Source organism: Pseudovibrio denitrificans JCM 12308, assembly GCF_001310815.1.
Taxonomy (GTDB): Bacteria; Pseudomonadota; Alphaproteobacteria; order Rhizobiales; family Stappiaceae; genus Pseudovibrio; species Pseudovibrio denitrificans.
Genome location: NZ_BAZK01000010.1, coordinates 57,672 through 114,350 on the forward strand (window position 1 = coordinate 57,672; position 56,679 = coordinate 114,350).

Below are 56,679 nucleotides of genomic sequence, written 5' to 3' on the forward strand. Positions count from 1 at the left end.
CAGAAGAAAAATGAGGCGTTAAGCCATTGCGCAAAAATACTCTCGCTATATTGCAAATGATGACCTTTAAGCGCAGATAGTCCTCCCATCACCTCGCTGGGAATAGTACCAAAATGCTCTTTGAAAAAGCGGGTAAAGCTGGTGGCATGCGCATAACCACATTCTTCAGCTAGCTCCTGAACTGAGAGTGTTTCCTGGCTGGATGTCCTTATAAGCCGGATTGCATGTCTCATACGCTGTTCACGCACACAATCATTGAAACCGCCCATAGGCTCCAGCAAGCGATAAAGAGAAGTGCGAGACATTTTCAGCTGCTGCGCTAACTCTGTGCTGGAAAAGTCTACTTCATGAAAACGCTGCCGGATCACATCCAGAGCTTTGAGTTGCCGCGCCGTGTAAAGATCTTTCTGACTAACTTCTCTTGCAGGATTCTGAAAACGGTTCAGCACATTAGCCGTCAAACCAACAAGACAGTTGATCATCAGATCAGCATCCTGCTTAGACATCTGCTCTGCCTGATCCCTAAACAACCGCAGCATGTTCACAACGGCTGCAGCAGTTGGATCAGACGTATCGACGCTGAGAAACGGATACGTGCGGTTCTCTATCAGATACGGAACCAGCAACTGTCGTGGCAAAGCAAGAGTGATTTGCCGGTACTCACCATGCTCGACCGAAAATGAATCTGCCATGTCCTGAATGATCAGTGTATCAGGCTTCAGCTTAAAGCTTTGCTGTGCAGATGTCGTCGTACACCCTGATGTATGCTCGTAAACCTGCACGAACAATACATCCAAACCATCTAATGCAACACGCTGTCGGGACCGGCTAAATGTATGTGCAGTGGCACTAATCGTAGCGATAAAGACTGGGCCAAAGCGCGTTCCTTTAACGTGGGCACGGAATCTTTCCGCCAAAGCCCCTAAAGAAGGAAGAGCCACATCTCCAGAGCCTCCCTGAACACTCTCCTGCCAGTTCTCCCAGTTCATGGACGGAATAACTTTGTGCTCAACCTGTTTTTGCAGAGTCATAAGATACCCATTCACACTTCAAGAGATCTCCCAGCGCGTGGTGGAGAGCTCAAGATCAATTCTTAGAAAAGCAAGCAACAAGCACACAATTTGAGCGTGTATAGATATGCAAAATCTCTACGACTTGTCGATCATGTATGTATCAGGACTGAATTTTCATGGGCGAGACTGTACTGAGCAGTACTCAGCCTTAGGAAACGAGAGGTTGATTTATCTATCAGATTGGTTGCTTTCTGCTCCACCTTGCAAAAGCTTGATTGGACCAACCGTGAGCTTCAAGGGTCAATCAGCAACCACCTCAGATTAGAGTACTTATCTGCGATAGCATAGCGTTGGTAACACTACCCCTCCCCCCCTCGCGACATTTGCGCGCGTTTGGGTGGGGTTGGTGGGGTGTATGTAAAATACCTCAAATATATCAAAATTTTAGAAAACTCGTGCGTTTGGGGGCTGGGTTTGGTAGGTGGATTGAAATCTTAGGGCTTCGCGGTACACTTCGGGGCGCATCCAACAAACAATAATAAAGCCCGCAAATGGCACTTATTCTTCATCTGCTGCAGCAAATGTGTGTGTATTTGGTGATCGTTTACATGGTCAGCAAAACGCCGCTGTTTAAGATCTTCACTGAAGACGCTCCTCGCCTACCCCACAAGGTTCTCATCTATCTTGTGTTCTCCGGCTTTTGCGTGATTGCAACAACGTTTGGTGAGCAGGTTGATGGTGCCATTGCCAATACGCGTGCCATGGGTGCTGTTTTGGGAGGCCTGTTGGGAGGGCCTGTTACGGGCTTTCTGATTGGGCTCACTGGTGGTTTGCATCGTTACGGGTTTGGCGGATTTACAGATCTTGCCTGCGCCATCTCCACGACCTCCGAAGGTTTGCTGGCTGGCATGACGGCCTTTTACCTGCGCACGCATAACAAGCGTGCTTTGTTGTTCCGTCCGATGTTTGTATTCGGGCTCACCTTTGTGGCTGAGGTCGTGCAGATGCTGATCATCCTGATTGTAGCACGCCCATTTGATCAGGCTTTGGCGCTTGTGGAACAGATTGCTCCGCCTATGTTGCTCGTGAACTCTCTTGGCGCGGCCTTCTTCATGAGCATTGTGCGTGATCAGAAGACCATGTTCGACAAGCTGTCCTCAGCGTTTTCAAGCCAGGCACTGAAGATTGCGGAGCGATGTGTTGGCGTGCTGGCAAAGGGACTTAATGAAGTCTCTGGCAGCAAAGTTGCGCAGATCGTCAAGGACGAGACCAATGTGGGTGCAGTGGCCATTACAGACCGGACCAAACTGCTCGCCTTTATCGGGATCGGATCTGACCATCACAAACCGGGAACGGAGATATCCTCCCGTCTTACACTGGATGCTATTGAACAGAACAAGGTGATGTATGCGGATGGGGTTGAAGAGCCTTATGGTTGTTCCCTCTCGCCAACCTGTAAGTTGGGCTCGTGCCTTGTTATTCCGCTGCACAGCGATACGGAAGTGATTGGAACGATCAAGCTCTATGAGCAGAAGAACAAACTATTCCTGAACATCAACCGCACACTAGGCGAAGGGATCGCCAAGTTGCTGTCCAATCAGATCCTTTATGGAGAACTGGAAGAGAAGCAGAGCCTTTTGACCCGTGCTGAGCTGAAGCTTTTGCAGGCACAGGTGAACCCGCATTTCCTGTTCAACACGCTCAACACGATTGCGATCATCACCAAACGAGATGCAGAGAAAGCACGTGAGCTGCTGTTGCAACTCTCCAAGTTTCTGCGCATCAACCTGAAGCGTACCTCGGGCCTTGTCACTTTGGGCGAAGAGCTGGATCATGTGGATGCTTATCTGGCGATTGAGAAAGCGCGCTTTCCTGACAAGCTAGCAGTTGAGGTGGACGTTCCCACCGAACTGCTATCCCTCAAAATCCCTGCATTCACTCTTCAGCCACTTATTGAGAACGCCATCAAGCATGGCATTTCACAGAGCGTTGAAGGTGGCCGTGTTCGCATCAGCGGTGCTTTGCTTGATGGACAGGTGGAGCTGCAGGTAGAAGATGACGCCGGGCTTTACATTCCACCCAAAAATCGCGAAGGGCTGGGCGTGACCTTGGTTGATAAACGCCTGAAAAAGCAATGGGGTAAGGAGTTTGGTCTGCACATTGAATGGGAAGAAGAGGCATTTACCAGGGTTTCCATCCATCTTCCCGCACCTGTTCTGGAGGCAGCCCAATGATTAGTTGTCTGATTGTTGATGATGAACCATATGCACGCGAAGAACTGAAAGACTTGCTTTCCAAAGCCGATGACATTGAGGTTACGGGCGAATGCAGCAATGCTATTGATGCGCTCGGTTTCATCAACAAACACAAGCCCCAACTGGTGTTTCTGGACATTCAGATGCCGCGGATCTCCGGCATGGAAATGATTGGCATGCTAGACCCGGAAACGATGCCGCGCATTGTCTTCTCCACGGCCTATGACGAGTATGCAATCAAAGCTTTTGAGCATCATGCTTTTGATTATCTGCTGAAACCCATCGAAGAAGAACGGCTGGCCAAAACACTAGGCCGTGTACGTTCTGATCTGCGCCCGCAGTTGATGGAAGAGATTATCCCGCAGGAGCTGCAGCACCTGCCTTGCTATCTGGGTAACAAGCTCAAAGTTGTTCCGGTTCATGCTGTTGAGTATGTCTTTAGCGACTTGTCCGGCATCCATGTGGCGACCGCTGAGTGTTATGTGCATACCCATCTGACTTTGAAAGTGTTGGAGCAGCGAACCTCTCTGGCTCGTTGTCACCGCCAGTACCTTGTCTCGCCGGATGCAATCTCCGAAATCGCACTGCAAGAGACCGGAGCAGAAGTGGTAACGCACAGCGGAACCAAGATCCCCGTTTCACGCCGTTACCTTAAGAGCCTGAAACAACATTTCGGATATTCATGAGTGCGTATATACACTTAGCCTAAGCTTCAGTTCAATTTTGTGTGAAGCTTTTGCATTCCAGTTAACCGCTTATTTGTCTTAAATGCCGCTCACCCGGCCTCTGCAGCCGCTTAGCTGAAACCTCAGCATCTGCCCCTTGAAACCAGTCTAATCGCCCCCAGAGATTTGTGGAGGAAGAAAGATGTCCTGGTTTCTCTTAAGTATTGGCCTGCTGTTTGGCGGCTATTTTATTTATGGTATGTTTGTCGAGAAGGTTTTCGGGATTAAGCCGTCTCGCCAGACACCTGCCCACGCACATACCGACGGTGTCGATTATGTGCCTATGTCCACCAAGAAAGTCTATCTGGTTCAACTGCTGAACATTGCAGGTGTTGGCCCAATCTTCGGCCCGATCCTTGGTGCACTTTATGGTCCGGCTGCGATGCTCTGGATCGTTTGCGGCTGCATCTTTGCAGGTGCCGTACACGATTACTTCTCCGGCATGCTGTCTGTGCGCAACAAAGGGCAGTCTGTTCCTAACCTTGCCGGTAAGTACCTCGGCAACGGTGCAAAACACTTCATGAACATTTTTGCGATTGTTCTGTTGCTGCTTGTTGGTGTTGTGTTCGTGTCTGCTCCAGCTGGTCTGCTGGGTCGCCTGACCGGCCTTGACGTCACCATCTTCTTGGTTTGCATCTTCGCTTACTATCTGGTGGCAACCATCGTTCCAGTCGACAAGATCATCGGTCGCTTCTATCCGTTCTTCGGCGCGTTGTTGCTGTTCATGTCCATCGGCCTGACTGTTGCTCTAATGGTTTCCAGCGAGCATTCCATGCTACCGGGCGTTGAAGCTGGAGACTTCTTCCAGAACCTGAACCCGAATGACATGCCGCTGTGGCCAGCTCTGTTCATCACCATTGCCTGTGGTGCAATCTCCGGATTCCACGCCACACAGTCTCCTCTGATGGCGCGCTGCATGGAAAACGAGCAAAACGGTCGCTTCGTATTCTACGGTGCCATGATTGGTGAAGGTGTTATTGCAATCATCTGGTGTGCGATTGCGCTTTCCTTCTTCGGTGGTGTTGAAGGCCTTGCTGAAGGCATGGGCGGCAACCCTGCAAACCTCGTGTATGAGGCTTCTAACGGGCTTCTGGGTGCGTTTGGTGGTTTCCTCGCCGTGCTGGGTGTGATTGTCCTGCCGATTACTTCCGGTGATACCGCATTCCGCTCAGCTCGTCTGATCCTTGCAGAGCTGTTCAACATGCCTCAGACAAAACTGCCTAAGCGCCTGATGCTGGCTCTGCCATTGTTCGTTGGCGGCGCTATTCTCACTCAGGTCGACTTCGGTGTGATCTGGCGTTACTTCGGCGTTGCCAACCAGGCGACCGCAGCTCTGATGCTGTGGACCGCAGCTGCTTACCTGCTGCGCCACAACAAGCTGCACTGGATCTGCACCATTCCGGCAACCTTCATGACCACCGTAGTCGTGACGTTCATTCTGAACTCCAGCAAGCTTGGCTTCGGTCTGCCAATGACGGTTTCCACCATCGGCGGCATCATCACCGCCCTGCTGGTTGCCTCCGCTGTCTGGATGAAGGTGAAAGGCAAGGTCGTCGATCACGAAGACGTGCTTGAGCCTGGCGAGTAACTCCCCTCCTCTCGCCCAAGCCACAATACAGCGCAAAGATCCCAGTCTTTGCGCTGTTTTTGTTGTGTTCTGTTTAAATCACTAGGAACTACAGGTTAGCAAATCAACCTTTAGTACGCTGCGAACTTATTAGCTCTTAGCAACAGAATCTTGTATTTCTTCCAAGCTATAACTTGCTGACACTTCAATCTGATTTTCAGAGGTAAGCACGATGCAAGGTTTGCCTTATTGCATTGTGCTTTTTGCTTTGAGACACCCGTGGTTTTGCGTAACTGCGGGTGTTTTCTTTTACCCACCAAAACCAAAATAACTTCAAAATCGAAGATAACAGAGAAATCTTGCGGGCCTTAACCTATTGAATCTAATAGGCATCGCTCTGCCTGCGACAAGATTGTCAGACAATATTGATTTTTCTCAAGACTTAAAGTGCATTTTATGTAATAGTCGATTGTAGGACAATCGACGGAGTACATTATGATAAAGGCACTACGCCTTAATGCTGCAGACAATGTTGCAACCCTGCTGGAAGATGCCGGCAAGGGCGAGACAGTTCTGGTGATCTCCGAACAGAACGAAAGCCTGGGAGAGCTGGAACTTCTGCAAGCTATTCCCTTTGGCAACAAAGTCGCGCTGCGCCCCATGAAACCAGAGGATCATCTGATTAAAGGTGGCGTCGCAGTCGGCAAGGCGATCAAGCCTGTCCCACAAGGACAACTTGCTCACGTTCAAAATATTCGAAGCTTAAATCTGGATATTCCAGAGGTGATGATCAACGAAATCATCGCCCAAATGGGAATTGAGGTGGACTGATGCAGACATTCAGAGGCTATCAGCGAGCAGATGGGTCTGTCGGCATCCGCAACCTCATCATGATTATCGCAGCAGATGAATGCGCTGAGGGCATCGCCCGCGCAATCTCCGAGAAGACGCCCGGTAGTGTTGTCGTTACCAACTACAATACCTGCATGTATGGTGGCAACGAAGAGATGATTGGCACCATGATCAACGCAGCAACCAACCCAAACATCGCCGGGGCGCTGGTGATTAACATGGGTTGCGGCAGCATCGCTCCTGATCTGGTGGCTGGGCCAATCCGCGCTACCGGGCGTCCAGTGGAGACCCTGACTTGCATTAAAGAGAGCGGCACCGTTTCAACCATTCGCGAAGGGCTGAAGCGCATTGCTGCGATTGTCGATCACGCAAATGCAACCGAGATGGTGGATGCCCCGATCAGCAAGCTGTTCGTCGGCATCAAGTGCGGTGGCTCAGACACGAGCTCTGGCATTGCTTCTAACCCAAGTGTCGGTCTTGCAGCAGACAAGCTGATCGACATGGGCGCTTCTGCTGTTGCCGGTGAACTTCTGGAACTGCTGGGCTGTGAGCACATTCTCAAAGAGCGTGCAGTGACACCAGAAGTTTTTGAGAAGATTGAGCAACTGATCAGTGATGAAGAGAAGCGCTGGCATGTGGAAGGCACTCAGGTTGAAACCATGAGTGTTGGCAATAGCATCGGCGGTTTGACAACCATCGAAGAGAAATCCCTAGGCGCTCTTGCAAAAACTGGTTCCAAGCCAATTCAGGACATCTTGCGCATCAATGCCAAGAAGCTGGAAAAGCCTGAGGTGCCAGGCATGTACCTGTCTGAAACTACAATGCTTTGTGGTGGTTCAGCGATGCACTTTGCAGCACTTGGCTGTCAGGTGATCCTTTGGACCACAGGTGGGGCTGGCTTTAACAATCCAATCGTTCCTGTCATCCGCGTGAGTGGTAATAGTCAGCTGATCAATGAAGACATCGACATTGATGCAACCGGCATCATGCGCGGTGAAGACAGCCTCGAGAATGTCTCAGAAGAAATCCTGAAAACACTTGCTGGCGTGATCAACGGCGAAAAGACAGCCATTGAAGACTTTGGCTACGCCTACTGCTCGCTCATTCAGAAAGATCAGCGCGTCGAGCGGCTGCTTTCAATCCCCGCAGAATAATCAAAACAACGCGCAGGCCTTTGCCAAAAGAGCTAGCGCATCAGGGAGAACAAAATGAAGATCACTGATGTTGAGGTCATCCATCTTCGTATTCCGTTGCTCGCACAAAACTGCGAGTGGGGCGAAGATGCACTGATCGTACGCATCCACACAGACACAGGTCTTGTGGGGCTTGGGGAGTCAGACAGCTCGCCATCCGTGATTGCAGCACTCATTGAAGCCCCGCAGTCCAACTTGTACTGCACTGGTCTCAAGTCCCTGCTGATTGGCGAAAATCCATTGGAAATCAGCCGCTTGTGGAACAAGATGTACTGGTCCAGCAACTATGTTGGCCGTCGCGGGGCTGGCATTCATGCCATGAGCGCTATCGATATTGCACTGTGGGACATCGCCGCCAAGCATTATGGTGTGCCACTGCATATTCTGCTGGGAGCGAAGTACCGTGACCGTATTCCGGCTTACGGGACTTTCATCCCAGCAGATAACCCTGAAGATAACCGCAAGATCGCTCAGGATCTGGTGGCGAAGGGCTTCACCAGTCTGAAGTTCGGTGGTGGTGTTCTGGGTGATGATCCAGATGTCGATTATGAAATCGTTCGCGTGGTACGCGAAGCCATCGGGCCGGATATTGAGCTGCAGATTGATCTAGCCACCAAGTGGCGCACAGCTTCTCACGCTTTGCAGATGTGCAAGCGTCTGGAACCATTCAACCTGCATTGGATTGAAGAACCTGTCATGGCGGATGACGAGCGTGGTTACGTAAAGCTCGGACGTCAGGCTTCTCAAAAAATCGCAGGTGGTGAAGCTTTGACCACTTGCCGCGAGTTCCACGACATGCTGGAGCGCTGTGAGCCAGACATCATCCAACCAGACATCACGCGCTGCGGTGGCATCACCGAGATGCGCAAGATTTATGACATGGCGCAGATGCGCGGTGTCCAACTCATTCCTCATGGGTTCAGCACAGACATTTTGCTCGCCGCTTCTGTGCATTTCCTTGCCTCATGTGAGCATGGAAACCTGATGGAATACTCCCAGAGCAATAGCCCGCTGGTGGCGGGTAACGGGCTGGCCAAAGAGCCAGTGGTCTTCGCTGAGGGGCAGCTTGTTGTTCCTGATCGCCCAGGCCTTGGGATCGAGCTGAACGAAGACCTAATCAAAAAATATCAAGTGAACGCCCAACCGGCTTACGCTTGAAGATGGAGGAAAAACAAATGTCTAACACTGGGAAAAGATTAGACACCTTTCTACTTTCGATAAGTCTGAGCTTTGTCGTTGCTATTGTTGCAGGCCTAACCGTCTTCCCTGATAAGGGCAACGAAATCGCCAACTATCTATTCAGCACATTCAACACGATCTTTGGCACGCCAGTGCTGGTGCTTGTGTTTGGATCTGTCATCTTTCTTGCTGCACTTGGCCTGAGCAAGTACGGCAACATCCGTCTGGGCGAAGGCAAACCAGAATACAGCACGTTCGCCTGGGTCTCCATGATGATCTGTGCGGGTTTGGGTTCCGCGACCGTCTACTGGGCATTCACAGAATGGGCATACTACTTCAACGCCCCTCCTCTGGGTGTTCAGACAGGTACAACAGCAGCTTATGAGCTGGGTACCGCATACAACCTGTTCCACTGGGGCTTCAGTGCCTGGGCAGCTTACTGCATCGTATCTCTGCCAGTGGCTTACCACTTCCACGTTCGTAAGAACCTGGCCTCAGCCTTTCCGCTGTTTGTACTGCTATCCGTGGCAACAAGCCGATCACTCCGCTTTGGCGTGCAATCAGCCGCGTGATTGACGTGATCTTCATCTTCACCATCTTCGGTGCACTTTCCATCACCCTTGGTGTATCCGTGCCGATGGTTTCCGAGATCCTGTCTTCTCTGATCGGCATTGAGCCAACCTTCAACGTGAACCTGGTTCTGATCCTGATTATCTCTGCGTTCTTCTCTCTGAGCTCTTACGTGGGTATTCAGAAGGGTATGGCGCGTATCAGCTCCATGAACACTTACCTGGCAATCGGCTTCTGTATTGCTGTGTTCCTGATCGGCCCAACCATGTTCATCGCAAAGTCTACCGTGAATGGTCTTGGCATAATGCTGCAGGACTTCGTGCGTATGAGCCTTTACACCGATCCGGTTGAAAACGGTGGTTTCCCAGAAGGTTGGACTATTTTCTACTGGCTCTACTGGATCACCTACACTCCATTCGTATCCATCTTCGTGACCAAGATCTCCAAGGGACGTAGCATCCGTGGTGTCATCACGAACATGCTGCTGAGCGGTAGTGCAGGTTGCTTCTTCTTCTTCGGCATCCTTGGCGGTCTGTCTCAGTCTGCAAATGTGAACGGTCTTGTTGATGTTGCAGGTCTCGTAGCTTCCGGTGAAGGCAACCAGGCGATCGTTCAGGTTATGAACTCACTGCCATTCAGCGCGATCTTCATCGTTCTGTTCGCATTGGTTTCCGTTCTCTTCCTGGCAACCACTCTGGACTCTGCTGCATTCACCATGGCTGCAACTTCTACAAAGGGTCTGAAAGAAAACGAAGAGCCATCTCCAATGCTGCGCCTGTTCTGGTGTGTGATGCTGGCTGCTGTTCCACTTGCGATGATGTTCATTGATGCCCCACTGAACACCATTAAAACATGTGCCATCGTAACCTCTATCCCACTGATGTTTATCATCGGCTATATGGTTTACGGATTTATCAAGTGGATGCGTGAGGACTTCGCTTTAACAAGTGGCGAAGACATTCTCCGGCAGTCCCGCGTAGCAGCCGACGCTGTTCCAGCGGAATAAGCTTCCTCCTCAGGCAAAGCAAAAGGGCGACCTCCGGGCCGCCCTTTTTATTGCTTCAAACATTCCAACAAACGAGTTCAGTCTTCGTCCATCTGTTTGGTGTGTTCATGTTTCAGCTTGTGACCCATTTCTGTGAAGGTGCTGATGTTCTCAATTGCGAGCTTGCGGGCTCTCTCCGGCTCACCTGCACAGATTGCTTCTACCAAACCGATATGAGTGTTCGCGCTATCTTCGATGTCGAAGTCGAAGTGCGTGATGCGGATGTAAATTGAGAGCTGGTTGATCACGCTCTTATACATATGCGCGAGCCGCGCGCTTTCACTGAGTTCGATGATCAATTTATGAAGTTCGAAATCGTAGAAGGTGACTTCGGTGATGGAGACCCCATCCTGCTGACAGATCTCCTTAAAGACATCCAGTTCTTTACGAAGTCGGACAGCTTTTTCAGGCGTGATCGTTTCCGCCGCCATTTGCGCTGCCTGGCTCTCCAGAGCGACGCGCAGATGGTAGATTTCCCAGATATCATGATCGGTGAGCGTGGTAACGCTCCAACCTGCGTATGGCTTCTGTGAGACAAGGCCTTCACTTGCGAGAGTGTTCAACGCCATGCGAACAGTCGTGCGTGAAAGCTCCAGATCCTTGGCAAGCGTACTTTCCGTAAGCTTGTCGCCTGAGACATAATGACCTGCCAAAATCTGCTGCCTCAGAAAATCTGCGGCCTGCTCCTCAAGGCTTTGTTTTGAAATCTTCATTGGAACTCAATCACGTCCGTCGTGTTCACTCTCTGCATTGAGCTGTATCACCATTAGCTTGCTGAATAAATGACGAGTTTGGCACTCCAGATATTTGCTTTGTGATTATTGAAGGAGCTGCGCGATTTAGGTATATTTTGCTCGTGCATTTGCGAAAAGGCAGCGTCGGGTTTCTTTTCTGCTCCGGCAAAGTTTTTAATGACTCTAAACTAGGAATGGTTTATTCTTGAGTTAGAGATGCATATTTTGATTGACGACAGACGCCGGAAGACGCATAGCTAATACTATGAGACTCACTCAACAAACCAACTATGCTGTACGTGCCCTGATGTATTGTGCGGCAAATCCTGACAAGCCAAGCAAAGTTGCCGAGATCGCAGCTTCGTTTTCCATGTCGGAAACCCACCTTTTCAAAATCATGAAGGTGCTCGTTGATGCTGACCTGATGAAAACCATCCGGGGACGCAACGGTGGTATCGTGTTGCCACGTCCTGCTGAACAGATCAGCGTTGGACAGGTAGTGCGTGCAACTGAAGAGTCATTCCTTCTTGCTGAGTGCTTTGACAGTGGCCGTCAGGACTGCCCGCTCGTTAACCACTGTGGCTTCAACTCTGTTCTGCATGAAGCGCTGGAAGCATTCCTTGGTGTGCTCGACAAGTGCACGATTGCGGACCTTGCAGATAACCGCGCGAGCATTCGCCATCTGCTGCAGATTGAAGACCCGCTTCTGCCAAAAAATATGGCCGCAGCTGAATAAGCGCGACCCCATAGACGAGATGATCAGGCAGCGATAACTCGCTGCCTTTTTTGTTATTGCGCTCTGAACACAATTGGGGCTGTTCTCGATACCGTCCCGCTTCTCATCGAAGATGGGAATGATGGGAAAGGAGCTGCTGCTTTCACAGCTTTCAAAGCAGCCTGATCAAAACGCTTGTTTCCGCTTGAACGCGTTAACTTGACCCCTGTCACAGCACCATCACGATGAACAACAAAACTCACACGAACAACACCTGACTTTTTCCGGTTTTTCTCTCGACGCGGATATCTTCGGTCAGCTGCACGCTGAATCTTCTTCTGAACCTTGCCCCAGTAGTTGCTTGTCGCCGCATTACCGGCGCTATCACCAGTGCCGGCAATGTTGTTGCCCTTCTTTGCAGCGCTGGAGCCTTTTCGGGCAACCTTGGAACCGCGAACTGAGTTGACATCCGCATTACCAGCTTTCTTGGCAGGCTCTTTCTTTGCCTTTGTTGGGGCCTTTTTAGCAGTTTTCTTGGGTTTGGTTTTCTGCACTTGCTTTGGGCGGGGCGGTGCTGCGCGTGGAACCGGAACTGTTACTGCTGCAACCTCGGTTTCGACAGGCTTTGCCTCAAGCTCTTTCTTGTCTTCAACTGGTTCAGCAGGTTTCTTTTCAACTGGCTTCAGCTCTTCAGGCTCTGCTTTCTTTGCTTCTTCCAGCTTCTCTGGCTCAGACGGCTTTACCTCATCCGGCTGAACGACCTTTTCAAGCTCTTCCAGCTTTACAGGCTCAACTTCCTTTACCTGCTCTACTGGCTTTGGCTGTTCAAGAGGTTGGATCTTGGCAACTTCGAGAGGCTTTACTTCCTGAACTTCAGCTGGCTGAATTTGTTCTGGCTGCATCTGGCGCTCAAGAGGCTCTAGCTCCTCTTTGGGTTTGATTGGCTCAACCTCAGCCTTAATCGTAACACCTTCTGTAACCGGTACGACCACAGGCTTTACAGCTTGAGGAACAATCGCCTCCACAGGTTGGATTGGCGTGATTTCTGCCTGAGCAACCTCAATTGGCTCTACAGTCTCAACTTCTTTGACTTGCTCAACGGGTGTTTCAGTTTCGAACTCACGCGGTTCGATCTCATCCGGTTGATCTGGCTCGATCGGTTCAACGACCTCTTTCGTACCAGCAATCAGATCCTCAATTGAACCAACAACCGAAAGTGACGTTGATCGCGTAGAAGCAACCTGAACTTCAGGAGCTCGAGCATAGAACCATGCAAAGCCAGCAGCGTGAACGCTCACTGAAACCAGCAAAGCTGTGGTTAGAGCAGAACCGCCGATTTTTCTCCGTATCCCGCGCTTCATTGTGATGCCCTCACAGTGACAAGTGTGACATCAGAGAAGCCTTGCTTCTTAAGTGCTGCGAGAGTTCTTGCCAGCGTTTGGCCGGAGAGTGCTTTATCGGCGACAACCATCAGAGGTTCTTCACTGCCTTCAAACGGGGCCAGATTCTCAACCTGAACTGGCTGCTCGTTTTGGGTCATCGTTCCATCGGGCGCGATGATCAGTGCTCCAGCGATGAGTTCACGACTGGATTGCTCCTGCGTTTCTGCAGGGCTTACGTTTTTTGCATCGTCCCTATCGATAGAACCTGCAAAGAGGAAGAAAATGAGCATCAGAAACACAATATTGATCAAAGGGATCGTGTTCTCCAATGTCCTCTTTTGTGGTTTTGTCTTCAGACGCATTCTTTAAACTTCTTGTTTCGCAATATTCTGAACTCAATTGCCGACAATCGTAGCAGACCAGCCTGCTGTCTTGAGCATCTCGAGCGCACTCACGACATCCTGCACCGTGGAGTCTGTGGCTGGAATAATCGCAACGGGGCGGTTCTTTTCAATGCCAGCTTCTTCAAGCGTTGCGATCAACACTTCGACCTTGACCCGATCACCATTCACCGACAGCTGTCCTTCTGCGAAAACCTGCAGGAGGATAGGAGACTGTTCCATCTGGCCGACCCCTTCGGCGCCTGATGTCACATCCAGCTTCTGATAAATTGAGAATGTGGATGCGAGCATAAAGAACATCAGGAGCAGGAAGATCACATCAATCAGTGACGTGAGACCTGGAGCACGGCTGCGTTTCGGAGCCTCACTAAGGCGCATCGTGGACCACCTCGAAACGTGGCTCTTTGCCTACGTGTTCTACTTCTTCTGTCTGTGTTGCAATTGATGTCACAGCCCCAGTGAAGAGCTCAGTGACGATTTTCTCCATAGCTCCCTGCTCTCGTTCAATGCGGCCTTCAAAGAGGGACAGCATCACAGAGGCCGGGATCGCAACGGCGAGGCCTACAGCAGTCGTCAGAAGTGCGACCCAGATGCCACCGGCCAGAGTAGATGGATCAACCTGAGAACCTGCATCTGCCATTGCCTGGAACGCACCAATCATACCCAATACAGTACCAAACAGGCCGAGTAGCGGTGCGATCTGGGCGATCATATCCAATGCGCGCAAATAGCTGCGAAGGTCTCCCAGATGCGTAAAGCAGATGCGCTCAACGTCCTCGCGCACCTTTTCTTCAGGTACCTGCGGTTTCATAAGACCACGCATCGCGTGTGCCAGAACATCTGAGACTGGAGAGCGGTCAGTCACCACGATCTTGTAGGCCTGATCCCGCTTGCCAACACGCCAGAAAGCAACTGCCTGTTCTGCTTTGCGGTGGCGACCTACACCAGCCACCCAGAACTGCCAAAGCTTTGCGAAAACAATTGTCAGAGCAAGCACACTGATAACCAGCAGCAATCCAACGACGACACCACCTTTTGCAAGCAGATCCATAAACGGACTTACTGCTGCGGTCAGGCCCAGGTTTTCAATCATGGCATTCATTCTGGAATTCTCGTAGTTTTTCTAGTTCAGTTCTGCAGCGGTTCAGAGTGTTAGTTCTATCGCAGCGCGAGAAGATACATTCAATGAGTCTAAGCATCTAGCTGGAGAGACATTTTCCGTTCCCTCACACTGGCTGACGTCATTGATAAGCAGCGAGGAGATCTCTGCACAACTGCTGGATGGAAGGTCGTACTGCTGAACGCGCGTTTTTCCGGAAGGAAGGCGACCCGTCTTCATGCTGAGGAAGTCAGAGATTCCGCCAGTACTATCAAAGACTACCAGATCCAGAGCCAATTGCTTGATCTCATCCTGCAGGTGATTGCGCACAAGAAGGCTTACACGGCATCCGCTTTGTGTGGTCTCAGCTTTGTTCAACTGGAGAGCGATCACCGGATTGCTTGTCGTGTTTGCTGCCTCAACCGCAGTTATCTGCGTTATCCACAAGGGAGCAAGAGCGAGAGAAAACAGCTTAACCAACTTATTCATAGGACCCCAACCCAAAAATTCAAACCTAGTTGCAAATGCAAATCAGTCGCAGATATCAAGGATATCGTGGGCTGGCTGGCTGTTGAGGGAGAGAGAAACAGCTGGCTTGCGCATCGATACTAAACCTGCCCCAGGACGGAATACTGAAGGACGCGATCTCCAGGATTTAACGAGCAGGCATTGCACTTGTAATAAAACATGAATAAGAAAGTCAAGAATTAAACGCGATAGAGCCCCCCTAGCTCTTGAGGGTATCGCGACTGTCCACTCTAGCCAAAATTGGGGAAAGGCTGAGGCGAATGACTGACATGGAAAAAACTCAGGAAAGCTCTCAAAATCAGCCACATGAGCGCACTGTAGATAGCAAGGCACTCTTTGGAGATGAGCGTGAGATCACAATCTCCCACCGCGAGGATCTCTACCGATTGTCGATCACAAAACTTGGCAAGTTGATTCTCACTAAGTGAGCAATTGGCCATGAAAAAAGCCGGCCTGAGATGAGGCCGGCTCTTTCCTTTAGACTGTGCTGAAGCTTAGTTCAGAGCCTGCTGCAGAGCGAACGCGTCGCCTTCGACCTTGAACAGGCCGTAGGAGCCAGGAACGTCGCCAGCATTGTCGAAGTTCAGGTCGCCAGATGCGCCTTTGTAGTCGATGTCTTTGCCTGCTGCGATCAGCTCAACTGCTTTCTTCCATTCGCCTGGGAGAACTGCTTCGCCCTGACCATTGGATACGGCAGACATTGCTTCGGAAACCTTAGCAGCATCACCACCAGCTTTCTCCAGAGCCAGCGCCATCAGGAATGCAGCATCGTATGAGTTGGATACGAAGATTGCATCTGGGTTGCCACCAACGGACTTGTAAGCTTCGTTGAAGATTTCAAGGCTGTTGGACTTCTCGCCGACTGGAGAAGACGCAATGAAGGTTGTCAGGTTTTCAGCACCCAGTTCGCGAATGATTGCGTCTGACTTCATGCCGTCGCCGCCAACGAAGTTGGTGAAGAAGCCGTTTTCCAGCGCCTGACGCAGAATGGTCAGGCCAGTGCCATCACCGTAGTCGAAGATAACAAGTGTATCAGCACCGCCGCGGGAAAGCTCAGCAAGGTTGGAACGGTAAGACGCCTTACCTTCTTCGTGAGCTGCGTAACCAGCGATTTCGCCGCCGTTTGCTTCAAACTCAACCTTGAATGCGTTTGCCAGACCGCTGCCGTAGTCGTTGTTCAGGTATGCAACAGCAACTTTCTTGGTGCCGAGGTTCAGCAGAGTACGTGCAAGAGAACGACCCTGGAAGTCATCGGACGGTACAGTACGGAACACCTGACCTTTGTCTTCCAGACCTGTGATTTCAGGGGAAGTACCGGATGGTGTGATCAGAGTGATGCCAGCTGGAACGGTTACGGAGTTTGCAACTGCCAGAACAGAACCAGAGCAGTGTGGGCCGATCAGACCAGCTACCTGCTCAATGTTTACGAGTTTGGTTGCTGCATCAACACCGTTCTGTGGGTTACAAGCACTGTCACCAACAACAGCTTCCAATTTCTGGCCACCCAGAATGCCGCCCTGCTCGTTTACCTGCTGAATAGCCAGCTTCGCAGAGTCCAGCATTGGTGGAGCCATTGCTGCGATCGGGCCAGAAATACCTCCCAGAAGACCGACTTTCACATCAGCCTGAACAGCGTTGGATGCAAGTGCAGTAGCGCTGAACAAGCCTGCTGCTAATGCGATTTTCTTAAGCATCAGTTCACCTCCAAAGAGCCCTGTTTTAAACGGTTTCCGGATTGGTCAGGGCGTTAAAATTGATTTTCTATGAGTGCTCGCGTTACTTCGCTGCACTTTCTTGTTTTTGAAAGGTTTTGACTTCTGGTCTGTCTGCGGTTCCCTGAGGTTCCGGCAGGATTCCTTCCGGTCTGAACCGAAGGACCAACTGCAGAAGCAAGCCAATGATGAACACGCGCATGTACTTAGCCTTAATGGCGTATTCGGTAGGCAGCTGGTCCGTTACAAACTCAGAGGCAGACCAGATGATCCAGACAACGGCAACACCAAGAAGCGCACCGCGGTTGTTTCCTGAGCCACCGAGGATCAACATAATCCAGATCAGGAATGTGGCAATCATCGGATCGATGGCTTCTGGGGTTATGGAACGGTTAAAGTGAGCGAAGAGCGCACCACCAAGGCCCATCACAGCAGCACCGAAGATGAACGCTCCAGTCGGCGGGCTTTGATATCCTTACCCATCGCCGTTGCGGCATCTTCGTTGTCGCGAATACCGCGCATCATACGGCCCCAAGGGGCAGAGATCTGGCGTTCAATCGCCCAGTACACAACTGCAACAATTGCCAGAACCAGCGCGAGATAGGCCAGCTGCGAGTACAAGTAAGACAGATCACCGAATGGACGTGGGATCTTGTTAACGCCACGCGCACCGCCAGTCATCCAGCCTTCGGATTTGACGACGAGACGGATGATCTCAGCCACACCGATGGTCGCGATTGCCAGATAGTCGGAACGGAAGCGCAAACACACCTTGCCAATTGGCCAAGCGATCGCACCAGCAGCGATCATCGCCCCGATCCAACCGACTACGACAGGCAACTGGAAGCCACCCAGGTGCACGGAGGATTCTGGCGCTGTCAGCAGTGCTGATGTGTAGGCACCAACCGCGAAGAAGCCAGCGATACCGGCGTTGAAGAGACCTGAAAAGCCCCATTGAATGTTAAGGCCAAGGGCGAGAAGGGAGTAAATGCCGATAAAGATCGCCATGAACACCGCGTAATTAAGCAGACCGATGAGTTCCATGGTTCGTCTCCCTCCTACAGAACTTTACCCTTGAGCAGACCGGTTGGCCGCACAAGAAGGATGAGCAGGAGGATCGCAAATGCCATGGCGGCCTTGTACTCTCCCGGGATAAACAGAACGGATGTTTCTTCGGCGATACCCACGATGAGGCCGCCAATAACAGCGCCTTCCACGCGGCCCACGCCGCCAAGAATTGCAGCAGCGAACATTGGCAGAAGCATTGTCCAGCCCATGAGAGGTTTCAGCTCTGTGTTGATGCCGAGGAAGAATCCGGAAGCTGCACACAGGATGCCGACAATACCCCAGGTCAACATCGTGATCTTACGGTTATCGACACCGGAAAGCAGAGCGAGATCCGGGTTGTCGGACATGGCACGCATGGCCTTGCCCCATTTGGTTTTCTGCAGGAATGCCCAGAGAACCCCAACAATCACGAACATCGCAATGATGGTGTAGATCTCGCGATCTCGGATACGGATGCCCCAGTAATCTTCCGGACGAACGATGCCGCGGGTGTAGGTTTCGGTATCGACACCCCAGATTACCTGAACCACAGCACGCAGCATCAATGCGATGCCGAGTGAAGACATCACGACGATGATCTTCGGGCGTTCAGAGAGGTAGTCATAAAACACTTTATCGATACCGATGGCCATGATGGCACAAACGATCATCGCAACTGGTAGAGCAACCCAAGGGCTCACACCAAAGATGGTCACCACACCCAAAGCAGCGAAAGCGCCAAGGGTTGCGAGGTCACCATGCGCAAGGTGCGCAAATCTCAAGATGCCAAAAACAAGCGTGATGCCGACCGCGCCTAGAGCGTAGATAGAGCCCAGCACGATCCCCGGCATGAGGTAAAAATTGACGAATTCCATGAATGGCATTGGATTTTCCCTTATTACCCACCGAGGAACATTTCAGCGACTTCACGATCTGCGAGCAGCTCCTGACCGGTGCCCTCGTGCCGGTTGCTACCAGCGGCGAGAACATAGCCTTTGTCAGCAAATGCAAGCGCCTGCTTGGCATGCTGCTCTACAAGCAAGATCGAAAGACCTGCATCACGCAGGTTGCGGGTGATCTCAAAAATCTGCTCCATGTACTTTGGAGAAAGGCCAGCAGTTGGCTCATCCAAAAGAAGCAAAGTTGGGTCGAGCATCAGTGCGCGGCCCATCGCAACCATCTGGCGTTGACCGCCGGACAGGTTGCCAGCCAATGCGTTGCGACGTTCTTTGAGATCTGGGAACAGGGTGTAGACCCTTTCCAAGCTTTCAGAAATGTCGCCTTTCCGAAGGAAGGCACCCATTTCGAGGTTTTCGTGAATGGTCATCTCACGAAAGATATTGTTCACCTGAGGAACGTAGCAGACACCGTGCTGAACGATGCGGTTTGGCTTCCAGCCCGCAATGTCGGTTCCGTTGACAACGATAGAACCACCACGAACTTTCAGCAGACCGAAGATCGCTTTCATCGCTGTCGACTTGCCAGCACCGTTCGGGCCAACAATCACCACGATTTCCTGCTCGGTCACCTGCATATCGACACCCTGCAGGATGTCTGCATCACCGTAACCACCACGAACGCCTGTCATGGTGAGGATTGGCTTGCCGGAGTATTTTTGTTGCGCGGAGTTCTTGGACATTGGTTGCTCTGCAATTGCTTGAGAAGTCATTAGAGTGCAGCCTCCCCAACCGTTTCTCCCAGGTAGGCTTCCAGCACACGCGCATCTGAACGAACGGTCTGGAAATCACCTTCGATAAGCACAGAACCTTCAGCCATACAGATGACCGGATCGCAAAGCTTCTCGATCATCTCCATATCGTGCTCAATCAGAATGAAGGTGTAACCGCGTTCTTTGTTCAGGATCAGGATTTTGTCTTCCAAACGACGCAGCAAAGTACGGTTGACGCCTGCAGCTGGCTCATCCAGCAGAACAAGCTTTGCGTCAGTCATCATGGTGCGGCCAAGCTCAAGAAGCTTCTTCTGCCCCCCCGACAGATTGCCAGCACGCTCATTTGCAACGTGAGACAGTTCCAGAAACTCAAGCGTCTCCAAGGCCTTCTGGCGCACTTCTTCTTCTTGTTTTTTTACGCTGCCATAGCTGAGCCAGTTCTGGAACAGGCTTTCCCCCTTCTGTGAAGGTGGAACCAGCATGAGATTTTCCAATGCAGACAGACGATGAAACTCGTGCGGAATCTGGAAGGTGCGTACCAAGCCTTTATGAAACAGCTGATCAGAGCTGAGGCTGGTTACATCTTCTCCCAAAAAACGAATTTTTCCAGCAGTTGGCTGAAAGGCACCGGCAATGAGATTGAACATTGTGGTTTTGCCAGCGCCATTCGGGCCAACTAAACCTGTGATTGTGCCTTTTTGAACCGAAAACGAGCAATTATTTACGGCTCTAAAACCGCCGAATTGCTTCGACAGCTGTTCGATTTCCAGCATTATTATCCCCCCAGACTGCAAAGGACTGGCGTTTTATTGTTGTCAAGCTCCTACCTAATGCCCTTAGTAGCATATTATTTCAAGGCAGAAGTCCGCGCCTTTTGCAGCCATAACACTCGATTATTGTGGTTCTGTCTGGACAAGTTGAGTGAAACTTTCCAGATTCCATTCCCTTACAACCTTCCCATAAGTTGCAAGAAAACAGCTTCGACTGCGCATATATTGCCTGAAACATATAGATAATTCCACTTATATGCGCAGTTTCAATGGTTTTTAGAACAAAATAATTTCACAAATTAGGTAATTTTCGCAGCAATCTTACAGATCGCTGCGTACCTGCCAAAGTTCTGGAAACAACACAGTATCCAACATTTTTTTCAGGTATGGCGCTCCAGAGGTGCCCCCGGTGCCCATTTTGCTTCCAATAATGCGCTCTACGGTTGTGAGATGATTGAATCGCCATCGCCGAAAAAAGTCTTCAAAGTCGATTAGCTTCTCTGCGAGATCGTAGAAATGCCAATTATCGCGCGGATTGCGATATATTATTTCCCAAGCCTTCTGAACAGACGCATCGGTTGTATAAGGTTTCGTAACGTCTCTTTTGAGCACTTCATCCGAGATTTCGAAGCCAGCACGCGCCAGAGCGCGCACCATCTGATCATAGATGCCAGGAGCCTCATAAATTTGATGAAGCCACTTTGAAACTTCAGGCATATGTTCATGCGGTTTCATCAGGGCTGGGTTCTTGTTTCCAACCACAAACTCGATCGCCCGATACTGATAGCTCTGGAAGCCAGATGATTTGCCAAGGCTGTCGCGGAAGGTGGTGTAGTCGCTCGGCGTCATGGTGCGCAGGATATCCCAAGCACCATTTAGCTGAGAGAAGATCTTGTTTACGCGAGCCATAAGCTTAGAGACCTGAGCAAACTCATCCTGAGCCAGACAGTTACACGCCTCTGACATCTCCCGAATTGCCAGTTTCATCCAGAGTTCAGCTGTCTGATGCTGAATGATAAACAGCAGCTCATCATGAGCATCTGTCAAAGGTGCTTGCGCTCCCAAAACATCTGACAGGCGTAGGTAGTCACCATAGGACATGTTTTCTTTGAAAGAGAGCTCAGCCCCGTGATGCTCCATTTCGCGATTAATGCTCTCAACCATGCTTATGTAACCTTGCTTTTCTGGTGGTACTCCGGCTTATCCCAGAGATCACCTGCAATAATTTCTTCCAAAATTTCAGCTGCTTTAAAGACGTCCGCAAAGGAGAGATACAGCGGTGCGAACCCAAAGCGAATGATGTTTGGTGCGCGGAAGTCTCCGATCACACCGCGATCAATAAGCGCTTGCATTACTGCATAACCCTGCTCGTGTCGGAAAGAGACCTGCGAACCGCGCTTCATCGGATCAGTCGGTGAGGCAAGCTCCAGGTTAGGACAACGGCGTTTAACCTCTGAGATAAACAGTTCACTCAGCTCAATGGACTTGGCCTGCAATGCTTCCAAATTGGTATGATCAAATACATCCAGAGAGGCATTCAATGCGGTCATGGCAAGCACTTGCGGTGTACCAACCCGCATCTGATCTGTTTTTGCAGAGGGCGTGTAGCCCAGATCAAACGCGAAGGGGGCGTCATGGCCCATCCAACCTGTTAGCGGATTACCCGAAGTAGCCTGATGTTTTGGCGCGACATACACAAATGCTGGCGCACCGGGACCGCCATTCAAATACTTGTAGGAACACCCAACAGCGAAATCGACGTTAGCGTCCTTGAGATGAACGGGGAATGCACCTGCAGAATGGCACAGGTCCCACATCGCCAGTGCACCAACTGAATGCGCTTTTTCGGTGAGCACTTTCATGTCGTGCTTACGGCCAGTTCTGTAGTCAACTTCCGTTAGCATCATAACTGCAACGGTTTCATCAAGAGCAGTCTCAACTTCTTCCGGCGCGACCAGCCTAAGCTCGATATCACCGCCAGTCAGCTCTTTGAGACCCTGCGCCATATAAAGGTCTGTCGGGAAGTTGCCTGTGTCTGAGAGAATGACTTTTCTGCCCGGACGCAGCTTCATTGCTGTCGCGAGGACTTTGAAGACATTCAGGGATGTGCTGTCGGCACAAATCAGAGTGCCTTCTTCAGCGCCAACCAGTTTTGCAATCCGGTTGCCTACTCTGCTTGGCAGATCAATCCAGTTATGACAGTTCCAGCCTTTGATGAGGCTCTTGCCCCATTGCTCTTCAACCGCGTTGGTGAGAACTGAAGACACATTTTTGGGTAGAGCGCCCAGAGAATTGCCATCCAGATAGATAACCCCATCCGGAATTGAGAATAACTGCTGCAAATGAGCAAGTGGATCAGCTGAGTCTCTTTGCTCAATGCTTACTGCGTCCAGTTCCACTGTCAGGCCCCCTATTATCTTTTTGTGATCGTGCTCGGATTGGCATCAAATAGAAACCGAGCATCGATTCCATTTTTTAATATTTCAAGTTTAAAGTATTTTTAGCAACAGTCTCACCATGAAGTCTAGGTAAAAAGTATTATCTGGAAAAATCGGAACAAATATTCTAAATACGCAAAAAAGGAAATAAATCTGGCTTGGCTGAGCCGATTTACAGCGATATCTTGCAATAGCGCTGAATTTTAGTAAGCAGTACAATTGATCATCAGGGGCAGATCCAACTTCTTAGCGTAACAAAAGAAAGATCCGCTCACGGCCAAAGACCTGTGTCAAACAAGAATGGAAAAGGCCGGATCACTGTAAGGAAGATACCCATGAAGAGCGCCCTAAGAAAGACAGAGGCGCAAACCTGGCCAGAACCAAAACGCCAGTTTGCTGCGCTGCCTTTCAAAAAGAATAAAAAAGGTAAACTGCAAATTCTTCTGATTACTTCCCGCGAGACCAAGCGCTGGGTTCTCCCTAAAGGCTGGCCTATGAAGGACTTAAATGGTGGGGAAGCTGCTGAGCAGGAAGCTTTTGAAGAAGCAGGCATTCGGGGTGATCTTACCGAACAAGCTGCAGGTATCTACCATTATCCTAAGCTGCGCGTGACCAAAGAACCTATTCCATGCCGCGTAAAAGTATTTCCATTGGAAGTCACGGAAATGCTTGACGATTGGCCTGAAAAGGATGAACGCACACGGAAATGGTTCTCCGTGCGCGATGCTGTTCATGCTGTTGATGAGCCAGAATTGAAGGCATTGCTGGCCAACTGGTCTCCGGACGAAGACTAATTTTCGAGCTGTTTGTCAGATCCGCTCAGCTTTAAAGCGGCGCTCCAACCAACGTACTCCCTGAGAGACAATCAGGATCAGCACCAGATACTCCAGCACTAGGACTGTGTAGATCTCCAATGGTCTGTACTCTGTGACCACGAGCTCATTTGCGCGTCTTGTCAGATCTTGAAGGCCAATAACGGACACGAGACTGGACATCTTCAGCATGTACACCAGCTGATTGCCCAATGGCGGCAGCATGCGGCGGATGGCTTGCGGAAGGATGATGAAACGTAGGCGCTGGAAATAACTGAGGCCGAGGGAGTGACCAGCTTCGATCTGCCCTTTATCTACGGACTGAATGCCCGCTCTGAAAATCTCAGCCTGAAATGCACTGTCCGATAAAGCGAGCGCCAATACGCCAGCCCAGAAGACATTGATCGAGATGTTCGCAACAACTGGTAGGCCATAATAGACCCAGAAGATCAGCACAAGGCTTGGCACTGAACGGACAACTTCAACGTAGGTTCGGTTGAAGCAAGGCCAAATTTGTTATCTGAAAGCCCCGGCAGCGCAACAAAGAGACCAACGAGCATAGAGATGGCAATTGCGGTAAGTGAAACACTGATTGTTTCTTGCAGCCCTGCAATCATGAAACCGAGATTGACCCTGCCCGTCTCCGTTTCCGGTGAGACCACATACCAGCCCCATTGATCTCCAGAACAGCCCGCCAAAACAACTGCCAATGCGGCGAGCACTGCTGCATTTCGGAATTTCAAGGTATCCACCTTCCAATGTATAAAGAGCTGCTGCCAGAAGCCAAAGATGCAAGCAGCTCATGTATCTGCCTCAACACAGATAAATTGCCGGACACAAAACCTAGAGTGTCGTGCGCTCTTATACAAATCTTATAGGGACTTACCGCACACAATTAGTTGAAGTCATTTTTCTTACCAAAACGGCATTGTAGTTGGCGCTAAAATGACTAGTTTTGCAGTGGGCCAGATTCCAACTGCGTTTCAAGGAACTCTCATGAAGATGCTACGCTCATTTCTTACTTTACTTTTTGCCGTGGGCACGTTGTTCTCCGGCTCCGCATTTGCGCAATCCGCGCTCAATGAAATTCTCGACTCTGGTGAGCTGAAGGTTGGAACAACCGGCGACTGGAACCCAATGTCTGTCCGTGATCCTGCCAGCAATGGGTATAAGGGTTATGACATTGATATCATGAATGAGCTGGCCACCGATCTTGGCGTGAAGCTTACCTTTGTTCCAACTGATTGGAAAACGCTGGTGAACGGCATCGTAGCTGGCAAGTACAACCTGACTGGTTCCGCTTCCATCTCTCCAAGCCGCATGAAAGTGGCTGGTTATTCTGAGAGCTACATCTCCGTTGAGATTCTGCCATTTACGACCAGCAACAAAGTTGAACAGTTCAACAGCTGGGACAGCATCAACCAGAAAGACGTGACCGTCGCGACTACTCTGGGCACCACCTTTGAGAAGCTGAGCAAAGAATGGTTCCCGAATGCGACCATCAAGGTTGTTGAAGCCCCTGCTCGTGGATATCAGGAAGTGCTCTCTGGCCGTGCTGATGTGTTCATCACTTCCAACATTGAAGGTGCGACACTGAAAGCTAAATTCAAGCAGATCACCAATGTGCCGGTTGCTGAGAGCAGAAACCCAACACCGATCGCAATGCTGATGCCACAGGATGATCAAGTCTGGATCAACTACATCAACAACTGGATCAAGATTAAGAAGATGAATGGCTTCCTTGATGCGACAGCCCAGAAATGGGGACTGGCGCAGTAAGAAGCTGCTCTTAAAAGCAAAAAAAAGGCGCTGCATTTGCGGCGCCTTTTCTTTTGGTTTCAGCATTCCCTATGCATCTACCTGAATGAACTTCGCCACCCAGTCCTGCATGGCTTTGCGATTGATATCAATCGAGGTGGCTGCATGAGACAGAGACTGCATCGCCTGCCACCAACGCTGGCACTTGGGCTTCAATTTCAGCTCACCACCAAACAGAGACGCCAGCTGCTGTGCCTGAGAGAAGGTGGTTGCAAAAGCGCATTCTGCCAAAGTGACATGATGGCCAACGGCGTATGGCGCTGCCTCGATCATATCTTCCAGACGCTCGAACGCGGCGCTCATGTCTTCAATCAGTTGCTTATAGACCTCATCACCCGGGGATTTCCCGGCTTTGATCGGTGCGTAGAAAGCACGAACGGAAGGCTCAATACGAGTGTCGTGTAGCCCCATGAGCGCACGCACCTGCGCGCGTTCAACAGGGTGTTCAGGTAGCAAGGCTGGAGAAGGTGCGGTTTCTTCCAGATATTCAAGGATCGCATTTGAATCTGACAGCGCTGCGCTTTCATCCTTCAGGCCCGGAATGGAGCCCGCCGGAACAATCTTTTTATATGCTGTTGATCCATACCCATCAGGCGGCGGCACTTCGGCGTAATCCAGTTCCTTCATGTCCAGCGCAATGCGAACTTTCGCGCAGAAGACGGATTCTGGATAGGCAAAAAACTGTATCATTGGATCACCAGATTGTGCTTAGCAACGGTGCTGCTTCACGCACATGCTTGGGAACACGCGGCAGACAAGAGCACCTCGGGAGGAGGACGCAATACAATTTGTGTTGCATTGCAAACTTGGTATTTTTAGCAGTCTATGAATTGTTGCGCCACTTCAACCTTTGGGTACGCTGTATTTTGGGCAGCACTATGAGTGGCCACAGTCAGCCTTTGTCGCAAAGCTCAAAGTTGCTTGGCGCTATCTAAGTTCACCTTGAAGATCATGAGATCATCGCGGCGCTCGACTTCGCCTTCCAGAGAGATCAGCAGAGCAACCCAGTCTTCAACCTCAGAACTCAAAGGCTCACCGTTTTCATCTGCCAAAAGGAAAAACTCGCTTCCCAGCAGCGGTGTGGTGGTGACGAAGACCGGCGGGATACCGCCTATGATACAGAGGTTAGCGCAGGCTTTGTGAGCTAAGCCCACGCCCGGACGCATAGCACCGTTGTAACACTTGCCATCACAGATCTCGCCTGTGAGCCGCCATTTGCCTAGGTGCTCAGCAGGTGCCGGAGTGAAGTTCGGCACCGGATTTTCAGCAGCACGCAAGGAGACCTTGCCACCAACCTGCAGCATATCCAGATCACCACGTTTGAGCAGAATGCCGCCAGCATCGACAGGCTGACCATCCAGCGGCCCCGCAAGCTGCTGCATCCCCCGCTTGCCAACGCCTGAAATCAGCATGGCATGCGGTTTATCGCGGCCATCCTCGCCGGCTGGAAGGCGTAGCAGCGGATAAGGTTTGGCATCTACATAACCCGTGAAGGTTTGATAACCCGCGCCCCAAGCAAAACGGGCATCGCCGGGATCAGGCACAGACGAGCCAATGCCCAGCGCGACGCCTGCAGCAGCGCCAACCAACACTGCTGAAATCAGGAACAGGAAGCCCTGAAGGCTCTTGGGTGGCTTTTTCGCCCAACCGATAAAGAAGGGATCAGGTTTCTTCTTGGCCATTAGCTTCCCTCCGCAACCATCGGGGATACGACAGGTTCGACATATGTGCCCGGAGGCAGTGCCTCAATGTTCAGCCAGAGGCGTCCATTTTCCAGCTTGAGCCGATAGGTGGAGATCTTCTCCGTGAATGGAGGTGGCGATTTCCCATCTTCCAGACGATACTGATAGCCATGCCATGGGCATGTCACACAGCCATATACGATCTTGCCTTCTCCAAGAGGTCCATTCTGGTGGGCACAGACATTAGAGATTGCTGAGAGCTTCTTGCCGTTTCTGAAAATTGCCACACGCTCATCATCTGTGATTGAGATAATACGCGCCCGCTTGTCCGGCACATCCTTAGGATCACCGGCATCCATCCATTTGCCGGTATCATCGACGTCGTTTTGCTGCGTGTCTATGAGATGCTCGTTGCGAGCCGCGAGCAGATGAAGCGTTACAACCAAGGCAACAGACGCACCGACTGCAGTGGTCATGAATGGACCAGCAGCGCTTTGAAGTGCACCAAGAGCAACGTGAGCCACGATCAACGCATATGCCAGATAGATGCCCATATGGAGGAACTTCCATAGGGTTGGCTTCAGGAAATGGAGCCAAAAATCATGGCTGGTGACGGCGAGGATCGTCAGGATCAGAAGAGCAAAGACGCCGAGTATTTCAAAAGGAAATCCGAGGAAACGGTCAAAGCTTGTGTTGACCATGAAGACTGAAACATAGCGGTTGATTGGTGAGAATGCATTGTACCAACCAAGAATGTTGTCGACATGGAAGTAAGCCAGAACACAGGTGATCACCCCCAGATGTCGGCGGTTATAGAGCAACGGTAGGAAGCGTTTATCCAACCGGGCCATTGGGCCGATGCATAGGATGAATGTGAGTAGGAAAAAGACACAAGTTCCAAAGGCCTGCGCTTTGTAAATGTCCCAATCAATCGGCCTTGTCACCGTTTGGAACATGGGCGCGACGTAAATGTAGATTCCCAGATAAGCCCCAACGGTTGCCAGTACGACAGCATCGTAGACAAACTTCGTTCGGTTCCAGATCACTGGCACATATTTAACACTCACTGGTTTGCCTCCAGAACCGATTTAGCAGCAGCATCAAGGGGAACGGGTGGTTCTTCGTGCGTTCCGGTGGGGCGCATCAAAAGCGCGAGCCCAAGAATGATTGGAATGAGAAAGGCCAGAACGAACCATATAGTTCGGTGGGCTTTGCGGTAGGCGCGTTGCATTACTTTTTGCCCTCCTGCTCTTTGTGCAGTTCGGCTTCTTCCTTATCCAGCAGGATCTTCTCACCTGAGCGTTCCAGGGCGACCCAGCGAACAATGACGATTGGCCAGAGCAGGATAAGACCTGGAATAATTTGCAGACGGAACAGAAAGGCTCCACGTGCCGCAAGCTCGATACGTCCTAGCCCGATGGTTATGAAAGCGAGGGCCACGATCAGACCAATCACGCAGTAAATTTGTGCAATCAGAATAATACTTTCAGCAACAACCATATCTGCAACCTACTGATCTTGTTCTGCGATTAACGTCTCTCTCACTCATTCGGACCATGCCCTGCCCAACTGATGCCAGCGAGCTCTGACATTTCTTTCTTCCAGCTGGTGATGTCGTCGACTGAGAAGTCCGAGATATGAGCGTGTCCGCATGCACGGGCGAGAACTTTCATCAGCTCCACCGAGGCTGAGAAGAATTTCTCCAGACGCTTAGCGGATTTTTCGACTTCCAGACGGGCGACAAGGTGGTCTTTCTGGGTCGCGATGCCAACCGGGCAGTTGTTGGTGTGGCAAGCGCGCATGGCGATACAGCCAATGGCTTGCATCGGGGCATTTGCCAAAGCCACTGCGTCTGCTCCCAAAGCCATTGCTTTTACAAAGTCTTCGGGCTTACGCAGGCCGCCTGTGATGACGAGCGTTACATCTCGCTGGCCACTTCGGTCCAAATGTCGACGTGCTCGTGCGAGGGCCGGGATGGTTGGAACCGAGATGTTATCACGGAACACCAATGGTGACGCCCCTGTACCACCGCCTCGTCCATCGAGGATGATGTAGTCCACACCCACTTCCAGCGCGGCATCGATGTCTTTTTCGATGTGCTGCGCAGAAAGTTTGAAGCCGATTGGGATACCGCCTGTTCTATCGCGTACCTCATCTGCAAAATTGCGGAAGTCTGCGGGCTTCATCCATTCAGGAAAGCGAGCTGGAGAAATCGCGCCTTCTCCAGGGTTCAATCCCCTCACCGCAGCGATTTTTTCGGTTACCTTTGCAGCTGGCAAGTGTCCACCAGTTCCGGTTTTTGCAGCCTGTCCGCCTTTGAAGTGGAAGGCCTGTACTCTTTCCAGCTGTTCCCATGAGAAGCCGAAGCGCGCTGAGGCAAGCTCATAGAAATAGCGTGAGTTTTCAGCCTGCTCTTCCGGCAGCATTCCGCCCTCACCGGAGCAGATACCTGTGCCGACACTCTCAGCACCGCGTGCAAGGGCAATTTTGGCTGGTTCAGAGAGCGCGCCAAAGCTCATATCCGAAACGAAGAGCGGAATTTGCAGGCGCAGCGGCTTTTGCGCCTTGGGGCCGATGACTACATCCGTACCAACAGGTTCCTCATCCAGACGTGGAGGCCTATGCAGCTGAGCTGTCAGGATCTGGATGTCTTCCCACTGAGGCAGCTCTGTGGTTGGTACGCCCATGGCTTCGATAGCACCATGGTGCCCTGTCTGTTTCAAGCCTGCACGTGCGTAGTTCTGGATCAGCTTGTTGTGAGGTTCTTCTTCGGTGCCGTGAAAGTCGGCATACTCACCAAGATACGATTTGCGGAAGTACGGCTGAGGGTTGTCTTTTGCCCAGGCTTTGACTTCGTCTTCATCTACGTAGACAGCGCTATCTTCCACGAAGTGGGTGAACTTTTGCAGGCACTCTTTGTTGTCGTAGGCACTGACACCGGAGTTCAGTCGGTAATCCCAGTTATGAAGACCACAGATCAGGTTTCGTCCTCTGACATACCCGTCTGAGAGCAAAGCGCCACGGTGCAGACAGCGGCCATACAGGACGGAGATATCCTCATCAAATCTAACAATGACGAGATCTACCCCACCAACTAGAGCATGAGCAGGTTTGCGATCTTCCAGTTCATTTAATGCAGCAACTTGCACCTTACGCATTCAGCGGCATCCTTACGCTTTTACAGCCTTGCAGCTGTTTGAGTGCATTTCAAAAAGTCAGATCACCAAGCTATTCTACGTACTTATCCTTAACTGTTCTATTTGGCACAGTTGCAAAATACATGTCCGAAACATCCCGGTGCATTGATGTTGTAAGCTGAGAGTGTTCAAGAATAACTGCACCTGACTTTACCCAAAGTTAGTACCTGACCTGCAAGAGACCATTACTGTTACGGGTAAAATGCATCTCAATCTGTTGCAGCTTCTCCCCCCGGATTACGTAGATTACATCCTAAAAACTTCAGTAATGACGGGATAGTAACGTTTAAACAAAGAAGCGTCAGTCTATCAAAATACACAGTGAGAAACACGGGAGCACTCACAGAACCTTTCAGATAACAGCTGTGTTTTCTACGCGAGACAAAGAATAAGAGGACAAGGAAATTGGAGGCTAATAAATGTTTGAATGCAAGCATTTCCCCCCTTACTCTCGCAGGAAATCACCTGTGTTTATGAGAGATACCCATGAAGATTGCAGCTGTTACCATCTCTGATCGCGCCAGTGATGGCACCTACGAAGATAAAAGCGGCCCGGCTATTCTGGCTTACCTTGAGAATGCTGTTACCAGCCCATGGGAGCCCATCCATAAGATCATTCCAGATGGAATCGAGAGTGTCAGTACGACTTTGAAGCAGCTGGCTGACGAAGATGGCGTTGATCTGATCCTCACCACCGGCGGCACTGGCCCCTCTCCTCGCGACCTCACGCCTGAGGCCATGGAATTGGTTATGGAGAAAGAGCTGCGTGGTTTTGGTGAGCTGATGCGCCAGTTGTCTCTGAAAGAGGTTCCAACTGCAATTCTTTCACGCCAGACTGCTGGTATTCGCGGTAAGAGCCTGATCATTAACCTGCCGGGCAAGCCAGCCAGCATCAAAACCTGTCTTGATGCTGTGTTTCAGGCTGTTCCGTATTGTCTGGACCTGATTGGCGCAGGACGCATTGAAACAGATCCAGACGTCATCGTGGCATTCCGTCCGAAAGCGAAGTAAGAGTCTTACATCGGCATCCAGGTTGAATGGAGTTCCTGAGGTTCTTGTCTTCCTTTGGCTGGTCGTGTCTCATCAACCTTGCCAAGCGAGATAAAGCAGAGGAACTCCTCATTTTCTGAGAGGCCTAATCCTTTATGGAATGCAGGAGAACGTGCGCTGTCACCACTGGTGATCCGCGATGCATAGCCCATCGCGTGTGCGACCAGCACCATGTTCTGCAAAGCTGTTCCGGCAGAGAGCATTTGCTCGTATTTGGGAATGCGGGTCTCATCGGAACCGTGAAAACAGCCTACTAAAACAAGAAGTACTGGTCCTTTATGCGCTTTTTCCCTTGCGCGGGTCAGTGCTTCTTCGGTTGGCGTTGCCTGCGTTTCTTCGACGGCTTTTACAAAAAGCTCTCCCAGATCATTGCGAGCGTCTGTCGGGATTTCTAAAATTCGGAAGGGATGCAGGTGGCCGTGGTCCGGCGCTGCTGCGGCGGCTTCAACTATCAGCTTCATCTCTTCTCTACTCGGTCCAGGAGCTTTCATCTGCTTAAGTGAGGCCGATGTGCGTGAGCGGATAATCTCGACTAGTTGTTGAGCGTTCATGATGACGCCTCTCGCCTTTAACTATTTATAGAACCGATGAAATTTGCATTCATACTACGCAGATGAACTGTCAGCCTACAAGAAGATAAGCATACCGCCTGCACTTTCAGCACCGCAGATCTGAGTTAGCCTGGCTGGACAAATACACAATTTACCTTAAGGTAAACCGATATTTTCCAGTCAGTGACTGCAAACATATTGGGTGCGTATTATGGGTGTCTCTTATTTAAAGGTTGGTTTAGGAGCTATTGTTGTTATTGCCGCTGCAGGTTACGGCATCATTCGATCTGGCTATGTTGCTGAGTACGTCGACAACTCACGAAACATCGTCACTGCTCACCAGCCTTATTCCATAGATAAAGACGCTCAGGCTTTGCATTCCAAACTGCGGGTTGCTGATCTGCATAATGATGTTCTTTTGTGGGGCAGAGACATCACCAAAGCCTCTGAAACCGGGCACTCTGATCTTCCTCGCTTCGACAGAGGTAATGTTGGTGTGCAGGTGTTCACGAGCGTTACCAAGTCTCCTCGGGGACAAAACTATAAGAACAACAGCTCCGACGCCTTTGACAACATTACGCTTCTAGGCCTTGTACAAGGTTGGCCAACAGATGCTTTGAATGAACTCTCCCGACGGGCCCTCCTCCAAGCCGCACGCCTTTACGCTTTAGAGAAAAGCCATCCAGATAAAGTCAAAGTCATTCACAACAGGGAAGAATTGGAAGTGGTTTTGGAAGCCCGTGACAATGGCTCCAAAGTTATGGCTGGCATTTTAGGCACTGAGGGCGGTCACGCGCTGGATGGCAACATCAACAATGTAAACCTGCTCTATGACGGTGGACTACGCCTCATGGGTCTGCATCACTTCTTCGATAACAAGCTGGGAGGCTCGCTGCATGGTCTCTCAAAGGGAGGACTGACGGACTTCGGTCAAGACGTGGTGCGCCTTATGGAAGAGAAGGAGATGATCATTGATCTCGCCCATTCTTCTCCCGCAGTCATTGAGGATGTGCTGGCGATGAGTACCCGTCCTGTCATTGTCTCACATACCGGTGTGAAAGGCGCTTGTAACACTCCAAGGAACCTTACTGATGATCAGGTGAGAGCTGTTGCAGCTAAGAATGGATTGATCGGCATTGGCTTTTGGGCAGCTGCCGCCTGCGACATCAGCCCTAATGGCGTTGCTAAGTCTATCGCATACGCTGTTTCTATCGCTGGTATCGATCACGTAGCCCTGGGTTCTGACTTCGATGGCTCTGTCACGACGGCTTTTGACGCTTCAGAATTTGCAGTAGTGACACAGGAACTTTTGAACCTCGGCTTCTCTGAGGACCAGATTGCTGCTGTGATGGGTGAGAATGCCATCAGATTCTTTTTGGAAAATCTTCCACAAGGAGAACGCGGTGAAGAAACGCTTGCCTCAAGTGATTGAAGGCAAAAGCACTTTAATACGTGCAGTGCACCTGTTGGATGAAGCGATCTAATTTTCAGGAGAGAGAAAAATGGCGCACCGGGAGGATTCGAACCCCCGACCCCCAGATTCGTAGTCTGGTGCTCTATCCAGCTGAGCTACCGGTGCGCGGTTTCTTGCGAACAAGAACTATATGTTGGCCTAGTGCTATCTAAACCATCTACTCTTTAGAAGAGAGTAAATGGCGCACCGGGAGGATTCGAACCCCCGACCCCCAGATTCGTAGTCTGGTGCTCTATCCAGCTGAGCTACCGGTGCAGGCCGTGTTCCCTGCGGAACGGGGGTCTATGTAGCCGCCTTCCCCGACCTTGGCAAGCGCTTTAGAGAAGTTTTTTGAAGGGAATTTGCGTTTTGGGGATAACAATTTCTGACTATCAGAACAAAGACGTAGGGCATTGCACCCTAAACGTGAGAAAAGCTGCACTTGCAGGGTGCAGCTTTTCCAGAATTTAGCCCTTGCTACTGTCTGCCGGGAATAGTCTCGTAACTTTTTCAGCAGCTTGCACACCATGTTTGTATGGAAGCTGTATTTTAAAGCAGGCCCCAGTGGTCACATCTTTTTCTAATGTGATCTTTCCGCCATGGGCCACAACGATCTCTGCTGCGATCGCCAGACCCAGTCCAGTGCCCCCGACCTTGCCTGAAGTCTGGAAGGCTTTGAACAGGCCCTCCTGTGCCTTGGCGGGTATGCCCGGTCCTGTATCTGACACATAAATAGAGAGCATATCCTCTTCTACTTCAGAGTGGATCTCGATCCGACACACGACTTCAGATGCACCTTTGGATGCCTCCATCGCTTGCACTGAGTTTCGGCAGAGGTTGAGAAGGACGCGGAAGATCTGTTCCGGGTCTGCTTCCAGCTCCTGTGTCTCCGGCACATTCACATGCATCTCAATGCCTTTGGAATAACTGGAGAGGCCAAGAACCTCCTCCACATCGCGCAGGACAGATGCAAGACGGATAACACGTAGTTCTGGCGCAGCCTCCTGAACCTTGCCATAGGAAAGCACTGCACTGGTGTAGCTGGCGGCCCGATCGAGGGTAGCCAGAATTTTCGGAGCTACACGTTGCACAGTTGGGTCAGGGAGCATTTCCAGACGCTCCAGGAACAACTGTGCAGATGCCAGCAAATTGCGCATGTCGTGGTTGATCTTGGAGACTGCCAGACCCAATGCAGCCATACGGCGCTGCTGGTTCAGTGTCTGGTTCAAAGACTTCTGCATGGACTGCAGCTGGATCTCAGCTTCACCCAACTCATCAGAACGTCCGCTTGGCTTGATGATCTCACGTGCATTTTCCGGAGATTCAGCAAAACGCATCATGGAACCGGTCAAGCGCTGCAAAGGGCGCAACAGCAAGGAGCGGATAGACAGATAAACAAGCGCTGCCGTCAAACAGGAGATGATGAGAGACAGCTGCAGAATGTTCAGAGCGTATTTCTGCAAGTCGTCACGCAACAAGGATGCTGGGAAGACCATATCCACGCGTCCACCGGAGCGCATATCAATGTCACCAATCACGCGGATCTGGCCCGTACGGGTTCCGGTCAAGAACTGCAGGCTACATCCAATAGCGTCCCAAGGGGAATCCCGTGTCATATCGATCGTCTTGGTGATGTTCATTTGAGAACTATCCATCGCGATCAAATTGCGACGTTCGCCAACTGCCAGAGAAATGGCCTGCGCGCCGGTTGCTTCAAGCAGCTCATGCTGAACCTGCGGAGACAAGGTCTCACTTTCAGACAGCAAGGTTGCCGCTACACCACCAACCGCCAGACGGTCACGAAGCCAGGTGTTTCGATAATTTGCAATTGAAGGGACAAAAATAAGAACTTCGCTGAGCATGACGAACAGGATCGTCAGCACCAGAAGTTTGCCAGATAGGCCCATGCCACCGCGGAACAATTTGCGGCGTTTGCCTTTCGGAGTTTCATCCGAGTTCAGCTTTTTCGGCGTGACCTCTGTTTCAGAGGTCACTCTCCCATTATTTTGAGCCATCCACCTACCTGATGAGTTGGTACACAATGATCGTGCAGCGCAGATTGTTGTTACGCGCTATGCCTTACTCATTTTTAGCAGATGACGTGTGCCAAGCAACACACTTCTCTCACAGCCGATCACAAGTGCGTCATCCGAACTTTCTCAGAAGCGCCAGAATTCTGCGAACCCAAGGATTTTTAGGGGCATCCGCATAATACGTAAGTGCAGCCCTGCGAATTGCTTCATTTAGTGTTGGGTACGGGAAGACAACACCGAGGAGCGCGCCGACTTTCAGCTTCTGCGAGATCATAAGAGCCAGTAGACCGATCTGCTCACCAGCACCTGGACCAACAATGGATGCACCAACAAGTTGGCCTTTGCCGTTTGCCAGAAGTTTGACCTGACCTTCTCCCTTACCTTCTGCCAGCGCTCTGTCGTTTCCTGAGAACTCGGCTGTGAGGACTTTCAGCTTTTCACCAAACTGCTCACGCGCTTGCTGCTCAGAGAGACCAACCTGACCGATTTCCGGCTCAGTGTAGGTCACTGCAGGCATGGTGATGCTGTTGTGGTTGATTGGCATCCGGAACAGGATGGAACGGATGACCAGAGATGCATGTGCACCTGCAGCATGGGTGAACTGCGCACCACCTGCGACATCACCAATCGCATAAACCTTACGGTTGGTTGTGCGCAGGCCATCATCTGTCTTGATACCTTGCGGGTGAACTCGATGCCAGCAGCTTCCAGACCTAAGGAAGTGACATTCGGCGCACGACCAGCCGCGATCAGAAGATGCGTACCTTCAACAGTGCCTTCAGCCTCATCATCCACCTTGATGGAGACTTTGACGCCATTATCGGTTCGCTCAACAGCATTGACCTTGGTGTTGGCAAGGATCTCAACGCCCTCAGCTTCCATCTTGCGAATGACTTGAGCTGCGTGATCTGGATCAGTCACCGCCAACGGGCGCAGAGCTTCGATGACGGTTACGCGACTTCCGAGGCGGCGATGTGCCTGAGCCATTTCCATGCCGATTGGACCTGCACCAATAATAATGAGGTGCTCAGGGCGTTCTGTCAGTTCAAAAAGGTTTTCGTTGGTCAAGTATGGCGTGTTTTCGATGCCCGGGATCGGAGGAACGGCTGCACTGGATCCAGTGGCAACCACATAGCGACGCGCTTTTATGAGTTGCTCGCCGACTTTTACGGTATCAGCGGAGACGAACTCACCAGCACCCTGAATAACATTCACACCCAGCCCTTCAAAGCGCTCGACAGAGTCATGAGGGGCAATCGTCGCGATGACATCATGGACGTGGTCATTCACTCTTGAGAAATCGATCTCAGGTTCATGTGCGCCTACGCCGAACTTTTCGGAAGAACGGAAAGTCGCCGCCGCTTTGCCTGCTGCGATGATTGCTTTGGATGGGACACAGCCGTAGTTGAGGCAGTCACCACCCATTTTGCCTTTTTCGATCAGAACAACATCCACTCCAAAGGCTGCTGCGGCAGCGGCGACGGAGAGGCCGCCCGAGCCGGCGCCAATTACACAGATGTCCGGGGTCAAAGTTTTTGCATTATTGTTATTGGTCATCGAGAAAGTCCGTTATTTCGAAATTGATCTTGTCTGAGAATTATTTGCCGCGGAAGCGCTGAATAACCGGTGGGATGAGCGCAACCAAGCCAAGCGCTGCAAATGCCCAGATCAGTTCAGGTGTGATCAGTGCGGAGATCTCCACTTCGCATGTCCCAGCTGCAGAACAACCCGGATTCGCCTGTTCCTGTGCAAGGATCACGCTGTCCAGACCTGCACCAACGAAGGCGTATGCGAAGGTGCCTGGAATAATACCTACAAATGTCGCGATGAGGTATGTAGTGAGCGGAACGTGGAACAGCGCCGGAGCGATGTTGACCAGCCAGAATGGGAAGACTGGTGTCAGACGCAGGAAGAGAAGGTAGCTGAACGCGTTCTTGCGGAACCCTTCAGACATTTTATCAAGGAACGGCCCTGCTCTTTCTTTTAGTGTCGCACCAACAGAGGTTTTTGCTGCGATGAAGAGTAGTGCGGCACCAATGGTTGCCGCGACAACAGTGAGCAACCCACCAAAGAACCAACCAAACAGAAAACCACCGGCAATGGTCAGCAGAGATGCACCCGGGAAGGACAGCGCAACTGCAAGCGTGTAGACCACGAAATAGATGAGCGGGGTCAGGACTGGGTACTCAGCGAGATAATTTGCCAGCAACTGCTGATTTTTGATCAGGTTGCTGATCGTGATCTGCTGATGCCAGCCCTGAGAGATGCCATAGGCGGACACGGCAAGGATAACAAATAGCAGTCCCCAGCGTTTGATGAAGCCGAGGGCTCCGTCAGCTGATGACTTGTTATCGTTGTGTTCCGTGATTCCCATGGGCTTTTCCTTAGGTGGTTTCAGAGTTCAGACCGGAAAGAACCGAAACCTCTGTGTTCTTAGCCAATCTAAACCGAATAGGTTACTATGTTTTTTGCAGGCCAACTGCCTAACGAATTGATGCGTTAGAATTTTCATACAATCAGAAAGACCTCCGGTGTTATCACAGGTTCGTGCATTGCCCGTAGTTTCACTGGGTTTTGAATGGGGGGTAACACCTGTACACGCTCGCGTGAGGGAATAAAGAGTCAGGATATCGCAGATTCCAGCACAGCAATTATTGACTTGAAGGGCTCACGCTAATATAAGCGCCGACGAATAGGAGTGCGTGTCCCATGCGCAAGGTCCTGTAACTTGAATAAAGTCGCGGTGACTTCGGGGACAAGACGCACAATCCAAATTAACGTTTAAGTTGGAGCCAATGGCTCTGCTAGGGTAATAAAATGAAGCGTACTTTCCAACCGAGCAACCTTGTTCGCAAGCGTCGCCACGGCTTCCGGGCACGTATGGCAACCAAAAATGGCCGCCAGGTTCTGGCACGTCGTCGTGCTAAGGGTCGTAAGCGTCTTAGCGCTTAATCGCGACGTTGCGCGGCGGCATTCACTTCATAAACATTGAACACAAGTTCCGCCGCAAAAACATGAAAACACTCAAAAAGCGCTCCGAGTTTCTTACCGTTGCAAAAGGCGGAAGGACAGCTCGGCGTGCTTTTGTGCTTCAAGCGGCTAAAACCCGCAGTGATGGCGCCCCTCGGATGGGTTACACGGTCACCAAGAAAACCGGGAACTCAGTTGAGCGCAGTCGTATTAAGCGCCGACTACGAGCTGCTGTCGCATCTCTCGATTTGGATATTGCCCAGACTGGCGCCGACTATGTTCTGGTTGGCCGGAGAGCAGCACTTTCCCAGCCCTTCGAGGATCTTCTGAAAGATCTCAAAGGCAGTGTGAAGAATGCGTTCAAGCCTCGTAAATCTCGCCCTATCCGATCAAAACCGAATTCGCTGGCAAATTCTAAACCTCCACATGATAAAGTGCAGGCGGACTGACCAGTGATGAATGTTTATTCCACCCTTTTGAAAATGAGTGATCCAGTCGATGAACGATAATCGCAATATGATCGTAGCGATCGTCCTGTCGCTGGTTGTGCTATTGGGCTGGCAATATTTTATTGCCGGACCACAGTTAGAAGCTCAGCAGGAAGCGCAACAGGCGCAGCTGGCAAACGATGCACAACAAGCCGGTTCCAGCTCACCCGTTGCACTGCCTGAAGGTGCATCCGGCCAGGTGACTGCCCCAGGAACCGAAAGCGGAACCGCTGCGCAATCATTCGTCAGTCGCGAACAGGCACTGGCTGCATCTCCTCGTCTGACCATTGATACCCCTAGCCTCTCCGGTTCCGTAAACCTGAAGGGCGCGAAGCTGGATGACCTTCGCCTGAAGGGCTACCGTCAGACCATCGCCAAGGACAGCGAAACTGTTGTTCTGTTCTCACCAAAAGGCAGCCCTGCTCCTTACTATGCAGAACATGGCTGGGTTGCAGACCCAGGTGTACAGATCAAGCTTCCAAACGCTGAAACTGTCTGGACTGCAGAGACTTCCGGCAATCTGACCCCATCTTCTCCAATCGTCCTGAGCTGGGACAATGGTGAAGGTCTGGTATTCAAGCGTACCTTCTCTGTTGACGAGAACTACATGTTCACTGTCGATCAGGAAGTACAGAACAACTCCGGTCAGAATGTTCAGCTGTACCCATATGGCCTGATCGCACGTAACGGTGAGCCTGAAACCGCTGGTTTCTTCGTTCTGCACGAAGGCCTTATCGGTGTGATTGGCGACGAAGGCCTGCAGGAAATCAACTACTCTGATCTGATTGATGACGGCAGCATTCGCCCAGGTCGCGCTAACATGGGCTGGCTGGGCTTTACCGATAAATACTGGGCGGCAACTCTGATCCCAACTCCGGGTACAGAATTCCAGCCGAACTTCTCTTACAACGCACGTACTCAGAACTTCCAGAGTGACTATCTCGGCAGCGCGACACAGGTTGTTGACGGTGCGAAGATCACCAATTCTTCCCTGCTCTATGCAGGTGCGAAGATTACTAGTCTGATTGATGGCTATCAGAATTCCTACGATATCCTGAACTTCGACCTGATGATCGACTGGGGTTGGTTCTACTTCCTGACCAAGCCGATGTTCTGGACCATTGACTGGCTCTACTCTCTGGTTGGCAACTTCGGTATTGCGATCCTGCTCGTGACCGTGATTGTGAAAGCAATCTTCTTCCCGCTGGCTAACAAATCCTACGTCTCCATGAGCCGTATGAAGCTTGTTCAGCCGAAGATGACTGAAATCCGCGAGAAGTATAAGGACGACAAGCAGAAGCAGCAGCAGGCCATGATGGAGCTGTATAAGACTGAGAAGATCAACCCGTTGGCAGGTTGTTTGCCAATGCTGATCCAGATCCCGGTCTTCTTCTCGCTCTATAAGGTTCTGTTCGTCACCATCGAGATGCGCCATGCGCCATTCTTCGGATGGATTCAGGATCTTTCTGCCCCAGACCCAACCACCATCTTCAACCTGTTTGGTCTGATCCCTTGGGACCCACCAACATTCCTGATGATTGGTGTATGGCCTCTGATCATGGGTATCACCATGTTCCTGCAGATGAAGATGAACCCGGCACCAGCTGAACCTGCACAGCAGATGATCTTCAACTGGATGCCAGTGATCTTCACCTTCATGTTGGCTACCTTCCCAGCTGGTCTTGTGATCTACTGGGCATGGAACAACACCCTCTCTGTTCTGCAGCAAGGTGTGATCATGCGTCGTCAGGGCGTAAAGCTTGAGTTGTTTGACAACCTGAAAGCGACCTTCAAGCGCAAGCCTAAGGAAGAAAGCAAGTAAGCTTTCTCAGATGACAGAGATTGAAAACGCGGTCTTAGGGCCGCGTTTTTTCGTTGAATGAACCGTTGGTATTGGCAGAGTTCTGGTGTGCCGGACATAAAGGTAAAGCATTGCAAAACACCACTCGACCAAATCGAGATTGCAGGTTAAAAGGCAGGGCATGAGCTCAGAAAAAGAATATTCAGCAGAACAACTGGAGGCGGGACGCCTTCTGTTTGCGCGTCCTTGGGAATTTATTACTAGTGTGAAAGAGATGCATCAGCTTCCAGTGCTTGATGGCATTGAGATCGCTTTTGCCGGTCGTTCCAACGTTGGTAAGTCCAGCCTGATCAACAAGCTCACTGGCAAAAAGGCGTTGGCTCGTACGTCCAACACGCCGGGTCGTACGCAGATGCTGAACTTCTTTGGTGCTGAGCACTCCATGCTCAAGATTGTCGACATGCCTGGCTACGGTTACGCGGAAGCGCCGAAGGGTATGGTGGATGCATGGACCTCACTCATTTTTGATTACCTGCGTGGCCGAAGCACCTTGCGTCGTGTTTTTTCACTGATCGACTCACGTCACGGCATCAAGAAGAACGATCTTGATGCTATGGCGATTCTGGACAAGGCTGCGGTTCCTTATCAGGTCGTGCTGACCAAAGCCGATAAACTGAAACCGGGACAGCTTCAGCGCATGAAAGAAGAGACGCTGAAAGTGCTCGCGAAACGCCCTGCTGCACATCCGGAAGTCATTGCCACCTCTTCGGAAAAAGGCCTTGGCATGGATGATCTACGCGCTGAGATCGCTCAGCTGGTCAGCTACGGCTAACGATTTCAAAGGTGCAGGGCTCATAATTCCCTGCGCCTTTTCTATCTCGGACGGCAGCCCTGCAAACATATCCGACTGCCCTTGTCCATCCTGCAATTTGTTGAAAATCCCTTGTTCTCACGTTTTGCTGCCTTTTCCCCAAGCGCTCTTAACCTCTTCTTGACCTTGGGTCAATTTACCCCCCGAATATAGACAGACCGTCGTCGAAGGGGAGGTCGTCGAATGTCTGGAAAAGACAAACAAGATCACAATCACAGTGCTGCTGCGAAGAAAAGGGGATGAGGCATGTGCGCAACTCCATCCCTCCGTCATCATTGGGCACTCGTGCCTGAGCATGCGATCACCAATGCACTGACTTATACGTGGCGTTTCATTCATACTCTGCCGACATTGTTGCTGGCAGGTCTGAACTTCAAGAAGTGGTACAAGGCCCGGCAGTTTGGCCCTAACCCGTTGGAACGCTCCTTGATCTCCGCTTATCTGCGTGATGAGTTTGTGTTGCATTACCAACCAATCGTGCGTGTAACCGATCGCAAGCTCGTTGGAGCTGAAGCTCTGATCAGATGGGAGCATCCCGAGAGTGGGCTTCTGCCCCCTTCCCGTTTCATCACCACATTGTGCCGGAGCTGCCTTGGCAAGGACGTGGGCTATTGGGTGATCCGTGAAGCGTGTAAGGCACGCAGCGGGTGGAGCAATCTGGTAGATCCAAACTTCAAGATCTCCGTGAACATCTGCGGCAGGATGTTTGTTGACCAATACATCGTCTCCCGCATTCAAAAGATTTTACAGGACACTGGCACTCCCGGGCATTTCTTAGAGCTTGAAGTGACGGAACGGATTGATCTGGACCGCGCTCCGCATGCCATTGAGAACATGCGTCAGCTGCAGGAGCTGGGTATCTCTGTTGCGTTTGATGACTTCGGCACCGGTTTTGCTCCATGAAGCATCTGCTGGATTGCCCGGTTGACCGGATCAAGATCGACCGTAGTTTTATGTCAGGTGTACCGAACTCTGCCGTTCACAGCACCGCCTGTGCTCACCTCATTGAGCTTGCTCATCTGCTCGATATGGAGGTGACGGCTGAGGGTGTTGAAACCGAAGAGCAAATGAAGCTCTTGGAGAGCAGCGGCTGCACCAATGCGCAGGGCTACTTATTCTCTGCACCAGCCGGAGAAGATGGTTTTGCGGATTATCTGCGTGAGAGGCATTAGACAATTTCCTCTTTTACTTGAGTAAATCCACGCAGGCGGGGATGACTGAACATTTGTGACGTGATCATAATGCGGTTATATACTTCACACGCAGTCCGTGTGATTTGCGTATCAATCCATTGTTTTCTCCAGGTGTACCAATCGCTATGAGTTTCTCGGAATCCAGTAATCGTGCGCACGTCATTGCCCAAGCTCTTCCTTATATGCAGCGCTATGATGACCGACGTGTTGTTGTAAAGTACGGCGGCAATGCCATGGGAGACGACTCCCTTTCCCGCGCTTTTGCCCGAGACATTACTCTGCTGCGCCAGTCTGGTGTGCATCCTGTTGTTGTTCATGGTGGCGGCCCTCAGATCGGCTCCATGCTGGATCGGCTGAACATCAAGAGCGAGTTCAAAGGCGGCCTGCGTGTCACTGACCAGGCAACCGTTGAAGTGGTTGAGATGGTTCTGGCAGGCTCCATCAACAAAGGCATTGTTGCGGACATCAACCGTGAAGGTGGCCGCGCTATCGGTCTTTGCGGCAAGGATGGCGACATGGTCACTGCCCGTAAGCTGCACCGCAAACATCGTGATCCAGATTCCAAGATTGAAGAAATTCTTGATCTTGGTTTCGTTGGCGAGCCTGAGGCGGTGAATGCCAAAGTGCTTGAGCTGATCCTTGAGCGTGATCTCATTCCTGTTGTTGCTCCTGTAGCTCCAGGGCGTGATGGTGCAACCTACAACATCAACGCTGACACCTTTGCTGGTGCGATTGCGGGTTCCTTGAACGCCAAACGCCTGTTGTTCCTTACAGACGTACCGGGCGTTCTGGATAAAGACGGCAAGCTGATCAAGCAGCTGACCCGTGCTGGTGCCCGTGCTCTTATCGAAGACGGCACCATCTCCGGCGGTATGATCCCGAAAGTTGAGACCTGCCTTGAAGCCCTTGATCAGGGCGTGGAAGGCGTGGTGATTGTTGACGGTAAAGTCGCTCACGCGGTTCTTCTGGAACTCTTCACCGACCACGGTGCAGGTACTCTTATCGTACCTTAATGGCAGCTTCAGAGAGGCGAATAATGGTCGCCTCTCTTGCTATCCTTATTCTTTCCTGTTTTGCTTGGTATCAAACAACACTTATCGGCATTGCTGATAGCTGAACGGATAAGCATGACCAACTCCCCATTTGCCAGCGTTGAAAGCTGGATTTTTGATCTGGACAATACTCTCTATCCTCACCACTCAAATCTGTTCGATCAGATCGACCAGAGGATGTCTGAGTTTGTTCAAAAGCTCACTGGTAAACCTGCTGAACAGGCCAGAGAGCTGCAGATTTCCTATTACAAAGAGTATGGAACCACCCTTCGCGGCTTGATGCTGGAGCACAACATCGAGCCTGATGAATTCCTTGAGTATGTTCACGACATTGACCACTCTGTGTTGCAACCAAACCCGACGCTTGCTGATGCAATCAACCAGTTGCCAGGCAAGTGTTACATCCTGACCAACGGGACACGGAAGCACGCGGAGTCTGTGGCGAACCGACTGGGCATTACGCACCATTTCGAAGACATCTTCGGCATTATGGAAGCTGATCTGATCCCGAAGCCTGCGGAAGAGACTTACCAGCGCTTCTTGGTAAAGAATGGCATTCTTCCTAAGAAAGCGGCCATGTTTGAGGATCTTTCCCGCAATCTGGTGGTTCCAAACTCCCTCGGCATGCGCACAGTGCTTGTTGTGCCTGACGGAACACGCGAGGTTTTCCGCGAAGATTGGGAGCTTTCCAGTGGCTCTGAGCCGCATGTGGACTTTGTGACGGACCATCTGGATGGGTTCCTGCACAATATCCTAGGGGAACTCAAGAATTAGGCTAAATACCTCTAAACACGATAGTGCTTCCGATTTGCATCTTAAACTCCAGTAAGGGCAGTTTTGACCAAAAATTGCAAATTTTGCGCATAATAAGGCGCAAACAGAAAAAATATCACGACTGGCTAGACGAATGCCTTTTTTCCCTTTATTGAGATTAATTCAAGAACTCATAAGGAAGGGCATTCGTCATGGTTTCACTGCGCGCGCTACATGCATTTTCACTGCTGGCTAAACACGGCCGAGCAGCTCGTGCCGCAGAGGATCTTGGCGTTACACCATCAGCCCTAACGCACCTTCTCCGATCCTTGGAGAACGAGCTTGGCGCCGCTCTGGTTATTCGTGATGGCCGCGGCCTTGCGCTGACTGAAGAAGGCCAGCGCCTTTCTTCCAATCTTGGCAACTCCTTTGACCAGATTGAGCATGCGGTGGAGGCATTCCGCCGCAGAAGCCGGACTGAGCTGCGCATTTCTACCCTTTCTACGGTTGCGACGCGCTGGCTTATTCCGCGCCTGCCGGACTTTCAGGAGAAACATCCGGATATTGAGCTGCTGATCTCGACCAGTATGCGCGTCGTGGACCTTGATAGAGAGTCCTATGATTGCGCAATCCGGCTGGGGGATGGGGCTTGGCCGCATGTAGAGCGGCATCAGCTCTGGCAGGAAGATCTGGTTGTCGCGTTTGCTCCTCAGTTGAGTAACGGTGATCCGAACCCGGATATCAAGCTGCTGGATAAGCTGAAGCTGCTGCACACCTCCTCCAGACGTGAAGACTGGCCTCGCTGGCTCAATGGCACCGGTCTGCCGCATCCTGATCAGACGTCCGGTGCAATGTTTGAAAGCCGGAACATGGCTATTCAGGCGGCTGTTGCTGGTATGGGCGCGATTGCAATCGACACCCGCTTTGTTGAACAGGAAGTGGCTGCAGGCCATCTTGTTGTTCCTGACTGGCCTCGCCTGTCGCTGGAAAGCGGCTATTGGTTTGTGCGAAATGCGAACCGTCCGCTGACCCGTCCGGTTGCTTCTTTCCATAAATGGCTCATGGAACAATCCCAGCAGCCATTCAAGGCACCTGAAACAACCTAAATCGATAGATGAGACAACCGGAAGTCTGAGAGTATTGACTTCTGGTTGGTGCTTGCGTACCCCTCGGTAGCTCTAATTCGTAACCCATTAATTGTGAGAGTCTGCCGCCAATGAGCCAGATTGATCTTGCGGCCCTAGAGGCCACCATCAACGCTGCATTTGATGACCGTGATAACATCAGCACTGACACCACTGGTGACGTGCGTGATGCAGTTAACACCGCACTGAACCTTATGGATCACGGCAAGCTGCGCGTTGCGGATAAAACCTCTGGCGACTGGGTGGTCAATCAGTGGGCCAAGAAAGCAGTTCTGCTCTCTTTCCGCCTGAACCCAATGCAGATCATCAAAGGCGGTCCAGACGACGCTCCTTGGTGGGATAAAGTTCCTTCCAAGTTCGATGGCTGGGGTGCTATCGACTTTGAAGAAGCTGGTTTCCGTGCTGTTCCTGGTTCCATCGTTCGTCGCTCCGCATTCGTCGGCAAATCTGCTGTTCTGATGCCTTCCTTCGTGAACCTTGGTGCGTTTGTTGATGAAGGCACAATGGTTGATACATGGGTGACTGTTGGTTCCTGTGCGCAGATCGGTAAAAACGTTCACCTTTCTGGCGGCGTTGGCATCGGTGGTGTTCTTGAGCCGCTTCAGGCTGGCCCGGTTATCATTGAAGACAACTGCTTCATCGGTGCTCGTTCTGAGGTTGTTGAAGGCGTTATCGTTCGTGAAGGTGCAGTGCTTTCCATGGGCGTGTTTATCTCCGCGACGACTAAAATTGTAGACCGCACCACCGGTGAAATCTTCTACGGTGAAGTGCCTGCGTACTCTGTTGTTGTTCCGGGCTCTATGCCAGGCAAGCCGCTTCCAGACGGCACTCCAGGTCCAAACCTGGGCTGCGCGGTTATCGTGAAGCGCGTTGATGCACAGACCCGTGCGAAGACTTCTGTGAACGATCTTCTGCGCGACTAAGAATTCTGATCAGTTTTGATCGATCAAAGCCGGGGCAAATGCTCCGGCTTTTTTCATGGCTACCTCCTTCAAATTTCCTCGGTTCTGCAGCTGGGCTTAACCTAAATTGCAGCCCGGTTACGCTATGAACACATTCCCTCAAGATGTCGGTTGCTTCGCCTGAACGCATGAGTATATTGCGCTTAGATTTTGTGAGGCCCCATGAATAAGAACAGCAATCTGCACAAACTGGTTTTCCCGCTGGATCCGCATGACTGGCACGGCATTGAAAGTGAAACTGTGTGGGTACGCTCGCTCGGTGGCAATCGCTATAAGCTGGAGAACACACCGTTCTTCGCTTGCGGCGTGGCCAATGGTGATGAGCTGCTGGCAAATCGTGAAAAAGGGCAACTGGTCTTTGACAAGGTGGCCAAGGCTTCCGGTCACTCCACCTACCGCATCATGGTGGAAGAGACGACACAGCCAGACGAGTTCTCCAAGCAGTGGGCCAAGCTTGAGAAGCTGGGCTGCACCTGTGAGGACATTGATGCTGACCCACCACTCTTCAGCGTGGACATTCCTGCCAGCGTGGATATCCACGTTGCCTACGCTATTTTGGAGGAAGGTGAAGGCTTGGGCATCTGGGCGTTTGAAGAAGGCCACTGCGGCCACCAGATCTAAATCTTCACTCAGCACTGTCTGAAAAGAAACACGAATATCACCGCATGGCTCTCCGTGCGGTGTTTGTGTTTGAGGACCCCGTTTGAACGGGTGGAGCAAGGCGAACAGGCTCTGCCTGCGCTACTTGTTAGAAATGTTTCTTCGGCATTGGCTGTTCGCCTCGCCCGGGCCTTTTCTCATGAACACGCGGGCTCCCTCTCGAACAGACGCGACAGGCACGTTTGCACATCACAGATGCACTTCCATGCCTTTGACAGTTTCCTGTCACCACCGGACGCCCTTCGGAACGACCCCAAGCTCCCTACTACCACTGTGGTCTCAATAGGGTATGGCGCTTCACCGGACCTCCCGACACGATACGTTACCTCATGCCGGTAGCCCAACCCCACCCACGCCACGGAATGGACGGTCCACTCCTGCCCGAATGCGTGGGCACGAGAGTTAGGATAGGGCTGATTTTGGGAAGGGGGATAAGTTTTTTAGGCGAAAGTCAGTTGCTTATCGACTAAGCCCACCGCCGTCATCCCGCATAGGATGCGGGATCTAGTGCAACGATCGCTGCTGTTTAAGCAAGATGCTCTAGATCCCGGGTCTCAGCTACGCTTCGCCCGGGATGACGTCATTGTTCTTATACCGGCAGGCCGAGCTGTTTCAGTTCTGAGCGGAGTTTTTCTGCTTCGGAGAAGTGGAGCGCTTTCATGCCGACGTTCTGAGCAGCCTCAACGTTTTTGAGTGTGTCATCGATGAAGACAAGGTTGGAGGCTTCGAGCTGGTTTCTTTCCAGAAGCACGTTGTAGATCGCCGCATCAGGCTTCAGAAGCTGCTCATCACCAGAGATCACGGTATCGATGAAGCTGTCCGCCAGAAACGGGAACAGACGTTTTGCGTCCTCGAACTTCTCGCTGGAGAAGTTTGTGATGGCATACAAGGAGACGCCCTTTTCCTTCAGCTCGTTCAGAAGCGCAACGTTGGCTTCGATCGCGCCATCAAGCATTTCTTCCCAACGCTCGTAGTAGGCTTTGATCCACTCTTCATACTGCGGAAACTTTGCCAGACGCTCATCAATGGCTTCGCTCCAAGGGCGACCTCTGTCCTGCTCCAGATTCCAGTCGTAAGGGCAAACTTCATTCAGAAAATGTTCACGCTCTGAAGCATCCGGGATGAGGTCCTTGTAAAGGTTCTCTGGGTCCCAAGCGATCAGAACATTGCCAATATCAAACACGACAGCAGTAACTGGTGAGGACATGCGCCCCTCCTCTCAAAGCAATAAATATCTAGATCTTGTAGTATTGGTTCAAACGTGAGGATGCAATGCGTGGGACTACAAAATGGCAGCTGTAAGGCGCAAGCCTTATGCTTCAGCCAGAAGTGGCAGCGCCGGCTTCATATCACTTTTTGAGATGTAACTGGCAACTTGCTCGCCCATGCCGAACCCACAAATGGACACCTCAACCGGCTCCACCTCCTCAACGTTTTCCAACAGTTGAAGACCTGAGTGAACGTTCGCCATCAGCTCTTGCTTGTGATCCGTCTTCAGGATCTGCTCAACAAGCGGCTGGGCTTCTTCTCTGGTCTTTGGGGCCTTGCCACCAAACAGATCCGGAAGGAACACTGCGTAGCCTTCTTCTGCGATTTTCGCGGCCTGAAGGATCGCCTCTTCGGTCAATCCACCCCAATCATGAAAGAGCACGAGCGCCTGCAATTTCTTATTTGTCTTGGGAACGATAATGTACGCCAAGTTTTGTTGATGGTATTCCACCAGACGCAACTCAGCGGCTTGCAGAGATGCCGGAAGTGCCAATGTGGTTGCAGCAATGATCATAGGAATGCCAGATTTTTTGAAGTTATGTATAATTGAGATGCACGCCTCAATATATAACTTAATTTGATAATTCAACCACTGTAAACATGATTGGGCAACTATCCCGTCTGCTCTTGTACGTATAGGCAAGCAAAAAAGAAGCCGCCCTTTTCGTATAAGAAAAGGGCGGCTAAAACGCTGTGATCAACACCACTTTTGGGTCGATTATGCCTCGCAGATTGCGCGAGTCTGGCGTGCAATCATTGCTTCTTCGTTGGTTGGGATCGCCATGACCTTAACCTTGGAAGAGCCTTTAGAAATTGTGATTGCTTCCTTCGCACGAGCCTTGTTTGCTTCCTCATCGATTTCTACGCCGAGGAACTCAAGACCCTTACAAACGCCTGCGCGTGTCTGGATGAGTTTTCACCGATACCACCGGTGAAGACGATCGCATCCAGACCGCCCATCACTGCGACCAGTGCGCCAAGCTCACGCTTGATGCGGTTGTCGTAGTAGTCGAGCGCGCGTTTCGCGTCCGGGCTGTCGGAGTTTTCCAGATCGCGCATGTCCTGCGAGATGCCGGAGAGGCCCTTCATACCAGATTCTTTGTTCAGCAGGTTCGCAACTTCTTTTGCGGACATGCCTTTGTTTTCAATCAGATAGAAGATAACGCCCGGATCGATCAGACCAGAACGAGTGCCCATTGCCAGACCATCAACCGGAGTGAAGCCCATGGTGGTGGTGACAGACTTGCCGTTTTCGATCGCACACATGGATGCACCGTTGCCGAGGTGAGCCACAACGACTTTGCCGTTGGCTACTTCTGGTGCAACGTTGTGCAGCTCTTCCGCGATGTAGTGGAAGGACTGACCGTGCATGCCGTAACGACGAATGCCTTCATCGTAGTACTTGGTTGGGATCGCGTAGGCTTCGTTTTTGAACTCCTGGGTGCGGTGGAACGCGGTGTCGAAACACGCAACGTTTGGCTTGCCCGGGAATGCCGCTTTCGCGCCAGCGATACCAGCAAGGTTATGCGGGTTATGCAGCGGTGCGAGCGGGTTAAAGGTTTCCAGTTCTGCAGCAACTTCTTCAGTTACCAGCACAGGCGCGGAATACTTGGAAGAACCGTGCACAACGCGGTGGCCGATGGCGTCCACTTCAAGGTTTGGATCAAACTCTTTCAGCAGAGCAAGGATCACCTGCAGTGCGGTGTTGTGGTTCTGAGCTTCTTCTTCAGAGAGCGCACGATCCATGATCGTTACGCCTTCAGCAGATTTGCCCTTAATCCAGGCAGAGGCACCCAGACCGTCGATCTGGCCGGAAAGTACACTTTCTTCGCCTTTGAACAGCTGGAACTTGATGGAGGAAGAACCAGCGTTCAGAACAAGAATTGTTTCGATTGTCATTATTATATTCTCAGCTATCCCGAATTACTCTGCAGCTTCTGCCAGATCCTGCTCACCGTTGAATGCTTCGCCAGTACGCAGGTAGTAATCGTACATGGAAGCCAGAGCACAGGATACGAGGCGCGCACGATCATTGTCTGCGCGGCTGGTGAGGATGATCGGAACGCGAGCACCGGTTACAAGACCAGCTGTTTCCGCATGCGCGAGGAAGGTCAGCTCTTTCACAACCATGTTGCCAGCTTCAAGGTTTGGCACGATAAGCACTTCTGCGCGGCCAGCAACAACGGACTCGATGCCTTTGGTGCGAGCAGCTTCAAGGTCAATCGCGTTATCCATTGCCAGTGGGCCGTCAACGATACCGCCTTTGATCTGACCACGGTCAGCCATCTTGGACAGCACAGCTGCGTCGATGGTGGATGGGATCGCCGGGTTAACGGTTTCCAGAGCGGACAGGATACCAACTTTTGGAGCTGAATGCCGATAGAACGTGCAACATCGATCGCGTTCTGAGTGATGTCCACTTTGGCCATCAGGTCCGGTGCAATGTTGATAGCCGCGTCAGATACGATCAGCGGTGTTTCGCGGCCTGGAACGTCCATTACGAATGCGTGAGACAGACGACGCTTGGTGCGCAGACCACCTTCGCGCTTCACAACGTGGCGCAGCAGGTCGTCGGTGTGCAGGTGACCCTTCATGACGGAGCGAACGCGGCCTTCATGAACCAGCGCAACAGCTTTTGCAGCTGCAGAACCTTCGTCAGGTGTATCGATCAGCTCGTAGCCGGAGATATCCGCGCCAATCTTGTCAGCAGCTGCCTGAATACGCTTTTCAGGGCCACAGAGGATTGGAATGATCAGGCCAGCCTGAGCTGCCATGACCGCACCGCCGAGAGAGTTTGCATCGTCTGGGCAGACAACAGAAGTCGGGATAGCAGGCAGCTGGGATGCTGTTGCAACGAGACGATCAAAGTGCTGGTGGCGCTTCATCAGCAGGCCTGGCAGCTCTTCTGCATCGTAAGAGATGGACTTTGTTGGTGCTTCTACCTGAGCTTCACCTTCAGCAACCAGAGTGCCATCATCAACCTTCACGCTTGTTGCAAGACGGATGATGTTGTTTGGCAGCTTTTCAAGAACGGTGACGGTAACGTCGAGAACCTGGTCCACTTTCACCTTGTTATGGAAGGACAGGGTCTGATCACGGTAGACGCAGCCTGGACCTGGGAGGTAGTTGCCGACGACTGCTGAGATCAGAGTAGCGCCCCACATGAACGGTGCGGATGGGCCATCTTTCTTCTCAATGCCTTCCCACTGTGCATTTGGCAGGTGCAGAGGATTGATGTTGCCAGACGCGTGCGCAAATACGTAAAGGTCATTTGCTGTACAGATGCGGGAGCGAGTGACGGAATCACCGACCTGGATTTGGTCATAGGTCCGATTAGTAGCCATTGATAGCCTCTTTTCATTTTCCACGTATCACTCCTGTCCGAGCTCAAGAGAAATTACGATAGGGCTCTTGAGGGGAGGACTCTGCCATACTATCGCAGCTCTGTGACTGTTCAGCGATACGTGCGTTAAATTCTTCGCCAAGCTTGGGGGGCTTATTCAACATTTGAGCTAACAAATCTATCGGTAAAGATCACAAAACAGCAGATTTTGGCGATCTGCGAAGTTATGACACATCAATCTTTAGATTACAGCGCTAAATCTTACGTAGTTACTCTTATAATGGAGGCCACGTTGCGCAATGATCATTATACTCGACACACGAGACTCTTCTTGGAAGAAGCACAAAGCTATCACTCAAAGGTAATGACAGGAACTTACCGCTATCATGGTCCTCTGAAACCATTTGATACAAACTACTTAAAGCCGAGCCTAAGATGAACTTATATTCAAACCGGGATGTTGAGACAACGTAGTAACGACCATTAATGAGCATCGTACTGGTGAATGAAACACCATCTGGCTCTGAGCCTTGTGGCCATGGTGGCGCGCTTTTTCCATTCTCCCAACTCCAGACCACTTGTGGGCGACCGTTTCTGATCAGGACCATTCCAATTTTGATATCAATGTCTACATCTTCAAAAGGTGTCATCTGATGTTCAATAGCTTTATTGATATCATCCATCCCATCCGTCACATCATCCGAACGAGCAATCAAATCAGCAATCGCGGCGCCAGCTTTACTTACTCGCCTGTCATAAGAAACTGCCGTTGTAAGTTCGACCATACCAAGAAAAATGAATACTAACATGGGCATGACGATCGCGAACTCAATTGCTGCAACACCATTTTTGCTGAGACAAAACGATCTGAAAGCACTGTAAATATTTGGATGTGGGTTCATAAACTTCACCAATCCAGCTAGTTAGAAAGGTTCATTTCTAAAAATCTCTGTTGCTACGAGAATACGACTGCCACCTTCGGCCTGACCAAAAAGGCTCACCATTGTGGAAGTAATCATTGGCCATGCGCAAACGACCTGCACAATAACAACATCGCTTGCCTCTCCGGGATCCCAGTTCTGCTCCATGACAACTGCACCATCCTCAACCAAAGGCTGGTACTCACGAATATCGCCAAAATCCTCAAATGCCTCCACGTCAACAAAAATTTTATCTTCGATGGCTTTTAGAAGGCCCGCCCCATTTTCCAGAATAACGTTTTTGAACTTTGTCTTGTTATACTCGCCATTCTGTTGAGCTAAATGAACTTGTCCTGTTCTAATTTGTCGCGCAGCTTCCGCAACAGCATTGTCCAGTACAACCTCGACTAGCATAGAGAGGCCTAGCTCTAGGATTGCCAATACGATCCCAAACAAAACCGGAGCAATCAATGCAAACTCAATTGCCGTCACTCCGCGGTAATCCGATAGAAAACGCTTAGAGTTTCTTTTTTCGGAACGTTTACGAGACCCAACTAGCTTGTCGTGGTGCTGCATGTTGTACATGAGAGCTTCCCGCTATTGAGTATTGCTCGCTACGGTTCCGTCTTCAGCCAGTTTATTGCGCAAACTGATTGAAGACGCGACATCATCTGTTTTCTTCTTATTATCACCCAAGCGCAGGACTTCGTGGCAGTCGGGGTTGCAGGAGTAGGTGAAGCGGCTGTTGTTGCGTTGGATGGCGACGTAGCCGGCCATTTCGGCGGTTACGGTGATCAGCTCTTCAACAACGGGTTCGGAAGCATCGTTGAGTACGACGAGGTTGGTGGTGCCGTATGATTTGCCGGTGATGACGATTGTCAGGCGATCGTGGACTGTCACGTCAGCAATGCTCGGGTTGCCGAGGATGATGGTTTCGGCAGGCTCCTCAAGACGAAAGACTTTCGCCTGATCAGCAACCACTTCCACATCTGCATAGGCTGGTGCGATTGAAGTTGCGGAAATGCCCGCAATCATCGCAGTCAAGATTGCAACAGAGGCAATCTTTGGCAAACGATCTGAGACCTGTTCTTGCAGCTTCCAAAACACGGCAAACCCCACCGAATAACTGTTAAATTTTACCAGTTATTTGTGCGATAATTTTAGTGAACGAAAACCTAATTTGCGTGTTTTGGCGGGATAGATATGCCGATAATGCGCTTTATGGTTAAGCGTGAGTAAACGGCTTTCAGGCCAGTCGTTTTACCGAGGTCAGTTCACCAAACTCATTCTCACCGATGCGTTTCAAAGCGGCCTGCAAGTTCTCATAGTCGACAGTCATGGTGAAGCCGTTGGCATGCAACAAGGTTTCAGGATTGGCCATAACACCAACATGCCCTTTCCAAAACATCAGATCTCCACGTTGCAAGGCGGGTAGGCCGTTTGAGAGATCCAGATGTTCGCCAAGCATGGCTTCCTGCATGTCTGCATCACGGGGAGCATTTATACCGCCGGTTTGCAAGGAGAGCTGAATCAATCCAGAACAGTCCAGCCCGAGCGAAGAGCGTCCGCCCCAAAGGTAAGGCGTTCCCAGCATCGCCTCAGCGGCTTCCACCCAATCAGCGGCCTTATGATCACGCTTGACCAAGTGCTTATTCACCACGAAGGAGCCATCTGCCAGTTTGGCGAACTCCAGCCCCCGTGTCGTTTCATGGCCAACCACACGTAGGAGAGACCCCATCGAAATCTGCCCCAGAACAGGGCGTTTCATCTCAGCTTCCGTATATCTGTAAGTACGCAGGGCAGCAACTCTGTGGGTTGCGGCTTCGATGGTGCCAAGTGCGCTGGTTGGCAGCCAACCAACGTATCCGTCAGTCGCAAGCTGGCCCCAGGACCAACCCTCTGATGTGCTCTCGAAAACCTGGAAGGTTTCGCCAAAGTTCACTTCAGTATCGATCCCACAAGTAAGCTCTGGTCTTGCGCGCAGCTCAACTTTATCTACTGTTACTGAGAACTCAGTCCCGTCAACAAAACGCTCAGCGTCCACCTGACCGCGATAGGCGGCGGAGGCGAGGTCTGGTCGTACCGGGTGTAAACGGCGGTCGAGTTGAGCAGTCATGAAGAGCCCCTTCCAAACAGTAGCCTATAGTCATACCCGACTATCAGAGGACATGCATCCCGATTATCGCGGAAGATCCTGCGCTTTTTCAGAGACAAGATCGCCCAGTTGCTCCAGATAGAGCGCCCCAGCAACGGTGCGGGTGACGACGACGTTGCGGCGATCGTTTTCATCACGCTTTCTGGAAAGCAGCTTGTTTGCGCCCAGAGTATCCAGAGCACGCGTGATGGCAGGTTTTGTTACCCCAAGCTTTTGCGCTAACCCGCGCACGGTATGGGGTGGAGGCTCAAGATATACAGTTAAAAGAATAGACATTTGACGAGCAGTCAAATCCTGATCTGCCGCGCGCACCAATTCCAACACTACATCATGCCATAGCTTAAGCGCCTGCGACGGGCGGATCTCTACGGGCATATTTATTCGTCCTAATCCCTATTGCAGGCTAAAACCTAGCCTGCAAATTATTTCGGGACCCTTACCAGATTGAGGTATTGGGTATTTTTGACGGTGTAATCCGTATAGATCTTAGCCAAAGCGGGTCTTCAGCATGTCAAAAAGTGCCCGGATTGCCTGAGCTTCACCGCCATGGGTTCTGAAATCTTTTTCAATTGGTGTCCAACCGTAGATATCCAAATGCACCCAACTTCCGGCATTCTCAACGAATCTCTGCAGGAACAAAGCTGCTGTCACAGAGCCTGCAAAGCCCGCGCCACTGGTGTTGATGTTTGCCAGATCAGCCGTTTTGGAGGTGATGTACTTCTTGTATGGCTTCCACAATGGCATACGCCATAACGGATCGTTCACCGCTTCACTGTGAACTGCGATGGTCTCTGCCAGTTCTTCATCATCGGTATAATAAGGAGGTAAGTCAGGACCAAGAGCAACTCGCGCCGCGCCGGTCAGCGTTGCCATGTCGATGATCAGTTCCGGGCTTTCCTCATCCGCCAATGCCAGCGCATCTGCCAGTACAAGGCGACCTTCTGCATCGGTGTTGCCGATCTCAACAGACAGGCCTTTGCGGCTTGTGAAAATATCGGATGGACGGAAAGCACGGCCTGAGATTGCGTTTTCGACAGCAGGCACAATCACGCGCAAACGGATTGGCAGTTCTGCTTTCATGATCATGGCTGCGAGGCCCAGCACATTGGCTGCGCCACCCATGTCTTTTTTCATAAGGATCATGCCAGCAGCTGGTTTTACATCCAGACCACCACTGTCAAAGATCACGCCTTTACCAACCAGAGTAATCTTAGGGGCGGTGTCCTTCCCCCAAGTGGCGTCAATCAGGCGGGGAGCTCTGTCACTGCCATTACCGACTGCATGCACCAGCGGGAATTCGTTCTCCAGAACATCGCCCATGATGATCTTTGCAGCTCCGCCATGGTCCTCAAAAAGCTGAGAAGCTGCGGCTGCCAGTTCTTCCGGACCCATATCATTAGCGGGGGTGTTAATGAGGTCTTTCGCGAGGCGCGTGCCAGCAAGAACGGGTGCCAGCTCTTCAAGAATGCCAGCTTCAGAAATAACCAGTTGCGCTTTTGCGGCAGGCACTTTTTTGTAGGCATCAAACCGATAAGCTGCCAGAGAGAAGCCAAGCGCAATACCGGCATGGTCCTCAAAGCCTTTGGAAAGCTCAAAAGCACCAGCAG

55 protein-coding genes, 2 tRNA genes and 5 pseudogenes (2 of these 62 running past the window's edge) are annotated in these 56,679 nt (G+C 51.2%); 24 read left to right on the forward strand and 38 right to left on the reverse strand.

Features of this window, described 5'->3' with window-relative positions:
* Positions 1-1,031: the 5' portion of an AraC family transcriptional regulator gene (locus JCM12308_RS14720; RefSeq protein WP_054784276.1), read on the reverse strand. 1 nt of this gene lie to the left of the window's left edge; 1,031 of the gene's 1,032 nt are visible here — the first part of the coding sequence; its start codon is at positions 1,029-1,031; only part of the stop codon is in view: it crosses the left edge, with 2 bases visible at positions 1-2.
* Between the two features lie 533 nt (positions 1,032-1,564).
* Here JCM12308_RS14720 and JCM12308_RS14725 point away from each other — a divergent pair.
* From JCM12308_RS14725 to JCM12308_RS14755, 8 genes are all read left to right on the forward strand, one after another.
* Positions 1,565-3,247, forward strand: a complete 1,683-nt coding sequence (locus tag JCM12308_RS14725; RefSeq protein ID WP_054784277.1) for a sensor histidine kinase — start codon at positions 1,565-1,567, stop codon at positions 3,245-3,247.
* Positions 3,244-3,954, forward strand: a complete 711-nt coding sequence (gene btsR / locus JCM12308_RS14730) for a two-component system response regulator BtsR (RefSeq protein WP_054784278.1) — start codon at positions 3,244-3,246, stop codon at positions 3,952-3,954. The genes JCM12308_RS14725 and btsR overlap by 4 nt, the downstream gene beginning before the upstream one ends.
* A 181-nt stretch (positions 3,955-4,135) precedes the next feature.
* On the forward strand, positions 4,136-5,581 hold the full coding sequence (locus JCM12308_RS14735; protein ID WP_054784279.1) for a carbon starvation CstA family protein: 1,446 nt from the start codon (positions 4,136-4,138) through the stop codon (positions 5,579-5,581).
* Positions 5,582-6,055: 474 nt separating this feature from the next.
* Complete coding sequence (locus JCM12308_RS14740; RefSeq protein WP_054784280.1) at positions 6,056-6,391, forward strand: SAF domain-containing protein; 336 nt, start codon at positions 6,056-6,058, stop codon at positions 6,389-6,391.
* Positions 6,391-7,566 (forward strand): UxaA family hydrolase, encoded by a 1,176-nt coding sequence (locus JCM12308_RS14745; RefSeq protein WP_014283943.1) that lies wholly within the window; start codon positions 6,391-6,393, stop codon positions 7,564-7,566. The genes JCM12308_RS14740 and JCM12308_RS14745 overlap by 1 nt, the downstream gene beginning before the upstream one ends.
* Before the next feature lie 54 nt (positions 7,567-7,620).
* Positions 7,621-8,763, forward strand: a complete 1,143-nt coding sequence (locus tag JCM12308_RS14750; protein WP_054784281.1) for a mandelate racemase/muconate lactonizing enzyme family protein — start codon at positions 7,621-7,623, stop codon at positions 8,761-8,763.
* Positions 8,764-8,780: 17 nt separating this feature from the next.
* Complete coding sequence (locus tag JCM12308_RS32350; RefSeq protein WP_208978605.1) at positions 8,781-9,356, forward strand: BCCT family transporter; 576 nt, start codon at positions 8,781-8,783, stop codon at positions 9,354-9,356.
* Entirely contained in the window at positions 9,323-10,360 is a 1,038-nt protein-coding gene (locus tag JCM12308_RS14755) for a BCCT family transporter (RefSeq protein WP_280138388.1), read from the forward strand. Before JCM12308_RS32350 ends, JCM12308_RS14755 begins: the two co-directional genes overlap by 34 nt.
* Positions 10,361-10,437: 77 nt before the next feature.
* On the opposite strand, the gene JCM12308_RS14760 is transcribed toward JCM12308_RS14755, so the two are convergent.
* Positions 10,438-11,112, reverse strand: a complete 675-nt coding sequence (locus tag JCM12308_RS14760) for a GntR family transcriptional regulator (protein WP_054784282.1) — start codon at positions 11,110-11,112, stop codon at positions 10,438-10,440.
* Positions 11,113-11,398: 286 nt separating this feature from the next.
* On the opposite strand from JCM12308_RS14760, the gene rirA reads away from it, so the two are divergent.
* A complete protein-coding gene (rirA, locus tag JCM12308_RS14765; protein ID WP_037038081.1) occupies positions 11,399-11,869 on the forward strand; it encodes an iron-responsive transcriptional regulator RirA in 471 nt (156 codons plus the stop codon).
* A 53-nt stretch (positions 11,870-11,922) separates the two neighbouring features.
* On the opposite strand, the gene JCM12308_RS14770 is transcribed toward rirA, so the two are convergent.
* Genes JCM12308_RS14770 through JCM12308_RS14790 form a run of 5 tightly spaced genes read right to left on the reverse strand, consistent with a single transcriptional unit; the run spans position 11,923 to position 15,219 of the window.
* Positions 11,923-13,209, reverse strand: a complete 1,287-nt coding sequence (locus tag JCM12308_RS14770; protein WP_054784283.1) for a TonB family protein — start codon at positions 13,207-13,209, stop codon at positions 11,923-11,925.
* Positions 13,206-13,592 carry an ExbD/TolR family protein gene (locus JCM12308_RS14775; protein ID WP_054784284.1) on the reverse strand — a complete coding sequence of 129 codons (387 nt, stop codon included), beginning with the start codon at positions 13,590-13,592 and terminating at the stop codon, positions 13,206-13,208. Before JCM12308_RS14775 ends, JCM12308_RS14770 begins: the two co-directional genes overlap by 4 nt.
* A 33-nt stretch (positions 13,593-13,625) precedes the next feature.
* A complete protein-coding gene (locus JCM12308_RS14780) occupies positions 13,626-14,009 on the reverse strand; it encodes an ExbD/TolR family protein (protein ID WP_054784285.1) in 384 nt (127 codons plus the stop codon).
* On the reverse strand, positions 13,999-14,724 hold the full coding sequence (locus JCM12308_RS14785; protein WP_208609117.1) for a MotA/TolQ/ExbB proton channel family protein: 726 nt from the start codon (positions 14,722-14,724) through the stop codon (positions 13,999-14,001). The genes JCM12308_RS14780 and JCM12308_RS14785 overlap by 11 nt, the downstream gene beginning before the upstream one ends.
* A gap of 51 nt (positions 14,725-14,775) precedes the next feature.
* Complete coding sequence (locus JCM12308_RS14790; RefSeq protein ID WP_054784287.1) at positions 14,776-15,219, reverse strand: hypothetical protein; 444 nt, start codon at positions 15,217-15,219, stop codon at positions 14,776-14,778.
* A 299-nt stretch (positions 15,220-15,518) separates the two neighbouring features.
* On the opposite strand from JCM12308_RS14790, the gene hemP reads away from it, so the two are divergent.
* The gene (gene hemP, locus JCM12308_RS27875) at positions 15,519-15,686 is read left to right on the forward strand and encodes a hemin uptake protein HemP (protein WP_014283935.1); all 168 of its coding nucleotides are present in this window, start codon (positions 15,519-15,521) and stop codon (positions 15,684-15,686) included.
* Between the two features lie 66 nt (positions 15,687-15,752).
* Here hemP and JCM12308_RS14795 read toward each other — a convergent pair whose 3' ends face one another.
* From JCM12308_RS14795 to kynU, 7 genes and pseudogenes are all read right to left on the reverse strand, one after another.
* Entirely contained in the window at positions 15,753-16,952 is a 1,200-nt protein-coding gene (locus JCM12308_RS14795) for an ABC transporter substrate-binding protein (RefSeq protein WP_014283934.1), read from the reverse strand.
* 82 nt (positions 16,953-17,034) lie between these two features.
* A pseudogene (locus JCM12308_RS14800) lies at positions 17,035-18,014 on the reverse strand (branched-chain amino acid ABC transporter permease).
* Positions 18,015-18,028: 14 nt separating this feature from the next.
* Positions 18,029-18,901 (reverse strand): branched-chain amino acid ABC transporter permease, encoded by an 873-nt coding sequence (locus JCM12308_RS14805; RefSeq protein WP_008552312.1) that lies wholly within the window; start codon positions 18,899-18,901, stop codon positions 18,029-18,031.
* A 14-nt stretch (positions 18,902-18,915) separates the two neighbouring features.
* The gene (locus JCM12308_RS14810) at positions 18,916-19,686 is read right to left on the reverse strand and encodes an ABC transporter ATP-binding protein (protein ID WP_235861722.1); all 771 of its coding nucleotides are present in this window, start codon (positions 19,684-19,686) and stop codon (positions 18,916-18,918) included.
* Entirely contained in the window at positions 19,686-20,459 is a 774-nt protein-coding gene (locus JCM12308_RS14815) for an ABC transporter ATP-binding protein (RefSeq protein WP_008552365.1), read from the reverse strand. Before JCM12308_RS14815 ends, JCM12308_RS14810 begins: the two co-directional genes overlap by 1 nt.
* Positions 20,460-20,777: 318 nt before the next feature.
* Positions 20,778-21,620, reverse strand: coding sequence for a tryptophan 2,3-dioxygenase (gene kynA / locus JCM12308_RS14820; RefSeq protein ID WP_054784288.1), 843 nt, complete (start codon positions 21,618-21,620; stop codon positions 20,778-20,780).
* A gap of 2 nt (positions 21,621-21,622) precedes the next feature.
* Positions 21,623-22,855, reverse strand: coding sequence for a kynureninase (gene kynU / locus JCM12308_RS14825; RefSeq protein WP_054784289.1), 1,233 nt, complete (start codon positions 22,853-22,855; stop codon positions 21,623-21,625).
* 374 nt (positions 22,856-23,229) lie between these two features.
* Between kynU and JCM12308_RS14830 the strand changes: the two genes are divergently transcribed.
* Positions 23,230-23,688, forward strand: coding sequence for an NUDIX hydrolase (locus tag JCM12308_RS14830; protein ID WP_054784290.1), 459 nt, complete (start codon positions 23,230-23,232; stop codon positions 23,686-23,688).
* A gap of 15 nt (positions 23,689-23,703) precedes the next feature.
* Here the strand turns inward: JCM12308_RS14830 and JCM12308_RS30050 are convergent, their stop codons facing one another.
* Both JCM12308_RS30050 and JCM12308_RS30055 read right to left on the reverse strand, forming a co-directional pair.
* Positions 23,704-24,174, reverse strand: coding sequence for an amino acid ABC transporter permease (locus tag JCM12308_RS30050; protein WP_208978606.1), 471 nt, complete (start codon positions 24,172-24,174; stop codon positions 23,704-23,706).
* Positions 24,156-24,428, reverse strand: a complete 273-nt coding sequence (locus tag JCM12308_RS30055) for a hypothetical protein (protein ID WP_208978607.1) — start codon at positions 24,426-24,428, stop codon at positions 24,156-24,158. The genes JCM12308_RS30050 and JCM12308_RS30055 overlap by 19 nt, the downstream gene beginning before the upstream one ends.
* Positions 24,429-24,651: 223 nt before the next feature.
* Between JCM12308_RS30055 and JCM12308_RS14840 the strand changes: the two genes are divergently transcribed.
* Entirely contained in the window at positions 24,652-25,485 is an 834-nt protein-coding gene (locus JCM12308_RS14840) for a transporter substrate-binding domain-containing protein (protein WP_208609118.1), read from the forward strand.
* Positions 25,486-25,554: 69 nt separating this feature from the next.
* Here JCM12308_RS14840 and JCM12308_RS14845 read toward each other — a convergent pair whose 3' ends face one another.
* The 6 genes from JCM12308_RS14845 to JCM12308_RS14865 form a co-directional block, all read right to left on the reverse strand.
* Positions 25,555-26,214, reverse strand: coding sequence for a glutathione S-transferase family protein (locus JCM12308_RS14845; protein WP_054784291.1), 660 nt, complete (start codon positions 26,212-26,214; stop codon positions 25,555-25,557).
* Positions 26,215-26,435: 221 nt separating this feature from the next.
* Positions 26,436-27,206 carry a hypothetical protein gene (locus JCM12308_RS14850; protein ID WP_054784292.1) on the reverse strand — a complete coding sequence of 257 codons (771 nt, stop codon included), beginning with the start codon at positions 27,204-27,206 and terminating at the stop codon, positions 26,436-26,438.
* Positions 27,206-28,273 (reverse strand): Rieske 2Fe-2S domain-containing protein, encoded by a 1,068-nt coding sequence (locus tag JCM12308_RS14855; protein ID WP_054784293.1) that lies wholly within the window; start codon positions 28,271-28,273, stop codon positions 27,206-27,208. The genes JCM12308_RS14850 and JCM12308_RS14855 overlap by 1 nt, the downstream gene beginning before the upstream one ends.
* Positions 28,270-28,437: a hypothetical protein gene (locus JCM12308_RS28330; RefSeq protein ID WP_164845319.1), complete on the reverse strand. Its 168-nt coding sequence runs from the start codon at positions 28,435-28,437 to the stop codon at positions 28,270-28,272. Before JCM12308_RS28330 ends, JCM12308_RS14855 begins: the two co-directional genes overlap by 4 nt.
* Positions 28,437-28,706: a hypothetical protein gene (locus tag JCM12308_RS14860; RefSeq protein ID WP_014283922.1), complete on the reverse strand. Its 270-nt coding sequence runs from the start codon at positions 28,704-28,706 to the stop codon at positions 28,437-28,439. Before JCM12308_RS14860 ends, JCM12308_RS28330 begins: the two co-directional genes overlap by 1 nt.
* Before the next feature lie 41 nt (positions 28,707-28,747).
* Complete coding sequence (locus JCM12308_RS14865; RefSeq protein ID WP_054784294.1) at positions 28,748-30,364, reverse strand: glutamate synthase-related protein; 1,617 nt, start codon at positions 30,362-30,364, stop codon at positions 28,748-28,750.
* A 525-nt stretch (positions 30,365-30,889) separates the two neighbouring features.
* On the opposite strand from JCM12308_RS14865, the gene mog reads away from it, so the two are divergent.
* Positions 30,890-31,414: a molybdopterin adenylyltransferase gene (mog, locus tag JCM12308_RS14870; protein WP_008552317.1), complete on the forward strand. Its 525-nt coding sequence runs from the start codon at positions 30,890-30,892 to the stop codon at positions 31,412-31,414.
* A gap of 5 nt (positions 31,415-31,419) precedes the next feature.
* On the opposite strand, the gene JCM12308_RS14875 is transcribed toward mog, so the two are convergent.
* Positions 31,420-32,004 carry a nitroreductase family protein gene (locus JCM12308_RS14875; RefSeq protein ID WP_008552290.1) on the reverse strand — a complete coding sequence of 195 codons (585 nt, stop codon included), beginning with the start codon at positions 32,002-32,004 and terminating at the stop codon, positions 31,420-31,422.
* A gap of 211 nt (positions 32,005-32,215) precedes the next feature.
* Between JCM12308_RS14875 and JCM12308_RS14880 the strand changes: the two genes are divergently transcribed.
* The gene (locus JCM12308_RS14880; protein WP_054784295.1) at positions 32,216-33,436 is read left to right on the forward strand and encodes a dipeptidase; all 1,221 of its coding nucleotides are present in this window, start codon (positions 32,216-32,218) and stop codon (positions 33,434-33,436) included.
* A 71-nt stretch (positions 33,437-33,507) separates the two neighbouring features.
* On the opposite strand, the gene JCM12308_RS14885 is transcribed toward JCM12308_RS14880, so the two are convergent.
* The 5 genes and pseudogenes from JCM12308_RS14885 to JCM12308_RS14905 all read right to left on the reverse strand — a co-directional run bounded on the left by JCM12308_RS14885 (position 33,508) and on the right by JCM12308_RS14905 (position 37,864).
* Positions 33,508-33,583: transfer RNA gene (locus tag JCM12308_RS14885), tRNA-Arg, on the reverse strand.
* A gap of 74 nt (positions 33,584-33,657) precedes the next feature.
* A tRNA-Arg gene (locus JCM12308_RS14890) sits at positions 33,658-33,733 on the reverse strand.
* Positions 33,734-33,924: 191 nt separating this feature from the next.
* Complete coding sequence (locus tag JCM12308_RS14895; RefSeq protein WP_054784296.1) at positions 33,925-35,451, reverse strand: sensor histidine kinase; 1,527 nt, start codon at positions 35,449-35,451, stop codon at positions 33,925-33,927.
* A 151-nt stretch (positions 35,452-35,602) separates the two neighbouring features.
* Positions 35,603-37,047, reverse strand: a pseudogene (locus JCM12308_RS14900) (dihydrolipoyl dehydrogenase family protein).
* Positions 37,048-37,087: 40 nt separating this feature from the next.
* Positions 37,088-37,864 (reverse strand): TVP38/TMEM64 family protein, encoded by a 777-nt coding sequence (locus tag JCM12308_RS14905; RefSeq protein ID WP_054784297.1) that lies wholly within the window; start codon positions 37,862-37,864, stop codon positions 37,088-37,090.
* A gap of 443 nt (positions 37,865-38,307) precedes the next feature.
* On the opposite strand from JCM12308_RS14905, the gene rpmH reads away from it, so the two are divergent.
* The 10 genes and pseudogenes from rpmH to JCM12308_RS14955 all read left to right on the forward strand — a co-directional run bounded on the left by rpmH (position 38,308) and on the right by JCM12308_RS14955 (position 47,346).
* On the forward strand, positions 38,308-38,442 hold the full coding sequence (rpmH, locus tag JCM12308_RS27880; protein WP_014283918.1) for a 50S ribosomal protein L34: 135 nt from the start codon (positions 38,308-38,310) through the stop codon (positions 38,440-38,442).
* 62 nt (positions 38,443-38,504) lie between these two features.
* Positions 38,505-38,909 carry a ribonuclease P protein component gene (gene rnpA, locus JCM12308_RS14910; protein ID WP_208609119.1) on the forward strand — a complete coding sequence of 135 codons (405 nt, stop codon included), beginning with the start codon at positions 38,505-38,507 and terminating at the stop codon, positions 38,907-38,909.
* A gap of 49 nt (positions 38,910-38,958) precedes the next feature.
* Positions 38,959-40,770, forward strand: a complete 1,812-nt coding sequence (gene yidC / locus JCM12308_RS14915; protein WP_014283917.1) for a membrane protein insertase YidC — start codon at positions 38,959-38,961, stop codon at positions 40,768-40,770.
* 160 nt (positions 40,771-40,930) lie between these two features.
* Positions 40,931-41,581: a ribosome biogenesis GTP-binding protein YihA/YsxC gene (gene yihA / locus JCM12308_RS14920; protein ID WP_008552284.1), complete on the forward strand. Its 651-nt coding sequence runs from the start codon at positions 40,931-40,933 to the stop codon at positions 41,579-41,581.
* A 285-nt stretch (positions 41,582-41,866) separates the two neighbouring features.
* Positions 41,867-42,792: pseudogene (locus JCM12308_RS14925) on the forward strand (EAL domain-containing protein).
* 146 nt (positions 42,793-42,938) lie between these two features.
* Positions 42,939-43,826 carry an acetylglutamate kinase gene (argB, locus tag JCM12308_RS14935; RefSeq protein WP_037038074.1) on the forward strand — a complete coding sequence of 296 codons (888 nt, stop codon included), beginning with the start codon at positions 42,939-42,941 and terminating at the stop codon, positions 43,824-43,826.
* A gap of 114 nt (positions 43,827-43,940) precedes the next feature.
* On the forward strand, positions 43,941-44,639 hold the full coding sequence (locus JCM12308_RS14940) for a pyrimidine 5'-nucleotidase (RefSeq protein ID WP_008552314.1): 699 nt from the start codon (positions 43,941-43,943) through the stop codon (positions 44,637-44,639).
* Between the two features lie 191 nt (positions 44,640-44,830).
* Positions 44,831-45,724 carry a LysR substrate-binding domain-containing protein gene (locus JCM12308_RS14945; protein WP_008552397.1) on the forward strand — a complete coding sequence of 298 codons (894 nt, stop codon included), beginning with the start codon at positions 44,831-44,833 and terminating at the stop codon, positions 45,722-45,724.
* 110 nt (positions 45,725-45,834) lie between these two features.
* Positions 45,835-46,686, forward strand: coding sequence for a 2,3,4,5-tetrahydropyridine-2,6-dicarboxylate N-succinyltransferase (gene dapD, locus JCM12308_RS14950; protein WP_008552399.1), 852 nt, complete (start codon positions 45,835-45,837; stop codon positions 46,684-46,686).
* Positions 46,687-46,887: 201 nt separating this feature from the next.
* Complete coding sequence (locus JCM12308_RS14955) at positions 46,888-47,346, forward strand: DUF4265 domain-containing protein (RefSeq protein WP_008552477.1); 459 nt, start codon at positions 46,888-46,890, stop codon at positions 47,344-47,346.
* Positions 47,347-47,974: 628 nt separating this feature from the next.
* Here JCM12308_RS14955 and JCM12308_RS14960 read toward each other — a convergent pair.
* The 10 genes and pseudogenes from JCM12308_RS14960 to JCM12308_RS15005 all read right to left on the reverse strand — a co-directional run.
* The gene (locus JCM12308_RS14960; protein ID WP_054784300.1) at positions 47,975-48,592 is read right to left on the reverse strand and encodes an HAD family hydrolase; all 618 of its coding nucleotides are present in this window, start codon (positions 48,590-48,592) and stop codon (positions 47,975-47,977) included.
* A gap of 105 nt (positions 48,593-48,697) precedes the next feature.
* Complete coding sequence (locus JCM12308_RS14965; protein ID WP_054784301.1) at positions 48,698-49,168, reverse strand: dienelactone hydrolase family protein; 471 nt, start codon at positions 49,166-49,168, stop codon at positions 48,698-48,700.
* 291 nt (positions 49,169-49,459) lie between these two features.
* Positions 49,460-50,553 (reverse strand): annotated as a pseudogene (locus JCM12308_RS14970) (acetate/propionate family kinase); the annotation flags it as partial.
* 24 nt (positions 50,554-50,577) lie between these two features.
* Positions 50,578-51,998, reverse strand: a pseudogene (locus JCM12308_RS14975) (bifunctional enoyl-CoA hydratase/phosphate acetyltransferase).
* A 274-nt stretch (positions 51,999-52,272) separates the two neighbouring features.
* Positions 52,273-52,899, reverse strand: a complete 627-nt coding sequence (locus JCM12308_RS14980; protein ID WP_054784302.1) for a TadE/TadG family type IV pilus assembly protein — start codon at positions 52,897-52,899, stop codon at positions 52,273-52,275.
* Positions 52,900-52,920: 21 nt separating this feature from the next.
* The gene (locus JCM12308_RS14985; protein ID WP_054784303.1) at positions 52,921-53,502 is read right to left on the reverse strand and encodes a TadE/TadG family type IV pilus assembly protein; all 582 of its coding nucleotides are present in this window, start codon (positions 53,500-53,502) and stop codon (positions 52,921-52,923) included.
* Positions 53,503-53,514: 12 nt separating this feature from the next.
* Positions 53,515-54,024: a pilus assembly protein N-terminal domain-containing protein gene (locus JCM12308_RS14990; protein ID WP_208609120.1), complete on the reverse strand. Its 510-nt coding sequence runs from the start codon at positions 54,022-54,024 to the stop codon at positions 53,515-53,517.
* 139 nt (positions 54,025-54,163) lie between these two features.
* Positions 54,164-55,033, reverse strand: coding sequence for a C40 family peptidase (locus JCM12308_RS14995; RefSeq protein ID WP_054784305.1), 870 nt, complete (start codon positions 55,031-55,033; stop codon positions 54,164-54,166).
* 63 nt (positions 55,034-55,096) lie between these two features.
* Entirely contained in the window at positions 55,097-55,447 is a 351-nt protein-coding gene (locus tag JCM12308_RS15000; RefSeq protein WP_037038072.1) for a MarR family transcriptional regulator, read from the reverse strand.
* A 111-nt stretch (positions 55,448-55,558) separates the two neighbouring features.
* Positions 55,559-56,679, reverse strand: the 3' portion of a protein-coding gene (locus JCM12308_RS15005; RefSeq protein WP_054784378.1) for a leucyl aminopeptidase family protein. The gene runs 262 nt beyond the window's last position; only the last 1,121 of its 1,383 coding nucleotides appear in the window; its start codon lies off the right edge, out of view; it ends in the stop codon at positions 55,559-55,561.

Excerpts from the sequence above, each read along its gene's own strand:
- JCM12308_RS14735 (WP_054784279.1), top strand. The coding sequence starts at position 4,136 with ATGTCCTGGTTTCTCTTAAGTATTGGCCTGCTGTTTGGCGGCTATTTT.
- rirA (WP_037038081.1), top strand. The coding sequence starts at position 11,399 with ATGAGACTCACTCAACAAACCAACTATGCTGTACGTGCCCTGATGTAT.
- JCM12308_RS14760 (WP_054784282.1), bottom strand. The coding sequence starts at position 11,112 with ATGAAGATTTCAAAACAAAGCCTTGAGGAGCAGGCCGCAGATTTTCTG.
- JCM12308_RS14940 (WP_008552314.1), top strand. The coding sequence starts at position 43,941 with ATGACCAACTCCCCATTTGCCAGCGTTGAAAGCTGGATTTTTGATCTG.
- kynA (WP_054784288.1), bottom strand. The coding sequence starts at position 21,620 with ATGGTTGAGAGCATTAATCGCGAAATGGAGCATCACGGGGCTGAGCTC.
- JCM12308_RS14985 (WP_054784303.1), bottom strand. The coding sequence starts at position 53,502 with ATGTACAACATGCAGCACCACGACAAGCTAGTTGGGTCTCGTAAACGT.
- JCM12308_RS15000 (WP_037038072.1), bottom strand. The coding sequence starts at position 55,447 with ATGCCCGTAGAGATCCGCCCGTCGCAGGCGCTTAAGCTATGGCATGAT.
- JCM12308_RS14845 (WP_054784291.1), bottom strand. The coding sequence starts at position 26,214 with ATGATACAGTTTTTTGCCTATCCAGAATCCGTCTTCTGCGCGAAAGTT.
- JCM12308_RS14875 (WP_008552290.1), bottom strand. The coding sequence starts at position 32,004 with ATGAACGCTCAACAACTAGTCGAGATTATCCGCTCACGCACATCGGCC.
- JCM12308_RS14740 (WP_054784280.1), top strand. The coding sequence starts at position 6,056 with ATGATAAAGGCACTACGCCTTAATGCTGCAGACAATGTTGCAACCCTG.
- JCM12308_RS14850 (WP_054784292.1), bottom strand. The coding sequence starts at position 27,206 with ATGGCCAAGAAGAAACCTGATCCCTTCTTTATCGGTTGGGCGAAAAAG.
- JCM12308_RS28330 (WP_164845319.1), bottom strand. The coding sequence starts at position 28,437 with ATGCAACGCGCCTACCGCAAAGCCCACCGAACTATATGGTTCGTTCTG.
- JCM12308_RS14745 (WP_014283943.1), top strand. The coding sequence starts at position 6,391 with ATGCAGACATTCAGAGGCTATCAGCGAGCAGATGGGTCTGTCGGCATC.
- JCM12308_RS14790 (WP_054784287.1), bottom strand. The coding sequence starts at position 15,219 with ATGAATAAGTTGGTTAAGCTGTTTTCTCTCGCTCTTGCTCCCTTGTGG.
- JCM12308_RS14865 (WP_054784294.1), bottom strand. The coding sequence starts at position 30,364 with ATGCGTAAGGTGCAAGTTGCTGCATTAAATGAACTGGAAGATCGCAAA.
- mog (WP_008552317.1), top strand. The coding sequence starts at position 30,890 with ATGAAGATTGCAGCTGTTACCATCTCTGATCGCGCCAGTGATGGCACC.
- JCM12308_RS14965 (WP_054784301.1), bottom strand. The coding sequence starts at position 49,168 with ATGATCATTGCTGCAACCACATTGGCACTTCCGGCATCTCTGCAAGCC.
- JCM12308_RS14725 (WP_054784277.1), top strand. The coding sequence starts at position 1,565 with ATGGCACTTATTCTTCATCTGCTGCAGCAAATGTGTGTGTATTTGGTG.
- rpmH (WP_014283918.1), top strand. The coding sequence starts at position 38,308 with ATGAAGCGTACTTTCCAACCGAGCAACCTTGTTCGCAAGCGTCGCCAC.
- hemP (WP_014283935.1), top strand. The coding sequence starts at position 15,519 with ATGACTGACATGGAAAAAACTCAGGAAAGCTCTCAAAATCAGCCACAT.
- yihA (WP_008552284.1), top strand. The coding sequence starts at position 40,931 with ATGAGCTCAGAAAAAGAATATTCAGCAGAACAACTGGAGGCGGGACGC.
- JCM12308_RS14860 (WP_014283922.1), bottom strand. The coding sequence starts at position 28,706 with ATGGTTGTTGCTGAAAGTATTATTCTGATTGCACAAATTTACTGCGTG.
- argB (WP_037038074.1), top strand. The coding sequence starts at position 42,939 with ATGAGTTTCTCGGAATCCAGTAATCGTGCGCACGTCATTGCCCAAGCT.
- JCM12308_RS14785 (WP_208609117.1), bottom strand. The coding sequence starts at position 14,724 with ATGATTGAAAACCTGGGCCTGACCGCAGCAGTAAGTCCGTTTATGGAT.
- JCM12308_RS14770 (WP_054784283.1), bottom strand. The coding sequence starts at position 13,209 with ATGAAGCGCGGGATACGGAGAAAAATCGGCGGTTCTGCTCTAACCACA.
- rnpA (WP_208609119.1), top strand. The coding sequence starts at position 38,505 with ATGAAAACACTCAAAAAGCGCTCCGAGTTTCTTACCGTTGCAAAAGGC.
- JCM12308_RS14780 (WP_054784285.1), bottom strand. The coding sequence starts at position 14,009 with ATGCGCCTTAGTGAGGCTCCGAAACGCAGCCGTGCTCCAGGTCTCACG.
- JCM12308_RS14840 (WP_208609118.1), top strand. The coding sequence starts at position 24,652 with ATGACTAGTTTTGCAGTGGGCCAGATTCCAACTGCGTTTCAAGGAACT.
- yidC (WP_014283917.1), top strand. The coding sequence starts at position 38,959 with ATGAACGATAATCGCAATATGATCGTAGCGATCGTCCTGTCGCTGGTT.
- JCM12308_RS14830 (WP_054784290.1), top strand. The coding sequence starts at position 23,230 with ATGAAGAGCGCCCTAAGAAAGACAGAGGCGCAAACCTGGCCAGAACCA.
- JCM12308_RS14905 (WP_054784297.1), bottom strand. The coding sequence starts at position 37,864 with ATGGGAATCACGGAACACAACGATAACAAGTCATCAGCTGACGGAGCC.
- JCM12308_RS14810 (WP_235861722.1), bottom strand. The coding sequence starts at position 19,686 with ATGACTTCTCAAGCAATTGCAGAGCAACCAATGTCCAAGAACTCCGCG.
- JCM12308_RS14805 (WP_008552312.1), bottom strand. The coding sequence starts at position 18,901 with ATGCCATTCATGGAATTCGTCAATTTTTACCTCATGCCGGGGATCGTG.
- JCM12308_RS32350 (WP_208978605.1), top strand. The coding sequence starts at position 8,781 with ATGTCTAACACTGGGAAAAGATTAGACACCTTTCTACTTTCGATAAGT.
- JCM12308_RS14960 (WP_054784300.1), bottom strand. The coding sequence starts at position 48,592 with ATGTCCTCACCAGTTACTGCTGTCGTGTTTGATATTGGCAATGTTCTG.
- JCM12308_RS14880 (WP_054784295.1), top strand. The coding sequence starts at position 32,216 with ATGGGTGTCTCTTATTTAAAGGTTGGTTTAGGAGCTATTGTTGTTATT.
- JCM12308_RS14775 (WP_054784284.1), bottom strand. The coding sequence starts at position 13,592 with ATGCGTCTGAAGACAAAACCACAAAAGAGGACATTGGAGAACACGATC.
- JCM12308_RS14980 (WP_054784302.1), bottom strand. The coding sequence starts at position 52,899 with ATGAACCCACATCCAAATATTTACAGTGCTTTCAGATCGTTTTGTCTC.
- JCM12308_RS14815 (WP_008552365.1), bottom strand. The coding sequence starts at position 20,459 with ATGCTGGAAATCGAACAGCTGTCGAAGCAATTCGGCGGTTTTAGAGCC.
- dapD (WP_008552399.1), top strand. The coding sequence starts at position 45,835 with ATGAGCCAGATTGATCTTGCGGCCCTAGAGGCCACCATCAACGCTGCA.
- JCM12308_RS14955 (WP_008552477.1), top strand. The coding sequence starts at position 46,888 with ATGAATAAGAACAGCAATCTGCACAAACTGGTTTTCCCGCTGGATCCG.
- JCM12308_RS14750 (WP_054784281.1), top strand. The coding sequence starts at position 7,621 with ATGAAGATCACTGATGTTGAGGTCATCCATCTTCGTATTCCGTTGCTC.
- btsR (WP_054784278.1), top strand. The coding sequence starts at position 3,244 with ATGATTAGTTGTCTGATTGTTGATGATGAACCATATGCACGCGAAGAA.
- JCM12308_RS14795 (WP_014283934.1), bottom strand. The coding sequence starts at position 16,952 with ATGCTTAAGAAAATCGCATTAGCAGCAGGCTTGTTCAGCGCTACTGCA.
- JCM12308_RS14945 (WP_008552397.1), top strand. The coding sequence starts at position 44,831 with ATGGTTTCACTGCGCGCGCTACATGCATTTTCACTGCTGGCTAAACAC.
- JCM12308_RS14995 (WP_054784305.1), bottom strand. The coding sequence starts at position 55,033 with ATGACTGCTCAACTCGACCGCCGTTTACACCCGGTACGACCAGACCTC.